Origin of the sequence: Mitsuaria sp. RG, from assembly GCF_028369275.1 — a bacterium.
Taxonomy (GTDB): domain Bacteria; phylum Pseudomonadota; class Gammaproteobacteria; order Pseudomonadales; family Pseudomonadaceae; genus Aquipseudomonas; species Aquipseudomonas peradeniyensis.
Window position 1 is genome coordinate 55,114 of the sequence record NZ_JAQMYQ010000021.1, and the last position, 41,310, is coordinate 96,423.

Sequence of the window (41,310 nt, forward strand, 5' to 3'; positions counted from 1 at the left end):
CCCGGGAAGTCCAGCAGGGCTTCCTCCAGGGAACGCAGGGTTTCGACGTCGAGGTCGTTGGACGGTTCGTCGAGCAGCAGGACGTTGCCGCCCTCCTTCAGGGTCAGGGCCAGGTGCAGGCGGCCACGCTCACCACCGGAGAGGTCCTTGACGAACTTCTGCTGGTCGCCGCCCTTGAAGTTGAAGCGGCCGACGTAGGTGCGCGACGGGATCTCGTAGCTGCCGATGCGAATCTGGTCGGAACCGTCGGAGATCTGCTGGAACACGGTCTTGCTGCCGTCCAGGTCCTCGCGGCTCTGGTCGACGCAGGCCAGCTGCACGGTTTCGCCGATCTCGATGCTGCCAGAGTCCGGTTGCTCCTTGCCCATCAGCATGCGGAACAGGGTCGACTTACCGGCACCGTTGCCGCCGATCACGCCAACGATGGCGCCCTTGGGCATGGCGAACGACAGGTTGTCGATCAGCACGCGATCGCCGTAGCCCTTGGTGACGTTCTTGAACTCGATGACCTTGTCGCCCAGGCGCGGACCGGCCGGGATGTAGATCTCGTTGGTCTCGCTGCGCTTCTGGAATTCCTGCGACTGCATCTCTTCGAAGCGCTGCAGACGGGCCTTGGACTTGGACTGGCGGGCTTTCGCGCCTTTGCGCACCCACTCCAGTTCCTCTTTCATGGCCTTCTCGTGGGCGCTCTGCTGCTTGGATTCCTGGGCCAGACGATCCGACTTGGCCTCCAGCCAGCCCGAGTAGTTGCCTTCGTACGGGATGCCGGCGCCGCGGTCCAGTTCGAGGATCCAGCCGGCGACGTTGTCGAGGAAGTAACGGTCGTGGGTGATCGCCACCACGGTGCCGGGGAAGTCGTGGAGGAAACGCTCAAGCCAGGCCACCGAGTCGGCGTCCAGGTGGTTGGTCGGTTCGTCCAGCAGCAGCATGTCGGGAGCCGACAGCAGCAGGCGGCACAGGGCCACGCGGCGCTTCTCGCCACCGGACAGGTGCTCGATCCTGGCGTCCCAGGCCGGCAGGCGCAGGGCGTCGGCGGCGACGTCCAGCTGACGCTCCAGGTTGTGGCCGTCGGCGGCCTGCAGGATGGCCTCGAGCTTGGCCTGCTCGGCGGCCAGCTTGTCGAAGTCGGCATCCGGGTCGGCGTAGGCGGCGTAGACCTCGTCCAGGCGAGCCTGGGCGTCCTTGATCACGCTGACCGCTTCCTCGACCACTTCACGCACGGTCTTGGTCGGGTCCAGTTGCGGCTCCTGGGGCAGGTAGCCGACGTTGATGTCGGGCATCGGACGGGCTTCGCCGTCGAATTCCTTGTCGACGCCTGCCATGATCCGCAGCAGGGTCGATTTACCCGCGCCGTTCAGGCCCAGCACGCCGATCTTGGCGCCCGGGAAGAACGACAGGGAAATATTCTTGAGAATTTCCCGCTTCGGCGGCACGACCTTGCTCAGCCGATGCATGGTGTAGACGTATTGAGCCAAAACCAAGCCCTCTATCAGATAGGTAAAGACACGCGCCCCGGCATGGGCCAGGGGGATGTAGTTACGGGGTGTCGTTGAACAAAGTGGGCCATTCTACGCCAAGTCGCGGCGTTGCACAGATGGGGTAGATGGCGGGGCCGCTCGGCGGCTATCGCGGGTCAAGCCCGCTCCCACGCCACGGCATTGTTTCGTGGGAGCGGGCTTGACCCGCGATAGGGTGAGCAGGCTCAGACGTGAGCTTGCCTTACCTTGCCACGCGGCAGACGGCAACGGTCCGACTGTTCGGACAGACGCGCGGCCCAGGCGGCCTTGACGCTGAAGCCACCGCTGCGAGCAGGTTTTTCAGCAGCCTTGGCGGCGGCGGGCTTGCTCGCGACCTTGGCGGGCGCGGCAACAGGCTTGGCAGGCGCCGGGGCGACGGGCTCGACCGCAGGCTTGGCCTGTTTGCGCAGTTCGGCCAGCGACGGCGTCTTGTTGGCACTGACGGCAGCCGTGTCCGGCTTGGCCAGCGAACGCTGGCAGGTCTTGCAGGATACGTCCTCGGCCACGGCCGTGCTGACCAGGGTCTGACTGCTACGCCCACAGGCGGAATCGAGGCCGTTGGAGGAATAGTGGGTAACCAAAACCGTACATCTCCGTTGCGTTGACTATGAAGCGGGCGGCATTCTCGCACAGGTTGCAGGGGCTTGCCGAACCGACATGACCGGCTGCTGACCAGACCGCGGACACACGGACTGGCACTTTGCCATATTTGAAGGCATGCTAGTCGGCTTCTCGCCTGCGTCTTATAGTGCGCAGCGACCACGGCACGCGCCGTGCATGCTGCGAGAACCCAACCCCTGCCATCGCCAGCCCAATCGCAGGACCCAACGCTTGACCAATCTCACGCAACCGTCATCCCTGCGGCCTGCCGACACCTCGGCCGGCGCACACCTGCGTGGCTCGCTCAAGGGGGCGCTGGCCCTGCTCGCCCTGGTTTTGCTGGGCTTGCTGCTGTGGCAACTGTTCGCCCAATTCCGCCATACCCAGGCCGACCTGCGCCAGCACAGCCTGGCGACCAGCGCCGAACTGGCCGACCACCTGAGCCTGAACATGGCGCTCAAGGCCCAGCAATCGCTGAACCTGGTCCAGCCTTACGTCAAACCACCGGCGCCCGCCGCCCTGCCGAGCCTGCTCACTACCTTGCAGGCGCGCCTGCCGGCCCTGCGCGACCTGGCCTGGCTGGACGCCGCCGGGCAGGTGCGCAGCGACAGCCTCGACGGTACCCCGGACCGTCAGCTGATTGACGACCTCCTGCAACTGAATCAGGGCCGCGCCTTCTTCTATGGCAACGGCCCCGACAATAAACAGGTGTACCTGCTGCTGCGCCAGCCGACCGAACAGGACCGCGGCTACTGGCTGCTGCGCCTGAGCCCGGACTACTACTCAGAGCTGACCCGTCACCTGGACGGCCCCACCCACCCCCTGTGGCTGCTGGAAAACAGCCGCAGCGGCGAGGTCATCGAGCACCACGGCCACCGCCAGACCAGCGATGAACCGCTGCAGAGCGTGATGCTTGCGTTCATCGACAACAGCACCTGGCAACTGCGCGGCCTGTTCGACGCCGGCCTTGCCCGCGACAAACTGCTGCCGGCGCTGATCGGCAAGTGCGTGCTGGTGCTGTTCTGCGCCCTGCTGCCGGTGCTGGCGCTGATCAACATGCGCCGGCGCCAGCGCGCCCTGCAGGAAGATCGCCGACGCTACCAGGAAATCTTCGAGGGCACCGGCGTGGCCCTGTGCGTGCTCGACCTCTCCAGCCTGCCCGGCCAGCTCGACCGCTATCACCTGCGCAACCGCGCCGCGCTCAAGCAGAGCCTGGCGCTGGACACCAGGCTGCGACGCACACTGCTGGCGGAACTGAAGATCACCGAGATCAACCAGGTGGCGCGCCAGTTGCTCAACGTCGACTGCCACGAAGGCGCCTGGCAGCGCCTGATCGAAGGCAGCGGCGACAGCCGCGACAGTGTCGGCATGCAGTTGCTCGACGCGCTGATTGAAGAGCGCCAGCAGCTTGAGCTGGAAGTGCGCCTGCCCGCCCCGCTGGGCGGCGAGCTGCACCTGTGGCTGATGGCCCGCCTGCCCCAGCAGCGTCGCGACTACCAGGCGGTGATCCTGAGCATCAGCGACATCACCAGCCGCAAGCAGGTGGAGCTGTCGCTGCTGGAGCGCGAAGGCTTCTGGTCGGATGTGGTGCGCACCGTGCCCGACCAGCTCTACGTGCAGGACGTCAACAGCCAGCGGATGATCTTCAGCAACCGCCACCTCGGCCAGACCCTGGGCTACGACCGCGTGGAGCTGGCACAGATGGGCGACCGTTTCTGGGAGATGCTCCTGCACCCCGGCGACGCCGAGCACTACCGCGCCCTGCGCCAGCAGCAGCGCGATACCAGCTACGGCGAGTCGCTGCACTGCCAGCTGCGCTTCCGCCACCGTGACGGCGGCTGGCGCTGCTACGACATCCGCGAACAAGTGCTGACCCGCGACAGCGAGGGCCTGGTCACCCGCATCATCGGCGTGGGCAAGGATGTCACCGTGCAGATCGAGGCCAGCGAGTCCCTGCGCGACAGCGAACAGCGCTACCGCATGCTCGCCGAGAGCATCAGCGACGTGATCTTCTCCACCGACAGCCAGCTGCAGCTGAACTACGTCAGCCCCTCGGTGCAGGCGGTGCTGGGCTATCAGGCCGACTGGATCTTCGCCAACGGCTGGCAGTCGATCGTCGCCAACCCCGCCCAGCTCAGCGGCGTCTACAACCTGCTGGAGCGGGTCAGCAAGGTGCTGGGCGACAGTGAGCAACTGGCCCAGTTGCGCAGCACCCTGCCCACCCAGCTGTTCCTGTTCGACTGCCTGCGCGCCGATGGCCGCAAGATCCCCATCGAATTGCGCCTGGTGCTGGTGTGGGACGAACACGAGCGTTTCGAGGGCGTGCTTGGCGTGGGCCGCGATATCAGCCAGCAGCGCCGGGCCGAGAAAGACCTGCGCATGGCCGCGACAGTGTTCGAACACTCCACCTCGGCGATCCTCATCACCGACCCGGCCGGCTATATCGTCCAGGCCAACGAGGCCTTCAGCCGGGTCAGCGGCTATGCCGTGGCCGAGGTACTCGACCAGCTGCCCGGCATGCTCACCGTCGAACAGCAGCAGAGCGCCCAGCTGGGCTACGTGCTCAAGCAACTGAGCCAGCGCGGCACCTGGGAAGGCGAGGTCTGGCTCAAGCGCCGCAACGGTGAGCACTACCCGGCGTGGGTGGGCATCACCGCAGTGCTCGACGACGAGGGCGACCTGGCCAGCTACGTGTGCTTCTTCACCGATATCAGCGAGCGCAAGGCCAGTGAACAGCGCATCCATCGCCTGGCCTACTACGATGCCCTGACCCACCTGCCCAACCGCACACTGTTCCAGGACCGCCTGTACACCGCCCTGCAACAGGCCGAACGGCAGAAGGCCTGGGTGGTGCTGATGTTCCTCGACCTCGACCGATTCAAGCCGATCAACGACTCCCTCGGCCATGCCGCGGGCGACCGCATGCTCAAGGACATGGCCGAGCGCCTGCTGGCCTGCGTCGACGACGACGACACCGTGGCGCGCATGGGCGGCGACGAGTTCACCCTGCTGCTGCAGCCCAAGGCCAGCCGCGAGCAGGCGCTCAACCGGGCCATCCATGTCGCCGAGAACATCCTCGAGGGGCTGGTCACGCCGTTCGTCCTGGAAAACCGCGAGTTCTTCGTCACCGCCAGTATCGGCATCGCCCTGAGCCCGCAGGACGGCAGCGAGCTCAGCCAGCTGATGAAGAACGCCGACACGGCGATGTACCACGCCAAGGAACGCGGCAAGAACAACTTCCAGTTCTACCAGACGGACATGAACGCCAGCGCCCTTGAGCGCCTGGAGTTGGAAAGCGACCTGCGCCATGCCCTGGAGCAGAACGAGTTCATCCTCTACTACCAGCCGCAGTTCAGCGGCGACGGCAAGCGCCTGACCGGCGCCGAGGCGCTGCTGCGCTGGCGCCACCCAACCCGCGGCCTGGTGCCGCCGGGCGACTTCATCCCGGTGATCGAAGAGCTGGGCCTGGTGGTCGACGTCGGCGACTGGGTGCTGCGCGAGGCGTGCCGCCAGCTCAAGGCCTGGCACAAGGAGAAGGTGCGGGTGCCGAAGGTGTCGGTGAACATTTCCGCCCGGCAGTTCTCCGACGGCCAGCTGGGCACGCGCATCGCCACCATCCTCGAGGAAACCGGGCTGCCCCCGGCCTGCCTGGAGCTGGAGCTGACCGAGAGCATCCTGATGCGCGAGGTCAACGAGGCCATGCAGATCCTCGACAGCCTGAAGAACCTCGGCCTGAGCATCGCGGTCGATGACTTCGGCACCGGCTACTCGTCGCTCAACTACCTCAAGCAGTTCCCCATCGACGTGCTCAAGATCGACCGCACCTTCGTCGACGGCCTGCCCGAGGGCGAGCAGGACGCGCAGATCGCCCGGGCAATCATCGCCATGGCCCACAGCCTCAACCTGGCGGTGATCGCCGAGGGCGTGGAAACCCACGAGCAGCTGGAGTTCCTGCGTGAGCACGGCTGCGACGAGGTGCAGGGCTACCTGTTCGGCCGGCCGATGCCGGCCAACCAGTTCGAGGCGCAGTTCAGCAACGAGACGTTGTTCATGTTCCAGTAATCGCAAAACCACACGGCCCTGTAGGAGCGGCCTTGTGCCGCGAAAGGACCGCAAGGCGGTCCCCGCCAACCTTGCATCAACGCTGAAATCCTGGGGCTGCTACGCAGCCCTTTCGCGGCACAAGGCCGCTCCTACAAGGGCACGGCGCAGCGTCGGAAAAGCGGACCCAAAAGTCAACTCCAGCCCAGAAACGGCGCGGGTTGCAACATGAGGGCCATTGGTCCGCGACTTGATGCCACTTCATATGCCAGCGGCGAATCAATCGGTTAGAATGCACCCCCAATTCTGCCCGATCCTTGAGGACCGCCATGTTCAGCCGTGATTTGACCATTGCCAAGTACGACGCCGAGCTCTTCGAAGCCATGCAGCAAGAAGCCCTGCGCCAGGAAGAGCATATCGAGCTGATCGCTTCGGAAAACTACACCAGCCCGGCGGTCATGGAGGCCCAGGGTTCGGTTCTGACCAACAAGTACGCCGAAGGCTACCCAGGCAAGCGTTACTACGGTGGTTGCGAGTACGTCGACGTCGTCGAGCAACTGGCCATCGACCGCGCCAAGGAACTGTTCGGCGCCGACTACGCCAACGTCCAGCCGCACGCCGGTTCCCAGGCCAACGCCGCTGTCTACCTGGCCCTGCTGTCGGCCGGTGATACCATCCTCGGCATGAGCCTGGCCCACGGCGGTCACCTGACCCACGGCGCCAGCGTTTCCTCCTCGGGCAAGCTGTACAACGCCATCCAGTACGGCATCGACGCCAACGGCCTGATCAACTACGACGAAGTCGAAGCACTGGCCCTGGAGCACAAGCCGAAGATGATCGTCGCTGGCTTCTCCGCCTACTCGCAAGTCCTGGACTTCCCACGCTTCCGCGAAATCGCCGACAAGGTCGGTGCCTACCTGTTCGTCGACATGGCCCACGTGGCTGGCCTGGTTGCCGCTGGCGTGTACCCGAACCCGGTTCCGTTCGCCGACGTGGTCACCACCACCACCCACAAGACCCTGCGCGGTCCGCGTGGCGGCCTGATCCTGGCCCGTGCCAACGCCGACATCGAGAAGAAGCTGAATTCCGCGGTCTTCCCGGGCGCCCAGGGCGGCCCGCTGGAGCACGTCATCGCCGCCAAGGCGATCTGCTTCAAGGAAGCGCTGCAGCCTGAGTTCAAGGCCTACCAGCAGCAAGTGGTGAAGAACGCCCAGGCCATGGCCGAAGTGTTCATCGAGCGTGGTTTCGACGTCGTTTCCGGCGGCACCCAGAACCACCTGTTCCTGCTGTCGCTGATCAAGCAGGAAATCTCCGGTAAGGACGCCGACGCCGCCCTGGGCAAGGCCTTCATCACCGTCAACAAGAACTCGGTCCCGAACGACCCACGTTCGCCTTTCGTCACCTCGGGCCTGCGTTTCGGCACCCCAGCCGTCACCACCCGTGGCTTCAAGGAAGCCGAGTGCCGCGAACTGGCTGGCTGGATCTGCGACATCCTGGCCGACCTGAACAACGAAGCGGTGATCGACGCCGTGCGTGAGAAGGTCAAGGCCATCTGCAAGAAGCTGCCGGTGTACGGCAACTGATTGGCAGACGCCTGATGTGAAAAAGCCCGGCCATGTGCCGGGCTTTTTTGTGCTACTTCTCAGCGAGTTGTTGCGACATCCGGCACGAGACGTATTTCCACGCGCTGCCCCAACGCCCTCGCCGCACTGGCCAGCGTTGCCAGCGTCATGCCGGCATCCGTCTGATCAAGCGCTCGATCGACCGCCGTACGGCTGGTGTGCATGCGCTCGGCAAGCGCCTTCTTGCTGACCTTCTGCTGCTTCATCGCCTCAGTCAGCTGCCAGGCAATCACCCGTTTGAGCGCTGTGGCCGTGACCTCCTCCAGAATGCCTTCTTCGGCAAGAAAATCATCGAAATCCGAACCGATGTGCGGGTTCATATCGTTTGCCTCCGCAAGCTTGCCCTGCGCTGCCTGGCCAATGCGAGGTCGATCGAGGGCGTCTTTTGACTTTTCTTGATGAATCCATGGAGCAAGACCATCACCCCATCGGTGATCGTGAACATCACCCGTCCCACGCTATCCCCCAGGTCGATACGGATCTCCCAGAGTCCGCTTTCCATCTTCCGAACCAGAGGCATGCCAAGCGGCCAACCGAATTGAACAGACTTGATCTTGTTTCCGATCAACCTGTGCTGGTTGCGCGGCAACGCTTTCAACCACTCCCGCACTGGCTCATTACCGAGGTCACTGCGAAAGAAAAACACCCGAAGCTGTGGATGTGACTCGACCAAGTGTACCAAAAAAGGTACCTCTTTCAAGGGGGCCATAGCGTATGGCCAACGAATTGAACGAGGCAAAAAAATGCCGCCATTCGGCGGCATCAACCAGTCAGCTACGTCCCACTCATGCGTGATACAACGCCTCAAACCCTGCCCGAATATTCTCCTCCGGCAACTCATCGGCGATGAACACCATCACGCTTTCCCGCTTCTCGCCTTCCTTCCACTCGGCGTCCCAGTCGAACCCGTACAGCTTCAACACCCCCTGGAACACCAGGCGGCGGTCCTCGCCGGCAATGTTCAGTACCCCCTTGTAGCGCAGCAATTGCTTGCCGTGCTCTTCCAGCAGCTCGTTCATGAAGTCGCTGAGCCGATCGATGTCCAACGGCGTTTCAGTGCGCAGCACCAGCGTCGAGATACGGTCAGGCGTGGCCGGCTTGAGCACCGGGCGCAAGGTGGGCTTTGGGCTGATGCCCAGATCCGGGTTGAGGTTGAAGCCGCGCACATCGAGTAGCTCGGCCAGGTCGATGCGGCCGTGCTCGACCACACGGATCGCCGCCCGGCCATTGATGCGCGCCAGGCGCTCGCGCAGGGCTTCGACCACCTGCGGCTCGACCAGGTCGGTCTTGCTGAGCAGCAGGCGGTCAGCGAAGCCGACCTGGGCCTGGGCGATGGCCTGGGTCAGGTGCAGCTCGGCGTGGGCAGTGTCGACCAGGGTGATGATGCCGTCGAGGATATAGCGCTCGCGCAGCTCTTCATCGATGAAGAAGGTCTGCGCCACCGGTGCCGGGTCGGCAAGGCCGGTGCATTCGATGACCAGGCGATCGAAGGCGATTTCACCGGCATCCAGCCGTTCGAGCAGCAGGTACAGGGCCCGGGTCAGGTCGCCATGGATGCTGCAGCACACGCAGCCGTTGGCCAGGGTCATGACCTGCACCGGTTCATCGCCCAGCAGCTGGCTGTCGATGCCGGCCTCGCTGAATTCGTTCTCGATCACGGCGAGCTTCAGGCCATGCTCGGCCTTGAGCATGTGCTTGAGCAATGTGGTCTTGCCGGCGCCAAGGAAGCCGGTCAGCACGGTAACGGGAATCGGCGTTTGCACGCGGAAATCTCCTGTGCGGAAAAAAAAGAAAGGCCGCGATCCCTTGCAGGAGCGGCCTTGTGTCGCGACAGGGCCGCAAAGCGGCCCCAGATTTTCAGGTTCGCAGCAGATATTGCCGGGGCCGCTGCGCGGCCCTTTCGCGGCACAAGGCCGCTCCTACAAGGACCGCGCCGGCATCAGGTTCAACAGCACTTGGGCCCGGACTTGCCACCATAGCGCGCTTCCTGGCGCTCGCGGAAGAACGCCTCGTAGCTCATTACCGGCTTGTCCGGGTGCTTCTTCTGCATGTGCTCGACATAGTTGTCGTAGTCGGGCATGCCGACCATCAGGCGGGCGGCCTGCCCCAGGTACTTACCCAGTCGACCCAGGTCGTTGAACATCGCGGCGGTCCTCTCAAGCGTCAGGCAGGGCCTGGAACGGGGTTTCCTTGTCGCTGCGCTCCTTGCGACCCAGGGCGGCGAGGCCGACCTTGACGGCAAAGAACAGCACGCTGAATACCACCACCAGGAACAGCACGGTCAGGCCGGCGTTGGTGTAGGCGTTGAAGATCACGTGCTGCATCTGGCCGATGTCCTTGGCCGGGGCCAGCACCTGGCCGGCGTCCAGCGCGGTGCTGTACTTCTTGGCCAGGGCCAGGAAGCCGACCGCCGGGTTCGGGTCGAACAGCTTGATAAGACCCGCGGTGGTGGTGCAGATCAGCAGCCACACGGCCGGCAGCAGGGTGACCCAAACGTAGCGCTGGCGCTTCATCTTGATCAGCACCACGGTGCCCAGCATCAGGGCGATGCCGGCGAGCATCTGGTTGGAGATGCCGAACAGCGGCCACAGGGTGTTGATGCCACCCAGCGGATCGATCACGCCCTGGTACAGCAGGTAGCCCCACAGCGCCACGCAACCGGCGGTGCCGATCAGGTTGGCGGTCCACGACTCGGTGCGTTTCAGCGCCGGCACGAAGCTGCCCAGCAGGTCCTGCAACATGAAGCGTCCGGCACGGGTACCGGCGTCCACCGCGGTGAGGATGAACAGTGCTTCGAACAGAATGGCGAAGTGGTACCAGAACGCCATGGTGTTCTCACCCGGCAGCACCTGGTGGAGGATCTGCGCGATACCGACCGCCAGGGTTGGCGCACCGCCGGCACGGGCCAGGATGGTGTGCTCGCCGATGTCGCGGGCGGTGGCCTCGAGCTGCTCGGGGGTGATCATGAAGCCCCAGCTGCTCACGGTCTGCGCCACCGAGACGACGTCGGCACCGACCACTGCGGCCGGGCTGTTCATGGCGAAGTACACGCCCGGCTCGATCACCGAGGCGGCGACCATGGCCATGATGGCGACGAACGACTCCATGAGCATGCCGCCGTAGCCGATGTAGCGGGCGTTGGTTTCGTTGTCCAGCAGCTTGGGCGTGGTCCCCGAGGAGATCAGCGCGTGGAAGCCGGACACCGCGCCGCAGGCGATGGTGATGAACAGGAACGGGAACAGGGTGCCCTTCCACACCGGGCCCGTGCCGTCGGTGAACTGGGTCAGCGCCGGCATCTTCAGTTCGGGCGCGATGATCAGGATGCCGATGGCCAGGCCGACGATGGTGCCGATCTTGAGGAAGGTCGACAGGTAGTCACGCGGCGCCAGCACCAGCCACACCGGCAGCACGGCGGCGACGAAGCCGTAGCCGACCAGCATCCAGGTGATCTGCACGCCGGTGAAGGTGAACGCCGGGCCCCACACCGGATCCGCGGCGATCTGGCCCCCCAGCCAGATCGACAGCAGCAGCAGGACCACGCCGATGACCGAGATCTCGCCGATGCGGCCCGGGCGGATGTAGCGCATGTAGATGCCCATGAACATCGCGATCGGGATGGTCGCCATCACAGTGAACATGCCCCACGGGCTCTCGGCCAGGGCCTTGACCACGATCAGCGCCAGCACCGCGAGGATGATGATCATGATCAGGAAGCAGCCGAACAGGGCGATGGTGCCGGGGATGCGGCCCATTTCCTCGCGCACCATGTCGCCCAGCGAGCGGCCGTTGCGGCGGGTGGAGAGGAACAGGACCATGAAGTCCTGCACCGCGCCGGCCAGCACCACGCCGGCGATCAGCCACAGCGTGCCGGGCAGGTAGCCCATCTGCGCGGCGAGCACCGGGCCCACGAGCGGGCCGGCGCCGGCAATGGCGGCGAAGTGGTGGCCGAAGAGAATGTGCTTGTTGGTCGGGACGTAGTCCAGGCCATCGTTGTTGAGTACCGCGGGCGTGGCCCGGCGGGGGTCGAGCTGCATCACCTTGGTGGCGATGAACAGGCTGTAGTAACGGTAGGCGACCAGGTAGAGGGCCACTGCCGCGACCACGATCCACAAGGCATTGATCGCCTCACCGCGACGCAGGGCAACCACACCCAGCGCGCAGGCCCCTATGACTGCCAGCGCCAGCCACGGAATGTGGCGTAGCAGGCTATTATTGTTGTTCATGGTTTACTTCCAGCTGGTGGATTGGAAAGACCGCCCATCGAGTCTAGGGCCAGTCAAAGCGCATTGCCACACTTGCTTTGGTCTAGAGCCTCTGCGGCCAGATTGCGGTACCTGATACGGCAACATAACCCACTATAGTCAGGTTGAACCCCCGAGGGCTTTTCCCATGAGCGACCACGACGAACGCCGCCGCTTTCAACGCATCGCCTTCGATGCCCCCACTGAACTGCGCCAGGGCGAGCGGCGCTGGCCGGTGAAACTGCTCGACCTGTCGCTCAAGGGATTGCTGATCGAGCGCCCCGATCCCTGGAATGCCGACCTCACCCAGGACTTCGAAGCGATCATCCACCTCAACGACAAGAAGACCCAGGTGCTGATGCAGGTCGAACTGCGCCACGAGGAGCCGAGCCGTCTGGGTTTCATCTGCCTGCACATCGATATCGATTCGATGACCCATCTGCACCGTCTGGTGGAGCTGAACGTGGGTGACAGCACCGAAATGATGCGCGAGCTGCGCGAACTCATCGAAGATTGATATCTCTTAGCCTGCTATCTATCTGGCTGTGACGGCTTTCCTGTCCAGCCAGACAGCTTTCCTACACCCGCCAGCCTGTTTGTACACACCCCTCTGGAACAGCCTCCTGCATGTTGGAACGCAACCTGCATCCAGGTTTCACGCACCCTGGACGCACCCGTTCCGTCGCTACGATCAAAACTTTGTATACAATTTTTGTGGCAATTTTTTGTGGTAGTTGTCTACAGTAGCGACACAACAATAAACAGAGAGCCTGCTCCAATGACCACGTCCCCCAGCACGTCTCCCGCCCCGCGCCCCGAGGACGAAAATCTCGGCCTTGGCGCCAACCTGGCCTACGGGCTGCAGCATGTCCTGACCATGTATGGAGGGATCGTCGCCGTACCCCTGATCCTCGGCCAGGCCGCCGGCCTGGCCCCGGCGGAAATCGGCCTGCTGATCGCCGCCTCGCTGTTCGCGGGAGGCCTGGCCACCCTGCTGCAGACCCTCGGCCTGCCGTTCTTCGGTTGCCAGCTGCCACTGGTGCAGGGCGTATCGTTCGCCGGCGTGGCGACCATGGGCGCGATCCTCGGCAGTCAGAGCGGTGGCGGCTTGCCTTCGGTGCTGGGCGCGGTGATGGCGGCTTCGCTCATCGGATTCCTGATCACCCCGGTGTTCTCGCGCATCACCAAGTTCTTCCCGCCGCTGGTCACCGGCATCGTCATCACCACCATCGGCCTGACCCTGATGCCCGTGGCCGCACGCTGGGTGATGGGCGGCAACAGCGCCTCGCCGGAGTTCGGCAGCGTGGCCAACATCGGTCTGGCCGGGCTGACCTTCGCCATCGTCCTGCTGCTGAGCAAGCTGGGCAGCGCGAGCATCTCGCGCCTGTCGATCCTCCTGGCCATGGTCGCCGGCACCCTGATTGCCTGGGCGCTGGGCATGACCGACTTCAGCAAGGTCACCGAAGGCCCGATCTTCGCCTTCCCCACGCCGTTCCACTTCGGCATGCCGACCTTCCATATCGCCGCGATCCTGTCGATGTGCATCGTGATCATGGTGACCCTGGTGGAAACCTCGGCGGACATCCTCGCAGTCGGTGAGATCATCGACACCAAGGTCGACTCCAAGCGCCTGGGCAATGGCCTGCGCGCCGACATGGCGTCGAGCATCCTGGCGCCGATCTTCGGCTCGTTCACCCAGAGCGCCTTCGCCCAGAACGTCGGCCTGGTGGCCGTGACCGGGGTCAAGAGCCGCTACGTGGTGGCCACCGGCGGGGTGATCCTGGTGGTGCTGGGCTTGCTGCCGATCATGGGCCGGGTCATCGCCGCGGTACCAACCCCGGTCCTCGGCGGCGCGGGCATCGTGCTGTTCGGCACCGTGGCGGCCAGCGGCATCCGTACCCTGTCCAAGGTCAACTACAAGAACAACGTCAACCTGATCATCGTCGCCGCCTCGCTGGGCTTCGGCATGATCCCGATCGCGGCGCCGACCTTCTACCACAACTTCCCGAGCTGGTTCGAAACCATCTTCCACTCCGGCATCAGCTCGGCGGCGATCATGGCCATCCTGCTGAACCTGATCTTCAACCACTTCACCACCGGCAACTCGGAAAACCAGTCGGTGTTCGCCGCGGCCTACGAGCGCACCATCCAGTACTCGGACATCTCGGCCCTGCGCGATGGCGATTACTTCAAGGATGGCAAGCTGTTCGACGCCGACGGTAACGAGGTTCCGGTGCTGGAACTCGACGAGCACGGCAACGAGGCGCCCAGGCGCAAGGCAGTTGCCGAACACTGATCGCTGACCAGGACGGTCATCGAGGGGGAGCCGACGCGCATCGTCGGCTCTTTTTTTCGTCTCGAGCATGTGCGCAAGCAGGCACTGTGGGATGCGGGCACTGTGGGAGCGGGCTTGCCCCGCGATCCGGTCTGTCGGTACAACATCACTTCATGACAGGACGCCATCGCGGGGCAAGCCCGCTCCCACGTTCGATCCGCTGAGTCGCTCTAGCCGTGCGCCACGAAGTACCGGTTCAACACATTCAGATCCCCCGCCTCCAGCACCCCCGCCAGATAGCGCAACTGCAACCACGCCCGCAGGTACTCATGCCGTGCCTGCGCCAGGTCGCGCCTGGCACCGAACAGCTGCTGCTCGGCGTCCAGCACATCCAGGTTGACCCTCTCCCCTCCCCGCACACTCTTGCGCGTGGCCTGCACCAGGGCCGAGGCGGCCTTCACCGCCAGGTCGTAGGCACGGATCTTCGCCGTGCCGCTGGCGCACAGGTTGAACTGCCGGCGCAGCTGGTTGAGCGTGTCGCGCAGCTGCGCATCCAGCTCGAAACCCGCGGCATCGCGCTGGGCCCGGGCCTGACGCACCGACGCCTGCACACCGCCTCCGGCAAACAGCGGCACGCTCAACTGCACGCCAATGCTGTCGGTGTCGTAACGCTGGTTGTAGCTGCTCTCGGAGCTGGAACTGGAAATGCCCTTGCTGGCATAGGCACTCAACGAAGGCAGGTGCCCGGCCCGCTGCCGCTCGATGTTCTGCTCGGCGACCTCGAGCCCGTGGCGCTGGCTGGCCAGTTCGGCGTTGTGGGCGACGGCCAGGTCGCGCCAGGGTTCGAAACGTGTGGGGGTGAGCGGCTGGACGCGAAAATCGCCGGCCATCGGCGCCAGGTCCTCGACTGCCACCGGCTCGCCGATGATCGCCTGCAAGACGCGCAACGCCGCATCGAGATTGTCGCCGGCCTCGATCTCCTGGGCCTGGGCCAGCTCGTAGCGGGCGCGGGTTTCCAGCACATCGGTACGGGTGCCCTCGCCGCCCTTGAGCAGGCGCTCATTGAGGGTCAACTGCTCGGCGTAGGTGCGTCGCTGGGCCTGGGCCAGGGCGATCTGTTCGTTGGCGAACAACGCTTCGCTGTAGGCGCCGAACAAACGCACCATCAGCTCCTGGCCACGGCCGCGATAGCGCTCGTCGGCCAGGGCGGCCTGGGCCACGCCACGGCGGTAGTCGCTCCAGGCACCATAGTCGAACAGCGGCTGCTCGAGGGTCAGGGTCGAACTGTAGCTGCGGTAGTCGCGCTGGGTGGTCACGTCGCCGAACTGGCTGCGCTGGGTCACCTCGGAATCGTTGCGGGCGCGGTTGTAGCGGTACGACAGCCTGGGCAGCAGGCCGGCACGACCGATCGCCAGGTTCTCGAGCCCCGCCTCGCGCTCGGCGATGGAGCCCTGCCAGGTGGGATCGTTGCGCAGGGCCAGGGCATAGGCGTCGCCCAGGTCCAGGGCCTGCGCCGACAGACTCGTAAACAACAGCAGCGGGCAGGCGGCACGCAAAAACACTGACATCCTTTTATTCCTCGGCCAGGGCGACATGCACCCGGTCGGCCAGTGGCTTGAACAGGTAGTTGAGCATCGAGCGTTCGCCGGTCCGCACGAAGGCCTCCACCGGCATGCCCGGACGGATATCCAGGCCGGCCAGTTGGCCGAGGCCCAGCTCGCTGACCTTGATGCGCACCTGGTAGTAGGGCTGCTGGGTCTTTTCGTCGAGCAGGCGGTCGGCCGAGACCAACGTCACCTCGCCATCCACTCGCGGCGTGGTGCTCTGGTTGAAGGCGACGAACATCAATTCCACCGGCAGCCCTGGGCGCAGGCGGTCGACCATGTCCACCGAGGCACGGGCGTCGACCAGCAACGGCGCATCGCGCGGCACGATCTCCATCAGTTGCTGGCCCCTGGCGATGACCCCGCCGTTGGTGAACACGCTGAGGCCGACCACCGTGCCGGCCACGGGCGCCCGCACCTGGGTATGGGCCAGCTCGAATTCGGCGCTGCGCAGGCGGTTGTCCAGGTCCTCGGCGCTGGCCTGCAGCTCGGCGAGCTGCTGGCGCACCTCGTTCTGATACTCCTGCTGGCGCTGGCCGATGCGCAGCTTGAGTTCCAGCACCTGGCGCCGGGTGCGACCGATACTGCCGAAGTCCTCGGCGATCGAGCCGTTGACCTGGGCCAGCAGCCGCTCGCTGTCGAGCAGGCGATTGCGGGCGATGTAGCCATCCCGAGCCAGTTCGCGCAGGCCGCGCAGTTGCTCGTCCAGCGCGTCACGCTGGGCCTGTTTGCTGGTCAGCGAGCCTTGCAGGCCCTGCAGCGAGGCTTCGGCGCCAGCGATGCTCTCGCGCAGGCCGCCGAGTTCCATCTCCAGCGCCTGGGCGCGGCTGCTGCGCAGTTGCCGCTGGCTCTCCAGCACCGTGGCCACCCAGGCGCTGCCGGCCTGGTCACGCAGCCCCTGCGGGAACTCGATCGAAGCCCTGCCATCGCGCTCGGCCAGCAGGCGCGCTTCGGCGGCGCGGGCGTTGACATACTGCACCCGTAGAGAGCCGACCTGGGCCTGAGCCAGGGTCGGGTCCATGCGCAGCACGACCTGGCCGGCGCTCACCGTGTCGCCGTCACGCACCAGCAACTGCTCGATCACCCCGCCCGTGGGGTGCTGCACGGCCTGTCGGCTACCGGCGACCATCACGCTGCCGCTGACCGGCACACCCTTGTCCAGCGGCGCCAACGCGGCCCACAGGAGGAAGCCACCAAAACCTGCCAGCACCAGCCAGCGGCCGACCCGGCCCGGGCGGTGTTCGTCGAGGCTGAGCAGGCTCGCCTCGGTCTTTTGCGTGGAGAGGGCGTGTACGCTCATGAAGTCAGGCTCTTGGCTGGCCGAAGGTGACGCTCAGGCCGATGGGATTGCGTGTGGTGGGTGGCGCGACGGGTGAGGGAGCCGGCCGGGCGGACCGTTGTGCGTCCTGCAGCACCCGGGCGGTGGGGCCGAAGGCCTGCAACTGGCCGCCCTTGAGCATCAGCAAGTTGTCCAGGCCGGCCAGCAGCGAGGACTTGTGGGTAATCAGGATCAACGTGCGCTTGTGCTCGCGCAGCCTGGCAATGGCCTCGACCAGCGCCTGCTCCCCGGCTTCATCGAGATTGGAATTGGGCTCGTCGAGCACGATCAGCGCCGGCAGCCCATACAGCGCCCGCGCCAGGCCGATGCGCTGGCGCTGGCCGCCGGACAGGCCCAGCCCGCCCTCGCCCAGCAGCGTGTCATAGCCGCCCGGCAGCTTGAGGATCATGTCGTGCACCCCCGCCAGCTGCGCCGCGGCCACCACCTGCTGGGCATCCACCGCGCCAAGCCGGGCGATGTTGTCGGCGATGCTGCCGGCGAACAGCTGCACGTCCTGGGGCAGGTAGCCGATATGCTGACCCAGTGCGCCACGGTCCCAGACCCTCAGGTCCGCGCCATCCAGGCGGACCTTGCCGCTCGCCGGGGCAACGGCGCCGACCAGCAGCCGCGCCAGGGTCGACTTGCCCGAGCCGGACGGGCCGATGATCCCCAGTGACTCGCCCGCCGGCAGCTCGAAGCCCAGGTTGTTCAGGCACAGACGGCTGCTGCCCGGCTGCGTCGCCGCCACCTGCTCAAGCGTCAGCTTGCCGAGCGGTGCCGGCAGCGGCATGCCCGCCGGACGCGGCGGCTGGGCCAGCAGCAGCTCGCTCAGGCGCTGATAGGCCAGGCGCGCACCACTCCATTGGCGCCAGGCGCCGATCAACTGGTCGATCGGTGCCAGCACCCGGGCCATGAGGATGGAGCCGGCGATCATCATCCCCGGCGTGATCAGTTGCTCGATGGCCAGCCAGGCGCCCAGGCCGAGCACCAGCGACTGCAGCGCCAGGCGCACGGTCTTGGTCAGCGCGGTGACCGCCGCGGTACGCTCGCTGCCCAGGTTCTGCCGAGCCAGGAAGCCATGGTGCAGGCGCGCCCAGCGCTGACGCACCGGCGCCAGCATGCCCATGGCCTCGATCACCTCGGCGTTGCGCAGGTTGGCGCTGGCTTCCAGGCCGGCCTGCTGCGACAGCTGCCCGGCCTCGGCGAACGGCGCCTGGGTCAGGCGCTCGTTGACCCAGGCCAGCAGCGTCAGCAGCACCGCTCCCAGCAGCGCCATCAGGCCGAGCCATGGGCTGAACATGAACATCACCAGCAGGTACACCGGGAACCACGGCGCGTCGAAGAACGCGAACAGGGCCTGACCGGTGGCGAACTGGCGCAGCGCGGTCAGGTCGGCGAGCATCTGCCCTGCGGCACCCTTGTGCCCGGCCAGGCTGGCCTCGTAGGCGGCCTCGAACACCCGTGGGTTGAGGTCCATGTCCATGCGCGTGCCCAGGCGGATCACCACCTGGCTGCGCAGCCACTCCAGCAGGCCCATGAAGGCGAACACCCCGAGCACCATGAGGCTGAGCATCAGCAGGGTCATCTCGTTGCGCGACGACAGGACCCGGTCGTAGACCTGCAGCATGTACAGCGCCGGGGCCAGCATCAGCACGTTGATCACCGCAGTGAACAGCGCAACGTTGCCAAGCCCGGCACGGCAGGCCCTGAGCGCCCGCAGCACTTCGTTGGCCGCGGCGGGAGCGGTTCGCATTTGTTGGAAACCTCGTAGAAGGCGCCGACCGGTGATTGCATTCGCCCTGTCGTCGCCACAGAATTCGCACCGCCGCAGCCTGGGCCCGGCAAAGACACGGGCTGCGGGGTAAGTGCATCAGATCAGCGAATGGCAGGGTGACCTTCCATTCGCTTTTTCATGCCTGCGCTCAGGCCGCCAGGGCCAGGTCCTCGGGCAGCGCCTGCACGCCGACCGCTTCGGCAGCAGCGGCGTGAGCCGGGCCGGCGGCCAGGGCCGCACCGATCTCGGCGAAGGTGCTGTTGGTGGAGACGCCATAACCGGCCAGCAGGTTGTCCAGCACGCCTTCCAGGGCCGAGGTGTTGCCCTGCATCAGGCCGTAGATCACGCCCTGCACTTCGTTGCCGGCACGCCCGGCACCCTGCGCGGCATCCAGGTCCAGGCCGTTGAAGCTGACCACGTAGTTGCCCAGGCTGAAGTCGCTGCCGCTGCCGCCACCGAGCACTTCACCCAGGGAGACGTTGTCCAGCGAGCCCCACAGGTAGTGGTTGAGGTTGTCGCCCGGGGCCTTGGACGGGTCGAACACATAGTGCAGACCGTTGGCGCTGTCGCTGTCGGCAATGAAGGCGTAGTCCGAGTTGTTGCGACCGTGGGTGGCGTACTGGTCGCCATCGAAGGTGCCGTTGCTGAAGCCGCCGGTGTTGCTGTAGCCATGGCCGGCGGTGACGAAGCCGGCACTCCAGAAGGCCAGGTAGTCGTCGACGGTCGAGCTGGCGAAGGCGGCGTCATAGTTAACGGAGATGGTCATAACGGTTCCTCGTTGTTGCACAGTGATGACGAAGGCGCGTTCCGTGCCTTCGCGTCGCCCGGAATGGGCAAACCCGGTTGGTTCAGAAGCGGTACTCGAGCATGCCGCTCAAGGTGCGGCCGCGGGCCAGCGACAGGTTGTTGCCGTCGCCCATGGCCACGAAGTAGGCCTCGTCGGTGGCGTTCTCCAGCGACAGGGCCAGGTTCAGGCTGGGGGTCATCCAGTAGCTGGCGTAGAGGTCGTAGACCGTGTACTGCGGCCACTGGGCCTGATCGATCTGGTTGTAGGTATGGCTCTTGAGGTTCTCGCCGTTGCCTTCGCTGTAACGCACGCGCATGCCCACATCCAGGGTGCGCTCGAGCAGGCGCATGCCCAGGGTCAGGGCGCCACGGTCGGCGGGCATGTACGAGGCGTTGCCCATGATGTCGCCGCAACTGACGATAGCGTTGGTGTCTGCGGCGCCCTCGGCGCGTGATACGCGCACCGGCAGCATGATGATGCGGCTGCCCACCCGCACCGGGCGCATGACGGTACCGGCGCTGACCAGACGCTGTGCGCCACCCATGTAGAACTGGTTGGAACAGAACTCGTTGCTGCCGATCATGTGGGTGTAGCTGAGCTGGCCGTAGTAGGCACCGGCATCGTAGTCCAGGCTGTATTCCACGCCGCGAAAGCGTGTGGTCTCCAGGTTGTTCTGGTAGGCCGAACGGCCCAGGGCGATGCCTGCCACGCTACTGCCGGGCAGCGAGACATTGGTGTCGAGGAACGAGAAGTTGTCGATGCGCGTATCGAAGTAGGCGACCTTGGCGCCGAAGCGGTCGCCGTCGCGCAGCAGCGACTCCTTGAAGATGTTCAGCCCCAGCTCCCAGTTGTGCGACTCCTCGGCCTTGAGGAACGGGTTGGGGTAGACCATCTCGGCACTGCCGCCGGCATGCGGGCGGCCGCTCATGAACACTTCGGTCACCGCTGGCGGGCGCCAGCCACGGCCCCAGCGGGTATAGACCTGCAACCAGTCCGGCCCGGGCTTGAGCGCGATGCCGAAGGTCGGCGAGAAGCGTCCCTCCTCGGTGTCCTCGTCGAAGATCATGTGGGTCTGCTGGCGGGTAAGGCCGACCTCGGTGACGCCTTCGGGGTACATCCAGGTGGTGACACCGGTCTTGCCGCTCAGGCGATAACGGTCGTAGCGCAGCCCGGCATCCAGGGTGAGCCAGTCGTCATGCTCGTAGGTGAGCTTGCCGAACAGGCTGGCCATCACTCGCTTGCCCTTGGGGTTGGCGCCCTGCACGTAGGGTAGCGATTCCACCTCGTTGACTGCGGCGATGCGCTCGGTGCTGGGGCGGAAGCTGTCCTGGAACAACTCGGTGCCGTAGTTGAAGCTCAGGGTGTCGGCCTGTCCCAGGTGCCAGCGCGAGGTGTTCTGCAGCTGCAGGCCCCAGGTGTCGGTCTGGAAGCGGTCGGTGTAGGCCTCGACGCGGTTGCCGGTGGCGGCGCTGGACAGGTTGTCGGCGTTCCAGCGGTCCTGGCGGGTGGTCACGTAGTACAGCTTGGCCTTGAAGTCGATCAGGTCGTTGTCCGGGGTGAAGCTGTAGTCCAGCGCGGCATTCTTCGCATTGATGTCGTTGGTGCCGGTGACCCGGTAGTAATAGCGGTTGGCGTTGCTGTCGTTGTAGGTCCAGGCGTCCTTGCTGTCGGTGTCGGTCTCGATGTAGCTGAACTGCAGGCGCTGGTCGTCGGCGAAGTTGAGGCCGAACTTGAACAGCTGGGAGCGGGTCACGCTGTCCATCGCCCCCACTTCGCCATGCAGCCAGCTCTTCCAGGCCTCGCGATTCTCCAGCTTGCCGCGGATCTGCGTGCCCAGGTTGTCGGCGTTCTGCGTACCGCTGCGGTAGTTGCCGAAATGCCGCTCGCTGTGGCCAAGCAGGATATCGCCGGCTTCATTGCCGACGGCGAACAGCGCACTGCCATTGAAGTAGGTGCCGTTGCCCAACTCGCCGATACCGTGGCCGGCGCGCAGACGACCACCGATTTCCTTGCCCTGGCCGAGCAGGTCGCGGGCATCGACGGTGTTGAAGCTGGCGATGCCGCCGATCACTCCTGCACCGCCCATGCCGGCCGAGGTGCCCTTGTCGATCTCGACGCCCTGGATGAACTCGGGGTCGATGAACATCACGCCGTTGCGCTGCTGGTGGCCGTTGACGTTGAAATTCTGGCGCATGCCGTCGATGTTCATGTTGACCCGGCCATAGTCCTGCACGCCGCGGATGTTCACCGACAGTCCTGGGTCACGCTGGTTGACCGCGGTGTACACGCCCGCGGTCTGTTCGAGCAGGTCGGCGGCATGACGAGGGGCGCGCTGCTCGATCTGCTCGCGGGTAATCACACTGACCGATCGCGGGGTCTGGTACACCCAATCGCCATCGCGCTGAGAGTCGACATGGGTCGCGCCCAGCTCCAGGACCTCGCCGTCCTGGGCGACACGCTCCAGGCCGACCTGTCCGGCGGCGCTGAAGTGGTAGCGTACCGGCGTGCCGCGCAGCAGTTGGCGCAGGCCCTCTTCAGCCGGGTAGCTGCCGCGCAGCCCCTCGCTGCGCAGGCCGGCCAGCTTGCGGCTGTCGAAGAACACCTGCACAGCGGACTGCTCGGCGTAGGCCAGTACCGCGCTGTCGAGCGACTGGGCCGGAATATCGAAGCGCACCAGGTTGCGGTTGGCGGTGCTTGGCGAATCGGCGGCGTGTGCCATGCCGATCCCCATCGGCAAAGCACAGCTGCCCAGGACCAGGCTGCCGGCCAGGGCGAGGCGGCCCAGAGGGCGCAAGGGTTGTTGTCGTGGCGTGCTCACTGCGGTTGCTCGTCCGTTGTTGGCGTTTTCTAGTAATGAAAATCAATCTCAAAAATCAGACGAGCAACGCAGGAAAAGTCAGTAACTAAAATAGAAAGTTTTTTGCCGAAGCCGCGTTCAGTAGAGCACGGCCAGGCCTGGAAGCTCGATCAGCCGGGCCTTGAGCTCGTCACCGAGCACCACCGGGGCGGTGCCTAGCTGGTCGAGGCGGAATACGCCGCTGACCTCACGCCGGGCCAGTGCGTCACTGGCGACTACCAGCTGGCCAGCACGGTAGCGATTGAGCCGGGCGACCACCTCGGCGAGCGGCTGGCGTTCGAACACCAGCACGCCGCGCTGCCAGTCCGTGGCCCGCCGCAGATCGTGACCCGGCCAGGGTCGTATCCCTTTGCGCTGGTCATAGCGCAAGCTATCGCCCTGCTCCAGTAACTGGCTGGCCGGGCCCTGCAACGGCGGCGCCTGCAGCTCGACGGCGACGCTGTGCTCCAACATGCCGACCCAGCCCCCCTCACCCTGCGCGCCAACCACGAAGCGTGTACCGAGGGCGCGACTGGTAGCCCCGGCGTATTCGACCACGAACGGGCGTGCGTCCTGGGCCGTGACCGGTGCGGCGGTGAAGATGGCTTCACCAGACAGCAGGCGTACGCGGCGTTCCCGATCATCGAAGGCAAGCTGGACGGCGCTACGGCTGTCCAGTTCGACCTGGCTGCCATCGGGCAGGGTCACCCGGCGCACCTCGCCGATACCCGTGAGGTAGTCCGCACGCCAGCCTAGCCATGCCTGCGGCCCTTGCTGCACAGTGAGCACGGCCAGCAACAGCGCCGCCGCGCTGGCGACAGCCCGGCGCAACCGAGGTCGCCGTCGCCGTACCGGGCTGCCCTGAAGGGGAGTCGTGGGGCGAACGGCCGAGACGGCGGGCAAGCTTGCCAATTGCCCAAGGTCAGCCCAGGTGGCCTGGGCGAAACCATAGGCCTGGGCGTGCCGGGGATCGCTGGCGCACCACTGGTCCAAGGCGTGCTGCTGCGCCGGGCCCAGGGGACCGGCCTGCTGCAGCACCACCCACTCGGCGGCCTGCTCGCGGATGGCTTGCTCGTTCTGGCTGCTCACACGGTTCTCTCGTGATCTGGTTATGTCTGGGCTGACGTCTGAAGCGGCATTTGTCAGTAAACCGTTGGTCATTCGGTTTCCTGCAGGCACTGCATCACATAGGCCAGGGCCTTGGCCAGATGCTTTTGCACCGAGCTGTCAGAGATCCCCAGGTGCCGGGCAACCTCGGCGTGGGTCATGCCTTCCAGGCGGTTGAGGCGAAAGATTTCCCGGGTACGTTCGGGCAGCTCGCCGAGGATCGCCTGCAGGCGACGCAGGTGCTGCTCACGCACGGCCTGCTCCTCGAGCCCGGGGCCATCCTCGACGATCGCCTCGAAGGCTTCGTGGGGCACCGTGTCGGTCTTGCGCCGCTGCTGCTGGCGCACGTGATCGATCATCAGGTTGTGCGCGGTGCGGTACAGGTAGGCCTGGGCGTTGTCGATCGGCTCATGACGTTGCTGCTCGGCCAGGCGCAGGAAGCTGTCCTGCACCAGGTCGGCCGCCAGCTGCGGGTCGCGCACCTTGCGCGAGAGCAGGCCCTGAAGGTTTTTCGCGTGCTTTGTGAACAGCCGCTTGAGGTCGAACTCCGCCACACGCTCTCCATGGGGTGGTCGCAAGGTGGCGGTATGCTACTGGTTATTGAGAATCACTTGCAAGAAACAGCATTACTCGAAGAGTGCATCCAGCGCCTGTTCCAGACGGGTCACGGCAATCACCTGCAACCCGACGGGCGCTTCCTTCGGCGCGTTGCCCTTGGGCACGATGGCGCGCTTGAAGCCATGCTTGGCCGCCTCTTTCAGACGCTCCTGGCCGCTGGGCACCGGGCGCACCTCACCCGACAGGCCAATCTCGCCGAACACCAGCAGGCCATGGGCGAGCGGGCGGTTGCGCAGGCTCGACATCACCGCGGCCAGCAACGCCAGGTCCGAGGCGGTTTCGAGCACCTTCACGCCACCAACGACGTTGAGGAACACGTCCTGGTCGTGGGTGGGGATGCCGCCGTGCCGGTGCAGCACCGCCAGCAGCATGGCCAGGCGGTTCTGGTCCAGCCCCAGGGTCACCCGTCGCGGGTTGGCCAGGTGGCTGTCGTCGACCAGCGCCTGGACCTCCACCAGCATCGGCCGGGTACCTTCCCAGGTGGCCATGACCACGCTGCCCGGCACTTCCTCCTGGGTACGGTTGAGGAAGATCGCCGAGGGGTTGGAGACTTCCTTGAGGCCACGGTCGGTCATGCCGAACACGCCCAGTTCGTTTACCGCGCCGAAGCGGTTCTTCACCGCCCGCAGCAGGCGCAGGCGGCCGTCGGACTCACCCTCGAAATACAGCACGGTGTCGACCATGTGCTCAAGCACCCGGGGCCCGGCCAACGAGCCTTCCTTGGTGACATGGCCGACCAGGAAGATCGCCGTGCCGCTCTGCTTGGCGTAGCGCACCAGCAATGCCGTGCTCTCGCGCACCTGGGCGACACCGCCCGGAGCCGACTGCAACTGCTCGGTGAAGATGGTCTGGATCGAGTCGATGACCATCACCCGCGGCTTTTCCTGGCGGGCGGTGGCGATGATGGTCTCGATGCAGGTTTCGGTCATGACCTTGAGCTGCTCCTGGGGCAGGCCCAGGCGCCGGGAGCGCATGGCCACCTGCTGCTGCGACTCCTCGCCGGTGACATACAGCGCCGGCATCTGCGTGGCGATGTTACACAGGGTCTGCAGGAGGATGGTGGACTTGCCGATCCCCGGGTCACCGCCGATCAGCACCACCGAGCCGTCCACCAGGCCCCCGCCGAGCACGCGATCGAGCTCGGTGCTGCTGGTGGTGAAGCGCGGGATCTCCTCGACGCTGACTTCGGCCAGGGTCTTGATCTGCGCCTGCTGCCCGGTCCAGCCGGCACGCCCGCTCGGCGCCGCGGCGCCGCCGCTCTCGATCATGGTCTCGACCAGGGTGTTCCAGGCCCCGCAGTCACCGCACTGGCCGGCCCATTTGGGGAAGGTCGCGCCGCACTCTGTGCAGCCATACAAGCGCTTGGCCTTGGCCATGGGTGGGTCTCCTGGAAAAACCGCCATGATAGCCGAACACGGACGTGTCCCGGAGGCCTCGGCAGGCGACAAAACTATTCGCGCTAAACACAGTCTGTAGCTGCGAACGTCACGCATGAAGCGTTTTAGTGGCTTACACTGCGTTTACCTCTCCATTCGTAACAAAGGAATACAGCATGGGCATGCTCAGTGAATTCAAGGCCTTCGCGGTCAAGGGAAATGTCGTCGACATGGCGGTAGGTATCATCATCGGCGCGGCGTTCGGCAAGATCGTCTCGTCCTTTGTCGGCGACGTGATCATGCCCCCTATCGGTATGCTGATCGGCGGAGTGGATTTCAGCGACCTGGCGATCACGCTCAAGGCCGCCGAAGGCGATGTGCCAGCCGTGGTAATGGCCTATGGCAAGTTCATCCAGACCATCCTCGACTTCATCATCGTCGCCTTCGCCATCTTCATGGGCGTGAAGGTGATCAACCGCCTCAAGCGCGAAGAGGCCGTGGCACCGACCGCACCGCCAGTGCCAAGCGCCGAGGAAACCCTGCTGACCGAGATTCGCGACCTGCTCAAGGCGCAGAACCGCCAGCCCTGAAGCACAAAACGACTGGGGCCGCTTTTCGGCGGCCCCAGTGACGACGATCCAACAGGCGCTGTTGTGCCTTACCAGTAGTTCTCCACCGCCACCTGCCCCGGCCGCTTGCTCAGGCTCAACTGCAGGTCACGCGCCTTGAGCACCTTGCGCGTCTCGTCGATCATCTGCGGGTTGCCGCACAGCATGATCCGCGAATGCTCCGGCGACAGCGCCAGCCCCGCCGCCTTTTCCAGCTCACCGTTCTCGATCAGCGTGGTGATCCGCGCATTCAATGCACCCGGATGCGGCTCTCGGGTTACCACCGGGATGAACTGCAGCTTGCCCGCGAACTCCGCCAGGTAGTCGCGCTGCTCCAGCGCGGCGATCTCGTCCACATACGCCAGCTCCTTCGCCTCGCGCACCGAGTAGACCAGCTTGATGTTGTCGAAGCGCTCCCAAGCCTCGAAGTCCTGCAGGATCGACATGAACGGCGCAATGCCGGTGCCGGTGGCCAGCAGCCACAGGTCGCGACCACCGACGAAACGGTCGAGGGTCAGGTAGCCGAAGGCCTGGCGGTCGATCAGCAGGGTGTCGCCCTCGCCCAGGCGGCTCAGCTCGCTGGTGAACTCGCCCCCCGGCACCACGATGGAGAAGAAGTCGAGGAACTCGTCATGGGGCGCGCTGACCATGGAATAGGCGCGCCAGGCGACGCTGCCATCGGCCTTGCTCACCCCAAGGCGAGCGAACTGCCCGGCGCGGAAACGGAAACCGGCATCGCGAGTGACACGCAGGGAAAACAGGTTGGGCGTCAGGGGCTGGACGTCGAGCAGGGTCTGGCGGGTAAATTTGTCGGCGCTGGCGGTCATGACGGGCTCCATGGAACAGATGCGCGTAGTGTCGCGCAAAGCAGCGGAGATAAACACCGTCGGTTTGTAAGGTATCGTCTGGGCCTGCTCACAATCAGCTAAGGAAGCGTGACAGCTATAACAAAAAAACCCAGCACAGAGTTAGGAGATTTCCTACACTTCGCTTCGTGCGTTTCCTACATTGGATCCAGCGAGAAGCAGAAGGGAGCTTCATCGATGCCACACTGGAAGACTGAAGATCTCCAGCAACTGCTGGACGAGCGCGAGCCCAAACAGATTTTCGCATGCGCCGTAGACCTGATACAGAAGCTCGACATGGAGTATCTGGGTTTGACGCTGCATCTGCATACCTGTGCAAAGGTTCCACAGGTAATTCTCTACAACAACTATCCCAAAAGCTGGAATGATCGTTACCAGAACGAGAATTTCATCAGTATGGATCCGACAATATTAAAGTGCCACCTCGGCGAGCTGCCTTTTGTCTGGAGCGACGATCTCTTCCGCGACGTACCACAGCTGCGCGAGGAAGCCCATGCGCACGGGCTGACCTACGGCTGGACCCAGTCAACGCATGACCTGCGGCATAACGAAAGCCACTTGAGCGTGTCCCGACGCTCCCGCACCATCGACGAAGACGAACATTACGAAAAGTGCGCTGCAACGATGTGGCTATGCAACACCTTGCACACGTTGCTCAGTGAATATCACCTGACCCATCTCTACGGGCTCAGCGTGCGGGAACTGGAGGTGATGGACTGGTGCGCCAAAGGCAAGATTGCCGAGGATATTGCCAAGATCCTGCGCTTATCGACCAGCACAGTGAACTTTCATATCCGCAGCGCCATCGACAAGACCAATGCTCCCAACAAGACAGCGGCGGTCGCCAAGCTCGTCGAAGCCAAGCAGATCAGTCCCAGGTAAAGGCTCGGAATCTGTAGAATCGCGTACCTCATGTCCATCGCGCCCCGCGATGACCAGCACCACCTTGAGTCGTACGCCATGCCCCTGTTCAACAGCCCCTTCGCCGACCTCGACCTGATCCGCCAGCCGGCCCAGGCCAACGACCCGTTGCTGGCCTTCGACGCCGCCGACCAGTACCTGCTGGAGCACCTGGCGGCCCAGGCGCCGCAGGCGAGCTGCAAGGTGCTGGTGCTCAACGACAGCTTCGGCGCCCTGGCCGCGAGCCTCGCGGGGCATGTGCAGGTGAGCAGCAGCGGCGACTCGCACCTGGCGCACCTGGCCCTGGAGAAGAACCTGGCGGGTAACGGCAAGCCATTCGACAGCGTGCCCTTCATCCCGGCCAGCGAGACCTTCCAGGGCCCGTTCGATCACGTGCTGGTGCGCGTGCCCAAGACCCTGGCCCTGCTCGAGGAACAGCTGATCCGCCTGCAGGGCCAGTTGGCGCCCGGCGCCCAGGTGATCGCCGGGGCCATGATCAAGCACCTGCCCCGCGCCGCCGGCGACCTGATGGAGAAGTACATCGGCCCGGTCCAGGCTTCGCTGGCGCAGAAGAAGGCCCGCCTGCTGATTGCCACTGTCGGCGAACGCCCGACCGCGCGCTCGCCCTACCCCAGCCGCTACCGCCTGGACAGCCCGGCCCTGGAGCTGGTCAATCACGCCAACGTGTTCTGCCGCGAAGGCCTGGACATCGGCACCCGCGCTTTCCTGCCACACCTGCCACGCGACCTGGGCCGCGCCCGTGTCGCCGATCTCGGTTGTGGCAATGGCGTGCTGGCGATCGCCTGCGCCCTGGCCAACCCGGATGCGCAGTTCACCCTGGTCGACGAGTCGTACATGGCGGTGCAGTCGGCGCGGGAGAACTGGCAGGCGGCGCTGGGTGATCGCGAAGTGACGATCAGGGCCGCGGATGGCCTGGCCGGTCAGGAGAAACAATCGCTGGACGTGGTGCTGTGCAACCCGCCGTTCCACCAGCAGCAGGTGGTCGGCGACTTCCTCGCCTGGCGCATGTTCCAGCAGGCCCGGGAGGCGCTGGAGGTCGGTGGCGCGCTGTACATCGTCGGCAACCGCCACCTGGGCTACCACAGCAAGCTGGCGCGATTGTTCCGAGGGGTCGAGCAGGTGGCTGCGACGCCGAAGTTCGTGGTGTTGAAAGCCCGTAAATAAACACCCGATAGAAAACGAGAAAAGCCCGCCCCTACTGGTTCTGTAGGAGCGGGCTTGTCCCGCGATCGGGCTGCACCGCAGCCCTCACAACCTAGTGGGTACTCAAGCCTGCCGCACTCATGAACATGCGCATGCCATAAGCCACCACCCCAAGCGCCGCCACGCTCAGCCCCCAGATCAGCACCAGCCAACCCAGGCGTTGCCACAGCGGCTTTTTCTCTTCGACGTTCATCACGATACGCTCCTAGTGATAGCCATCTTCATGGGTCACCTTGCCGCGGAACACGTAGTAGCTCCAGTAGGTGTAGCCAAGGATGAACGGCAGGATGAACAGCGTGCCCACCAGCATGAAGCCCTGGCTCTGCGGTGGCGCCGCGGCGTCCCAGATGCTGATCGACGGCGGGATGATGTTCGGCCACAGGCTGATACCCAGCCCGCTGTAGCCCAGGAAGATCAGCACCAGGGTCAGCAGGAACGGCGTGTAGTGGGCATTGCGCGCCACCGCCCGCAGCAGGCCGTAGAAGGTCACCAGCACCAGGATCGGCACCGGCATGAACCAGACCAGGTTGGGCATGCTGAACCAGCGTTCGGCGATCTGCGGATAGGCGATCGGCGTCCACAGGCTGACCACGCCGATGACCGCCAGCAGCACCAGCGCCAGTGGCCGAGCGATGTCATGCATCTGCTTCTGCAGCGGCCCTTCGGTCTTCATGATCAGCCAGGTGCAGCCCAGCAGGGTGTAGGCGACGATCAGGCCCAGGCCGGAGAACAGCGTGAACGGCGTCAGCCAGTCCAGGGTGCCGCCGACGAACTTGCGGTCGACCACCTTGAAGCCCTCGATGAACGCGCCCAGGGCCACACCCTGGAAGAAGGTCGCCACCAGCGAGCCCCAGATGAACGCCTTGTCCCAGATGTGCCGCTTGTTGGCCCGGGCCTTGAAACGGAACTCGAAGGCCACGCCACGGAAGATCAGGCCCACCAGCATCAGGATCAACGGCAGGTACAGTGCCTCCAGCACCACCGAGTAGGCCAGCGGGAAGGCGCCGAACAGCGCCGCGCCGCCCAGCACCAGCCAGGTTTCGTTGCCGTCCCATACCGGGGCGACGGTGTTCATCATCACATCGCGGTCACGCTCGTCCTTGACGAAGGGGAAGAGCATGCCGATTCCCAGGTCGAAACCATCCATCACCACGTACATCATGACGCCGAAGATGATGATCACGGCCCAGATCAGCGGAAGATCGATACCCATCTCAGTTCCCCTTGCTCAGGCTGGCGGAGTCGGCCTCATGGCCTTCATCGGCGGCGGACAGTGGCCGCGCCGGCGTGCGTTTCTGGCCAGGGCCACCCGGGGTGTGCTCCTCGCCTTCGCCGGTCTTCGGCCCTTTGCGCACCAGGCGCATCATGTAGCCGATGCCGGTGCCGAACAGGGCGAAGTAGACCACCACGAACATCACCAGGGTGAAACCAAGTTGCGCGTAGCTATGGTTGGACACCCCATCGGCGGTGCGCATCAGCCCATAGACCACCCAGGGCTGGCGACCGACCTCGGTGGTGAACCAGCCGGCGAGGATGGCGATCAACCCGGACGGGCCCATCCACAAGGTCAGGTAGAGGAACGGACGCGAGCTGTACAGCGTGCCGCGCTTGCGCAGCCACAGGCTCCACAGGCCGACGAAGATCATCAGCATGCCCAGCCCGACCATGATCCGGAACGACCAGAACACGATGGTCGAATTGGGTCGATCCTCGGGCGGGAAGTCCTTCATCGCCGGGACCTGCTTGTCCAGGCTGTGGGTGAGGATCAGGCTGCCGAGCGCCGGGATCTCGATCTTGAAGCGCGTGGTCTCGGCCTGCATGTCGGGAATGCCGAACAGGATCAGCGGGGTCGGCTCGCCGGGCTTGTTCTCCCAGTGGCCTTCGATGGCGGCGATCTTCACCGGCTGGTGCTTGAGGGTGTTCAAGCCATGGAAGTCACCGATCACCGCCTGTACCGGCGCGACGATCAGCGCCATCCACATGGCCATCGACAGCATCTTGCGCACCGCCGGGTTGTCGCGCCCGCGCAGCAGGTGCCAGGCCGCCGAGGCGCCGACGAAGAACGCGGTGGCGACGAAGGCCGCGGTGGCCATGTGCATCAGCCGGTAGGGGAAGGACGGGTTGAAGATCACCGCGAACCAGTCCACCGGGATCACCTGGCCATTGACGATCTCGTAGCCCTGGGGCGTCTGCATCCAGCTGTTGGAGGCGAGGATCCAGAACGTCGACACCAGCGTGCCGAGCGCCACCATGCACGTGGCGAAGAAGTGCAGGCCACGCCCGACACGGTTCCAGCCGAACAGCATGACGCCGAGGAAACCGGCCTCGAGGAAGAAGGCGGTCAAGACCTCGTAAGTAAGTAATGGACCGGTGATGGACCCGGCAAAGTCGGAGAACTGGCTCCAGTTGGTGCCGAACTGGTAGGCCATGACCAGGCCCGAGACCACGCCCATGCCGAAGTTGACGGCGAAGATCTTCGACCAGAAGTGGTAGAGGTCACGGTAGGTATTGTCGCCGGTCTTCAGCCAAAGGCCTTCGAGGACCGCCAGGTAGCTCGCCAGGCCAATGGTGATGGCCGGGAACAGGATGTGAAAGGACACGGTAAAGGCAAACTGGATTCGGGCGAGCTCTAGGGCTTCCAATCCGAACATGGTGCTTCCTCTTCAGGTAATCCGGCGACCGGGCTCATGGCCTGTCGCCCACTGCCCCCACGGGTATCGAGTGCGGCGCGTTGGAATTGTTCTGTTCGATCGCGGGGATTCCGGCCCGAGGGCCAAGATCGTTGCATCTGGAACGATTGATCCAGGTCAACGACTGAATGGAAGCATAGTCCCGAATGACCCATCCGGATGTGTGGTTGATTGCCGCGTGACCGGTTGCCTCACCCTCTTTTTTTGCGTGTGAAAAGTTGATCCACGCGGCTTTCAGCAACTATTTGTTACAAACAGATGTTACTCTTCAGCCCCCTCTGGTACCGAGGTCGCAGGCTCCCCGATGTCCGATTCCGCCCCGAAATTGCTGCGCCATCACCGCCCGTTCCTCGCCTTCTGGCTGGCCCGCGTGTTCACCGCCAGCGGCTTCCAGATGCTCACCGTGGCCATCGGCTGGCACCTCTACCAGCTCACCGGCAATGTCCTCGACCTGGGCCTGGTCGGGCTGGTCGAGTTCGCCCCCCGCGTGCTGTTCATGCTGCACACCGGTCACGTCGCCGACCGCTATGACCGGCGCAAGGTCGCCGCCCTGTGCCAGACCCTGCAGGCGCTGATCGCCCTCGCACTGGCCGTGGGCAGCTTTACCGACAACGTCAGCCGCGAACTGATCTTCGTGCTGGCCTTCCTGCTGGGGGCCGCCCGCTCGTTCGAGATGCCGGCGACCCAGGCCCTGCTGCCCAACGTGGTACCCCCCGGGCTGTTCCCACGCGCGGTGGCGGCCTCTGCATCGGCGTCCCAGGCGGCGACCATCGTCGCCCCGGCGGTGGGCGGCCTGCTCTACGCCCTCGGCAGTACCTGGGTTTACGGTCCGACCGTAGTCCTCTATCTCATCGCCTGTCTTTTGACCCTGAGCCTCGATGCCCGTCGGCAGCCGCCGCAGCCAGGCAGGGCCAACCTCGACTCGCTGCTGGCCGGGATCCGCTTCATCCGCAGCCGTCCGGATATCCTCGGCGCGATCTCGCTGGACCTGTTCGCCGTGCTGCTGGGCGGTGCCACCGCCCTGCTGCCGGTGTTCGCCAAGGACATCCTGCTCACCGGCGCCTGGGGCCTGGGTCTGTTGCGCTCGGCGCCCGCCGTCGGTGCATTGTTGATGTCGCTGTGGCTGGCGCGCTTCCCGGTGGAACGCAAGGTGGGTCTGACCATGTTCACCGCAGTGGGCATATTTGGCGTCGCGACCATCGCCTTCGGCCTGTCCACTTCGTTCTGGTTCTCCCTGGCGGTGCTGGTGGTGCTGGGCGCGGCGGACATGATCAGCATGGTCATCCGCAGCGCCTTCGTGCAGTTGGAGACGCCAGACGAGATGCGCGGCCGGGTGAGCGCGGTGAATGGGCTGTTCATCGGTGCCTCGAACCAGCTCGGCGAGTTCGAGTCGGGCGTTACCGCGCACTGGTTTGGCACAGTGCCGGCGGTGGTGCTCGGTGGCGTGGGCACGCTGGTGGTGACCGGGGTGTGGATGAAGCTGTTCCCGACGCTGACCCATCGGGACCGGATGCACAACAGCTGATCGGTTGCCTGTGCCGGCCTCTTCGCGGGTAAACCCGCTCCCACAGGCGTGGCGCGTGGCTTGAGGGCTGCACGGTCACTGTGGGAGCGGCTTCAGCCGCGAACACCGGCATAGCCGGTGCCAGGCACCGCGTCGCCTGCTTCGCGGCGGTGCGGCGGTCCGATAAACCCGCTCCCACAGGGATCGCGCCAGATTCTAAAAATTGAGCAAGACAGTTGCTCCCACAGGCGTGGCTTGAGAGCTGCACGGTCGCTGTGGGAGCGGCTTCAGCCACGAACACCGGCATAGCCGGTGCCAGGTACCGCGTCGCCTGCTTCGCGGCGGTGCGGCGGTCCGATAAACCCGCTTCCAAAGGGATCGCGCCGCCCTCAGGCCCTGTGAAATACCTGTGGGAGCGGGCTTGCCCGCGAAAGGGCCGACACAGGCTGGAGAAAACCCTCTCCCCAATGGCCATAGGCCCCCGCCATCCATGCTGGTATGATGCGCGGCTTTTTTCCGCCCCACACAAAACCACGGTATCCGGTACGGTCTGTGCTTTGCTGTTGGGGTCGATACATTCACGGCGCGAGGGCGCCCGGGGAGCAGGCATGCTGGAAAGGCTGTTTCAACTAAAAGCACACGACACCAATGTGCGCACCGAGATTCTCGCGGGCGTCACCACCTTCCTGGCCATGGCCTACATCCTGTTCGTCAACCCGAGCATCCTCGGCGAGACCGGCATGGACAAGGGCGCGCTGTTCGTCGCCACGTGCCTGGCCGCGGCCATCGGCTCGGTGACCATGGGCATCATCGCCAACTACCCGATCGCCCTGGCGCCGGGCATGGGCCTGAACGCCTTCTTCACCTACACAGTGGTCCTGCACATGGGCCACACCTGGCAGGTGGCGCTGGGCGCGGTATTCATCTCCGCCGTGCTGTTCTTCCTGCTGTCGATCTTCCGCATCCGCGAGTGGATCGTGAACAGCATCCCGCTGCCGCTGCGCTCGGCCATCGCTGCCGGCATCGGCCTGTTCCTGGCACTGATCGCCCTGCATAACGCAGGTATCGTCGTCGATAACCCGGCCACTCTGGTGGGCCTGGGCGACCTCAGCAAGCCGGCGCCAATCCTCGCCATCCTCGGCTTCTTCCTGATTGTCGCCCTCGAGTCGCTGAAGGTCCGCGGCGCGGTGCTGATCGGTATCCTGGCGGTGACCGTGGCCTCGATCGCGATGGGCGTCACTCCGTTCAATGGCGTGGTGTCGATGCCGCCGTCACTGGCCCCGACCTTCCTGCAACTGGACATCGCCGGCGCCCTCGACGTCGGCCTGATCAGCGTAATCTTCGCCTTCCTGTTCGTCGACCTGTTCGATAACTCCGGCACCCTGATCGGCGTGGCCAAGCGCGCCGGCCTGATGGGCAAGGACGGCCACATGCCGAAGATGGGCCGCGCCCTGATCGCCGACAGTACCGCCGCCATGGCCGGTTCCCTGCTGGGCACCTCGACCACCACCAGCTACATCGAGTCGGCGGCGGGCGTGAGCGCGGGCGGGCGCACCGGCCTGACCGCCATCGTGGTCGCAGTGCTGTTCCTGCTGGCGCTGTTCTTCGCCCCGCTGGCCGGCAGCGTGCCAGCCTTCGCCACCGCGCCAGCGCTGCTGTTCGTCGCCGTGCTGATGGCCTCGGGCCTGGCCGAGATCAACTGGGACGATGTCACCGAAGCCGCGCCGGTGGTGGTGACCGCCCTGGCCATGCCGCTGACCTATTCGATTGCCAACGGCATCGCCTTCGGCTTCATCGCCTGGACCGCCATCAAGCTGATCTCCGGTCGTCACCGCGACCTGAACCCGGCGCTGGTGATCCTGTCGATCCTGTTCGTCATCAAGCTGGGCTGGTTCCCCGCATGAGTGCTGTCCTGGATCCTTCCCAATACGATGCGCAGCTGGCGGCCAAGGCCGACCGCCTGCGCGAGCTGCTGGCACCGTTCGGCGCGCCGGAGCCGGCGCTGTTCGACTCGCCGCGCGAGCACTATCGCCTGCGCGCCGAGTTCCGCCTGTGGCGCGAGGACGGCCAACGCCATTACGCGATGTTCGCCCCGGGCGAGAAGCACAAGGCGATCCTGATCAACGATTTCCCCATCGCCAGCGAGCGCATCAATGAACTGATGCCACGCCTGAAGGCCGCCTGGCAGGGCAACGAGGCGCTCGACAATCGCCTGTTCCAGGTCGAGTTCCTCACCACCCTGGCCGGCGATGCGATGGTCACCCTGTGCTACCACCGTCCGCTGGACGACGCCTGGGAAACCGCCGCGCAACAACTGGCCAGCGACCTGAACGTCAGCGTGATCGGTCGTTCCAAGGGCAAGCGCGTGGTGATCGGCCGCGACTATGCGGTGGAGAAGCTCGACATCGCTGGACGCACCTTCAGCTATCGCCAGCCCGAAGGTGCCTTCACCCAGCCCAATGGCGCGGTGAACCAGAAGATGCTCGGCTGGGCCTTCGAGGCCATGGGCGAGCGCCAGGACGACCTGCTGGAGCTGTACTGCGGCAACGGCAACTTCACCCTGCCGCTGGCCACCCGCGCGCGCAAGGTGCTGGCCACCGAGATCAGCAAGACCTCGGTCAATGCCGCGTTGCACAACCTCGACGAGAACGGCGTGGACAACGTGCGCCTGGTACGCCTGTCGGCCGAAGAGCTGACCCAGGCGCTGAACGAGGTCCGCCCGTTCCGCCGCCTGGAAGGCATCGACCTGAAAAGCTACGACTTCGGCACCGTGTTCGTCGACCCGCCACGCGCCGGCATGGACCCGGACACCTGCGAGCTGACCCGCCGCTTCGAGCGCATCCTGTATATCTCGTGCAACCCAGAGACCCTGGCGCAGAACATCGCCCAGCTGCACGATACCCACCGTATCGAACGCTGCGCGCTGTTCGACCAGTTCCCGTATACCCACCATATGGAAAGCGGCGTACTGCTGGTTCGGCGCTGAAACGCTCGCAGGGCAGGCTCCTGCACGCTGTGTGTGTGTAGGAGCGGCCTTGTGCCGCGAAAGGGTCGCGTAGCGACCCCTGGATTCCAGCGTTTACACATCAATCACCGGGGCCGCTCTGCGGCCCTTTCGCGGCACAAGGCCGCTCCTACAGGGATCGCGTAAACGCCTTCAGAAATCGAAGAACACCGTCTCCCCCTCCCCCTGAATACGGATATCGAAGCGATACGCCGTCTTCCCCTCTACCTCGCAACGTCTGGCGATCAGCGTCTCGCGCCGCTGCGGCTGCTCGATCAGGTTGAGCACCGGGCACCGGGCGTTCGCCTCGCCCTCGTCATCGAAGTACAGCCGGGTATGCAGGTGGATATTGATCCCCCGGGCAAACAGGCTGATGTTGATGTGCGGCGCCATCGGCACGCCCGCGGCGTTGTTCACCACCCCCGGCTTGACCGTGTGCAGCGTCCATTCACCGGCATCGAAGGTGGTCGCGGTGCGGCCGAAGCTGTTGAAAGCGTTCTCCAGGTTGAATTCATCCTGATATTGGCCATTGGCATCGGCTTGCCAGATTTCCAGGAACGAATCGCGCACCAGGTGGCCGTTGCCGTCGTACACCTGGCCGAGCAAGAGGATATGTTCGCCCGGCGCATCGGGCCGGGCCAGGCGGTTCCAGATTTCCTGGTCGCGGGTCGGGTTGCCCGCCGCCTCCAGGGCCAGGCCGATGTGCACGTAGGGGCCGGCGGTCTGCGAAGGGGTTTCCGGCAGCAGTTCGATAGGCATGACGGGCCTCCTCAGCGATTTTCGAAGTGGGTCTGGCGCTGGCCGCGCAGGACGATGTCGAAGCGGTAGGCCAGGCAATCCATGGGGTTGGCATGGCCCATGTCGAGCCTGGCGATCAGCCGCTGGACCGCCTCAGGATTGGCGATCGACTTGACGATCGGGCACAGCGGAATCAGTGGATCGCCCTCGAAGTACAGCTGGGTGATCAGCTTGGTGGCGATCGACGGCCCGCTGATGGAGAAGTGGATATGCGCCGGGCGCCAGTCGTTGGGGCCGTTGCGCCACGGGTACGGACCGGGCTTGATGGTGCGGAAGCTGTAGTAGCCGTCGCGGTCGGTCAGGCAACGACCAACGCCGCCAAAGTTCGGGTCCAGCGGGGCCAGGTAGCGGTCGTTCTTGTGCCGGTAGCGACCGCCGGCGTTGGCCTGCCACATCTCGACCAGGGTATTGGGCACCGGCTTGCCGTACTGGTCGACAACACGGCCGGCGACGATGATGCGCTCGCCAATCGGCAGGCCGCCCTGGTTGAAGTTGAGCAGCAGGTCGTGGTCGTGCTCACCGAAGCGCAGATGGGAAAAGTCCGGGCCGGTACTTTCGCTGATCGACTGCGGGATGCTGACCAACGCCTGGCGCGGCGAGCGCGCCACCGAGGTCTTGTAGTCGGGGGTGAAGGCCTTGGGGTGCCAGTTGCGATCACGGATCACGAAGCGGCTGGTGTCCTGGGCGGGCATGCCGGTTTCCTCTCTTGGAATTGTCGAACGCCTGGGCGTGGCAGGCGGACTTGCAGTTTCCGGCAGGCCAGTCGGGATGAATATTGAATTCAGCGGTCTTAGACATAACCATTTGGTTATGCATCAGCGACCAGGGCGACGCCCTGGGCAGCGCTGAACTAATCTTTAGACTTCATGTTTCACAAACCGGAGAGCTCCATATGGAATGGCGAAAAGGTCGACGCAGCGACAACGTGGTCGATGCCCGCGGCGAAGGGGGTGGCGGCGGCATGCGCTTCGGCGGCGGCAAGGGCCTCGGGCTCGGCGCCATCCTGTTGATCGTTGGCATCGGCTGGCTCACCGGTCAGGACCCGCTGCAGATCCTCGGCCAGTTGGCCGGGCAGATGGAGCAGCAGCAGACCGCTCCGGCCAACGTCGGCAGCAAGGCGCCGCCGGCCAACGACGAGCAGGCCGAGTTCGTCGCCTCGATCCTCGGCGACACCGAGGACACCTGGAAGGCACTCTTTGCCCAGGCGGGCAAGCAGTACCGCGATCCCCAGCTGGTGCTGTTCAGTGGCCAGGTCAACTCCGCCTGCGGCTTCGCCTCGGCGGCGGTCGGGCCGTTCTACTGCCCCGGCGACCAGCGCGTGTACCTGGACATGACGTTCTTCCGGGAAATGGAAACCCGCTTCAAGGCCGCCGGCGACTTCGCCCAGGCCTACGTGATCGCCCACGAAATCGGCCACCACGTGCAGACCCTGCTCGGCGTCTCGGCCAAGGTCGACGCCGCGCGCCGCAATGGCCAACGCATGGAAGGTGACAACGGCCTGCTGGTGCGCCAGGAACTGCAGGCCGACTGCCTGGCCGGCGTGTGGGCCTACCAGGCGCAGAAACGCCTGAACTGGCTGGAGCCGGGTGATGTGCAAGAGGCGCTGAACGCCGCCAATGCCATCGGTGATGATCGCCTGCAACAGCAGGGGCAAGGGCGGGTGGTGCCCGACTCGTTCACCCATGGCACCTCGCAACAGCGCGAGCGTTGGTTCAAGGCTGGGTTTTCCAGTGGCGACGTGAACCAGTGCGACACCTTCAGCGCACGGAGCCTTTGAGATCGCGATCCCCCAGTGCGCGCCTACAGGTGCGCATGGCGGGTGTACCCGCGATTGACCACATCAAAAACACAAACGTATTCAACAAGTTACAAATTTGCTGAAAAAGCGTTTCAGCTTCTCCCCTGTTTGCCGATAAGTCCTACACAAATCTGCGGGCTATCTGACAACAACAACGCCCAGCTTTTGAGATCAAGTGAGCGAAATCATTCTCTGGGAGAGCGTGCATGAACAGTTGGTTCGCCAATATCAGCGTCAACCTCAAACTCGGCCTGGGCTTCGGCCTGGTCCTGGTCCTGACCGGCCTGCTGGCCCTGACCGGCTGGAACAGCCTGGGCAGTCTCATCGACCGCAGCAACTGGATGAGCGACATCACCCAGCTCAACAGTGACCTGACCAACCTGCGCGTGGCCCGCCTGCAGTGGATGCTGACCAACGGCGACGACGCCTCGGCGGCCAATGTCCAGGCCAAGCTCGACGCCTTCGGCAGCCAGCAGCAGCACCTGGTCAACTCCTTCAAGAGCCCGGAAAACGTCAAGCTGCTGCGCGAGCAGGGCCAGAGCATCAGCGAATATCGCGTCTCGCTGGAAAAGATGCGCCAGGGCTACAAGACCACCCTCGCCGCCCGCGAGTCGATGAACCAGGCCGCCGGCCGTGCCAATGAGGCGATCGAGGCCATCAGCAACGCCGTGCTGTCCAGTTCCGAAGGCGATGCCAGCCGCCTGGCGCAATACCTGGTCATCAGCAAGGCCAAGCAGCAACTGGTGCAGGTTCGCCTGGACGTGCGCAGCTACATCGCCGACCTGACCAACGAAGCCGAGCAGGCCGCCCTGCGCCAGCTGGAAAACGCCCTGAGCGAAATCGACAGCCTCAAGCGCCAACTGCCGGGCGAAGCCTCGCGCATCCAGCAGTTCGAAAACGCCGTGCTGGCCTACCGCGACGCCGTGCGCCAGTTCCGCGACGCCACCGCCGCCATCGGCGTGGCCCGTGCCGAAATGACCGTGCAGGGCGCCGACATCGTCAAGCGCAGCGACGAGCTGTACAAGATCCAGATCGAGCGCCGTGACGCCGAAAGCGTCCAGGCCCGCAGCCTGCAGACCACCGCCACCCTCCTGGCGCTGCTGGTCGGCGTGCTCGCCGCGTTCATCATCACCCGCCAGATCACCCGCCCGCTGCGCGAAACCATGGATGTGGTCAACCGCATCGCCAGCGGCGACCTCACCCAGGAACTGCGCGTCACCCGCCGCGACGAACTGGGCGCCCTGCAGCAGGGCATCGCCCGCATGGGCACCACCCTGCGCGACCTGATCACCGGCATCCGCGACGGCGTCACCCAGATCGCCAGCGCCGCCGAGGAACTGTCGGCGGTGACCGAACAGACCAGCGCCGGCGCCAACAGCCAGAAGGTCGAGACCGACCAGGTGGCCACCGCCATGCACGAGATGGCCGCCACCGTCCAGGAAGTCGCGCGTAACGCCGAGCAGGCCTCCCACGCGGCGACCAACGCCGACGACGAAGCCCGGGTCGGCGACAAGGTGGTGGGTGAAGCCATCAGCCAGATCGAACGCCTGGCCCATGAGGTGCACCGCTCCACCGAGGCGATGACCCTGCTGCAGCAGGAAAGCCAGAAGATCGGCAGCGTCATGGACGTGATCAAGTCGGTGGCCGAGCAGACCAACCTGCTGGCGCTCAACGCCGCCATCGAGGCGGCCCGTGCCGGCGAGGCCGGCCGTGGCTTCGCCGTGGTGGCCGATGAGGTCCGCGGCCTGGCCCAGCGCACCCAGCAGTCCACCGAAGAGATCGAAGGCCTGATCGCCAGCCTGCAGCACGGCACCCAGCAGGTCGCCGAAGTGATGAACGGCAGCCGCAGCCTGACCGACAGCAGCGTCGAGCTGGCGCGCAAGGCCGGTGGTTCGCTGGAGAGCATCACCCGCACGGTGTCGAATATCCAGTCGATGAACCAGCAGATCGCCGCCGCCGCCGAGCAGCAGAGCGCCGTGGCCGAAGAGATCAGCCGCAGCATCCTCAACGTGCGCGACGTGTCGGAGCAGACCGCCGCGGCCAGCGACGAGACCGCCGCCTCCAGCGTCGAGCTGGCGCGCCTGGGTGGTCACCTGCAGACCTTGGTCAGCCAGTTCCGCGTCTGACCCTGTAACGCATCGCGGGGGGGGGGCCCCCCCCCCCCCCCCGGGGGGGGGGGGGGGGGGGGGGGGCGGGCCGGCC

At 65.1% G+C, this 41,310-nt stretch carries 33 protein-coding genes (1 of these 33 only partly in view); 12 read left to right on the plus strand and 21 right to left on the minus strand.

The genetic code is table 11. The features are described from left to right. Nucleotides 1-1,475, minus strand: the 5' portion of a protein-coding gene (ettA, locus tag POF53_RS13775) for an energy-dependent translational throttle protein EttA (RefSeq protein WP_186734197.1). It extends 193 nt beyond the left edge of the window; 1,475 of the gene's 1,668 nt are visible here — the first part of the coding sequence; it begins with the start codon at nt 1,473-1,475; its stop codon lies off the left edge, out of view. Between the two features lie 227 nt (nt 1,476-1,702). After that, nucleotides 1,703-2,098 carry a hypothetical protein gene (locus POF53_RS13780; RefSeq protein WP_498968114.1) on the minus strand — a complete coding sequence of 132 codons (396 nt, stop codon included), beginning with the start codon at nt 2,096-2,098 and terminating at the stop codon, nt 1,703-1,705. 250 nt (nt 2,099-2,348) lie between these two features. Between POF53_RS13780 and POF53_RS13785 the strand changes: the two genes are divergently transcribed. After that, nucleotides 2,349-6,179, plus strand: coding sequence for a sensor domain-containing protein (locus tag POF53_RS13785; protein WP_232855731.1), 3,831 nt, complete (start codon nt 2,349-2,351; stop codon nt 6,177-6,179). A 308-nt stretch (nt 6,180-6,487) separates the two neighbouring features. Further along, nucleotides 6,488-7,741 carry a serine hydroxymethyltransferase gene (gene glyA / locus POF53_RS13790; protein WP_028691350.1) on the plus strand — a complete coding sequence of 418 codons (1,254 nt, stop codon included), beginning with the start codon at nt 6,488-6,490 and terminating at the stop codon, nt 7,739-7,741. A 59-nt stretch (nt 7,742-7,800) separates the two neighbouring features. Here the strand turns inward: glyA and POF53_RS13795 are convergent, their stop codons facing one another. The 5 genes from POF53_RS13795 to POF53_RS13815 form a co-directional block, all read right to left on the minus strand. Then, nucleotides 7,801-8,100 (minus strand): helix-turn-helix domain-containing protein, encoded by a 300-nt coding sequence (locus POF53_RS13795; RefSeq protein ID WP_110739110.1) that lies wholly within the window; start codon nt 8,098-8,100, stop codon nt 7,801-7,803. Next, entirely contained in the window at nt 8,097-8,489 is a 393-nt protein-coding gene (locus POF53_RS13800; protein ID WP_232855733.1) for a type II toxin-antitoxin system RelE/ParE family toxin, read from the minus strand. Before POF53_RS13800 ends, POF53_RS13795 begins: the two co-directional genes overlap by 4 nt. 76 nt (nt 8,490-8,565) lie before the next feature. After that, entirely contained in the window at nt 8,566-9,543 is a 978-nt protein-coding gene (gene yjiA / locus POF53_RS13805) for a GTPase (RefSeq protein WP_232855734.1), read from the minus strand. Between the two features lie 182 nt (nt 9,544-9,725). After that, nucleotides 9,726-9,923, minus strand: coding sequence for a YbdD/YjiX family protein (locus POF53_RS13810; protein ID WP_050706909.1), 198 nt, complete (start codon nt 9,921-9,923; stop codon nt 9,726-9,728). Nucleotides 9,924-9,936: 13 nt separating this feature from the next. Continuing rightward, complete coding sequence (locus POF53_RS13815) at nt 9,937-12,003, minus strand: carbon starvation CstA family protein (protein WP_050706910.1); 2,067 nt, start codon at nt 12,001-12,003, stop codon at nt 9,937-9,939. Nucleotides 12,004-12,169: 166 nt separating this feature from the next. Between POF53_RS13815 and POF53_RS13820 the strand changes: the two genes are divergently transcribed. Next, nucleotides 12,170-12,538 (plus strand): PilZ domain-containing protein, encoded by a 369-nt coding sequence (locus POF53_RS13820; RefSeq protein ID WP_028691346.1) that lies wholly within the window; start codon nt 12,170-12,172, stop codon nt 12,536-12,538. Between the two features lie 261 nt (nt 12,539-12,799). Next, the gene (locus POF53_RS13825) at nt 12,800-14,317 is read left to right on the plus strand and encodes a nucleobase:cation symporter-2 family protein (protein ID WP_050706911.1); all 1,518 of its coding nucleotides are present in this window, start codon (nt 12,800-12,802) and stop codon (nt 14,315-14,317) included. 209 nt (nt 14,318-14,526) lie between these two features. Here the strand turns inward: POF53_RS13825 and POF53_RS13830 are convergent, their stop codons facing one another. The 8 genes from POF53_RS13830 to radA all read right to left on the minus strand — a co-directional run bounded on the left by POF53_RS13830 (nt 14,527) and on the right by radA (nt 25,716). Continuing rightward, complete coding sequence (locus tag POF53_RS13830) at nt 14,527-15,864, minus strand: TolC family outer membrane protein (RefSeq protein WP_475859684.1); 1,338 nt, start codon at nt 15,862-15,864, stop codon at nt 14,527-14,529. Nucleotides 15,865-15,868: 4 nt separating this feature from the next. After that, a complete protein-coding gene (locus POF53_RS13835) occupies nt 15,869-17,200 on the minus strand; it encodes an HlyD family type I secretion periplasmic adaptor subunit (protein WP_498968120.1) in 1,332 nt (443 codons plus the stop codon). 4 nt (nt 17,201-17,204) lie between these two features. Further along, nucleotides 17,205-18,971, minus strand: coding sequence for a type I secretion system permease/ATPase (locus POF53_RS13840; protein WP_498968122.1), 1,767 nt, complete (start codon nt 18,969-18,971; stop codon nt 17,205-17,207). Nucleotides 18,972-19,140: 169 nt separating this feature from the next. Beyond that, complete coding sequence (locus POF53_RS13845; protein WP_203650496.1) at nt 19,141-19,758, minus strand: heme acquisition protein HasA; 618 nt, start codon at nt 19,756-19,758, stop codon at nt 19,141-19,143. Nucleotides 19,759-19,840: 82 nt separating this feature from the next. Next, the gene (locus tag POF53_RS13850; protein ID WP_498968125.1) at nt 19,841-22,597 is read right to left on the minus strand and encodes a TonB-dependent receptor; all 2,757 of its coding nucleotides are present in this window, start codon (nt 22,595-22,597) and stop codon (nt 19,841-19,843) included. Between the two features lie 117 nt (nt 22,598-22,714). Next, entirely contained in the window at nt 22,715-23,704 is a 990-nt protein-coding gene (locus tag POF53_RS13855; RefSeq protein ID WP_498968127.1) for a FecR family protein, read from the minus strand. A gap of 68 nt (nt 23,705-23,772) precedes the next feature. Beyond that, nucleotides 23,773-24,276: an RNA polymerase sigma factor gene (locus POF53_RS13860; RefSeq protein WP_203650489.1), complete on the minus strand. Its 504-nt coding sequence runs from the start codon at nt 24,274-24,276 to the stop codon at nt 23,773-23,775. A 72-nt stretch (nt 24,277-24,348) separates the two neighbouring features. After that, nucleotides 24,349-25,716, minus strand: a complete 1,368-nt coding sequence (gene radA, locus POF53_RS13865; RefSeq protein WP_203650487.1) for a DNA repair protein RadA — start codon at nt 25,714-25,716, stop codon at nt 24,349-24,351. A gap of 176 nt (nt 25,717-25,892) precedes the next feature. Here radA and mscL point away from each other — a divergent pair, with 176 nt between their 5' ends. After that, a complete protein-coding gene (mscL, locus tag POF53_RS13870) occupies nt 25,893-26,306 on the plus strand; it encodes a large-conductance mechanosensitive channel protein MscL (RefSeq protein WP_110739376.1) in 414 nt (137 codons plus the stop codon). Nucleotides 26,307-26,374: 68 nt separating this feature from the next. Here mscL and POF53_RS13875 read toward each other — a convergent pair whose 3' ends face one another. Next, nucleotides 26,375-27,151, minus strand: coding sequence for a ferredoxin--NADP reductase (locus tag POF53_RS13875; RefSeq protein ID WP_232855737.1), 777 nt, complete (start codon nt 27,149-27,151; stop codon nt 26,375-26,377). Between the two features lie 216 nt (nt 27,152-27,367). Here POF53_RS13875 and POF53_RS13880 point away from each other — a divergent pair, with 216 nt between their 5' ends. Both POF53_RS13880 and POF53_RS13885 read left to right on the plus strand, forming a co-directional pair. Continuing rightward, entirely contained in the window at nt 27,368-28,072 is a 705-nt protein-coding gene (locus tag POF53_RS13880; protein WP_234561961.1) for an autoinducer binding domain-containing protein, read from the plus strand. A gap of 30 nt (nt 28,073-28,102) precedes the next feature. Next, entirely contained in the window at nt 28,103-29,275 is a 1,173-nt protein-coding gene (locus tag POF53_RS13885) for a methyltransferase (protein WP_498968131.1), read from the plus strand. Between the two features lie 91 nt (nt 29,276-29,366). On the opposite strand, the gene POF53_RS13890 is transcribed toward POF53_RS13885, so the two are convergent. The 3 genes from POF53_RS13890 to POF53_RS13900 are packed head-to-tail and all read right to left on the minus strand — an operon-like array spanning nt 29,367 to nt 31,965. Beyond that, nucleotides 29,367-29,507 carry a DUF2474 domain-containing protein gene (locus POF53_RS13890; protein ID WP_036986195.1) on the minus strand — a complete coding sequence of 47 codons (141 nt, stop codon included), beginning with the start codon at nt 29,505-29,507 and terminating at the stop codon, nt 29,367-29,369. A gap of 12 nt (nt 29,508-29,519) precedes the next feature. After that, nucleotides 29,520-30,527 (minus strand): cytochrome d ubiquinol oxidase subunit II, encoded by a 1,008-nt coding sequence (cydB, locus tag POF53_RS13895; RefSeq protein WP_110739372.1) that lies wholly within the window; start codon nt 30,525-30,527, stop codon nt 29,520-29,522. 1 nt (nt 30,528) lies between these two features. After that, nucleotides 30,529-31,965 (minus strand): cytochrome ubiquinol oxidase subunit I, encoded by a 1,437-nt coding sequence (locus tag POF53_RS13900; protein ID WP_110739371.1) that lies wholly within the window; start codon nt 31,963-31,965, stop codon nt 30,529-30,531. Nucleotides 31,966-32,308: 343 nt separating this feature from the next. On the opposite strand from POF53_RS13900, the gene POF53_RS13905 reads away from it, so the two are divergent. From POF53_RS13905 to trmA, 3 genes are all read left to right on the plus strand, one after another. Next, nucleotides 32,309-33,529 carry an MFS transporter gene (locus POF53_RS13905; protein ID WP_232855738.1) on the plus strand — a complete coding sequence of 407 codons (1,221 nt, stop codon included), beginning with the start codon at nt 32,309-32,311 and terminating at the stop codon, nt 33,527-33,529. Between the two features lie 587 nt (nt 33,530-34,116). Further along, a complete protein-coding gene (locus POF53_RS13910; RefSeq protein ID WP_203650481.1) occupies nt 34,117-35,412 on the plus strand; it encodes an NCS2 family permease in 1,296 nt (431 codons plus the stop codon). Further along, nucleotides 35,409-36,494, plus strand: coding sequence for a tRNA (uridine(54)-C5)-methyltransferase TrmA (gene trmA, locus POF53_RS13915; protein WP_232855739.1), 1,086 nt, complete (start codon nt 35,409-35,411; stop codon nt 36,492-36,494). The genes POF53_RS13910 and trmA overlap by 4 nt, the downstream gene beginning before the upstream one ends. Nucleotides 36,495-36,665: 171 nt before the next feature. On the opposite strand, the gene pcaG is transcribed toward trmA, so the two are convergent. Both pcaG and pcaH read right to left on the minus strand, forming a co-directional pair. After that, on the minus strand, nt 36,666-37,265 hold the full coding sequence (gene pcaG / locus POF53_RS13920) for a protocatechuate 3,4-dioxygenase subunit alpha (protein ID WP_498968137.1): 600 nt from the start codon (nt 37,263-37,265) through the stop codon (nt 36,666-36,668). Nucleotides 37,266-37,282: 17 nt separating this feature from the next. After that, entirely contained in the window at nt 37,283-38,002 is a 720-nt protein-coding gene (gene pcaH, locus POF53_RS13925; RefSeq protein ID WP_203650476.1) for a protocatechuate 3,4-dioxygenase subunit beta, read from the minus strand. 200 nt (nt 38,003-38,202) lie between these two features. Between pcaH and ypfJ the strand changes: the two genes are divergently transcribed. Next, nucleotides 38,203-39,087 (plus strand): KPN_02809 family neutral zinc metallopeptidase, encoded by an 885-nt coding sequence (gene ypfJ / locus POF53_RS13930; protein ID WP_232855741.1) that lies wholly within the window; start codon nt 38,203-38,205, stop codon nt 39,085-39,087. A gap of 227 nt (nt 39,088-39,314) precedes the next feature. Further along, the gene (locus tag POF53_RS13935; protein WP_232855742.1) at nt 39,315-41,234 is read left to right on the plus strand and encodes a methyl-accepting chemotaxis protein; all 1,920 of its coding nucleotides are present in this window, start codon (nt 39,315-39,317) and stop codon (nt 41,232-41,234) included. The last annotated feature ends 76 nt before the right edge of the window (nt 41,235-41,310 follow it).

Excerpts from the sequence above, each read along its gene's own strand:
- glyA (WP_028691350.1), top strand. The coding sequence starts at position 6,488 with ATGTTCAGCCGTGATTTGACCATTGCCAAGTACGACGCCGAGCTCTTC.
- POF53_RS13795 (WP_110739110.1), bottom strand. The coding sequence starts at position 8,100 with ATGAACCCGCACATCGGTTCGGATTTCGATGATTTTCTTGCCGAAGAA.
- POF53_RS13800 (WP_232855733.1), bottom strand. The coding sequence starts at position 8,489 with ATGGCCCCCTTGAAAGAGGTACCTTTTTTGGTACACTTGGTCGAGTCA.
- POF53_RS13810 (WP_050706909.1), bottom strand. The coding sequence starts at position 9,923 with ATGTTCAACGACCTGGGTCGACTGGGTAAGTACCTGGGGCAGGCCGCC.
- POF53_RS13815 (WP_050706910.1), bottom strand. The coding sequence starts at position 12,003 with ATGAACAACAATAATAGCCTGCTACGCCACATTCCGTGGCTGGCGCTG.
- POF53_RS13820 (WP_028691346.1), top strand. The coding sequence starts at position 12,170 with ATGAGCGACCACGACGAACGCCGCCGCTTTCAACGCATCGCCTTCGAT.
- POF53_RS13825 (WP_050706911.1), top strand. The coding sequence starts at position 12,800 with ATGACCACGTCCCCCAGCACGTCTCCCGCCCCGCGCCCCGAGGACGAA.
- POF53_RS13830 (WP_475859684.1), bottom strand. The coding sequence starts at position 15,864 with ATGTCAGTGTTTTTGCGTGCCGCCTGCCCGCTGCTGTTGTTTACGAGT.
- POF53_RS13835 (WP_498968120.1), bottom strand. The coding sequence starts at position 17,200 with ATGAGCGTACACGCCCTCTCCACGCAAAAGACCGAGGCGAGCCTGCTC.
- POF53_RS13840 (WP_498968122.1), bottom strand. The coding sequence starts at position 18,971 with ATGCGAACCGCTCCCGCCGCGGCCAACGAAGTGCTGCGGGCGCTCAGG.
- POF53_RS13845 (WP_203650496.1), bottom strand. The coding sequence starts at position 19,758 with ATGACCATCTCCGTTAACTATGACGCCGCCTTCGCCAGCTCGACCGTC.
- radA (WP_203650487.1), bottom strand. The coding sequence starts at position 25,716 with ATGGCCAAGGCCAAGCGCTTGTATGGCTGCACAGAGTGCGGCGCGACC.
- mscL (WP_110739376.1), top strand. The coding sequence starts at position 25,893 with ATGGGCATGCTCAGTGAATTCAAGGCCTTCGCGGTCAAGGGAAATGTC.
- POF53_RS13875 (WP_232855737.1), bottom strand. The coding sequence starts at position 27,151 with ATGACCGCCAGCGCCGACAAATTTACCCGCCAGACCCTGCTCGACGTC.
- POF53_RS13880 (WP_234561961.1), top strand. The coding sequence starts at position 27,368 with ATGCCACACTGGAAGACTGAAGATCTCCAGCAACTGCTGGACGAGCGC.
- POF53_RS13885 (WP_498968131.1), top strand. The coding sequence starts at position 28,103 with ATGTCCATCGCGCCCCGCGATGACCAGCACCACCTTGAGTCGTACGCC.
- POF53_RS13890 (WP_036986195.1), bottom strand. The coding sequence starts at position 29,507 with ATGAACGTCGAAGAGAAAAAGCCGCTGTGGCAACGCCTGGGTTGGCTG.
- cydB (WP_110739372.1), bottom strand. The coding sequence starts at position 30,527 with ATGGGTATCGATCTTCCGCTGATCTGGGCCGTGATCATCATCTTCGGC.
- POF53_RS13900 (WP_110739371.1), bottom strand. The coding sequence starts at position 31,965 with ATGTTCGGATTGGAAGCCCTAGAGCTCGCCCGAATCCAGTTTGCCTTT.
- POF53_RS13905 (WP_232855738.1), top strand. The coding sequence starts at position 32,309 with ATGTCCGATTCCGCCCCGAAATTGCTGCGCCATCACCGCCCGTTCCTC.
- POF53_RS13910 (WP_203650481.1), top strand. The coding sequence starts at position 34,117 with ATGCTGGAAAGGCTGTTTCAACTAAAAGCACACGACACCAATGTGCGC.
- trmA (WP_232855739.1), top strand. The coding sequence starts at position 35,409 with ATGAGTGCTGTCCTGGATCCTTCCCAATACGATGCGCAGCTGGCGGCC.
- pcaH (WP_203650476.1), bottom strand. The coding sequence starts at position 38,002 with ATGCCCGCCCAGGACACCAGCCGCTTCGTGATCCGTGATCGCAACTGG.
- ypfJ (WP_232855741.1), top strand. The coding sequence starts at position 38,203 with ATGGAATGGCGAAAAGGTCGACGCAGCGACAACGTGGTCGATGCCCGC.
- POF53_RS13935 (WP_232855742.1), top strand. The coding sequence starts at position 39,315 with ATGAACAGTTGGTTCGCCAATATCAGCGTCAACCTCAAACTCGGCCTG.